51 protein-coding genes and 1 tRNA gene (1 of these 52 cut by a window edge) are annotated in these 57,142 nt (G+C 69.4%); 36 read left to right on the top strand and 16 right to left on the bottom strand.

From position 1 onward, the window contains the following. The 7 genes from RWH43_RS14870 to RWH43_RS14840 all read left to right on the top strand — a co-directional run. A protein-coding gene (locus RWH43_RS14870; protein WP_316001837.1) for a PA14 domain-containing protein crosses the window boundary here: on the top strand, nt 1–2,720 show its 3' portion. It extends 3,988 nt beyond the left edge of the window; 2,720 of the gene's 6,708 nt are visible here — the last part of the coding sequence; its start codon lies off the left edge, out of view; it ends in the stop codon at nt 2,718–2,720. A gap of 687 nt (nt 2,721–3,407) precedes the next feature. Beyond that, complete coding sequence (locus RWH43_RS14865; RefSeq protein WP_230705431.1) at nt 3,408–4,493, top strand: RHS repeat-associated core domain-containing protein; 1,086 nt, start codon at nt 3,408–3,410, stop codon at nt 4,491–4,493. Continuing rightward, nucleotides 4,490–4,951, top strand: a complete 462-nt coding sequence (locus RWH43_RS14860; RefSeq protein ID WP_230705432.1) for a hypothetical protein — start codon at nt 4,490–4,492, stop codon at nt 4,949–4,951. Before RWH43_RS14865 ends, RWH43_RS14860 begins: the two co-directional genes overlap by 4 nt. Before the next feature lie 168 nt (nt 4,952–5,119). Further along, nucleotides 5,120–6,193: an RHS repeat-associated core domain-containing protein gene (locus RWH43_RS14855; RefSeq protein ID WP_230705433.1), complete on the top strand. Its 1,074-nt coding sequence runs from the start codon at nt 5,120–5,122 to the stop codon at nt 6,191–6,193. Nucleotides 6,194–6,844: 651 nt separating this feature from the next. After that, on the top strand, nt 6,845–7,039 hold the full coding sequence (locus tag RWH43_RS14850) for a hypothetical protein (protein ID WP_230705434.1): 195 nt from the start codon (nt 6,845–6,847) through the stop codon (nt 7,037–7,039). Between the two features lie 213 nt (nt 7,040–7,252). After that, nucleotides 7,253–7,666, top strand: a complete 414-nt coding sequence (locus RWH43_RS14845; RefSeq protein WP_316001836.1) for a hypothetical protein — start codon at nt 7,253–7,255, stop codon at nt 7,664–7,666. An 830-nt stretch (nt 7,667–8,496) separates the two neighbouring features. Beyond that, the gene (locus tag RWH43_RS14840) at nt 8,497–8,712 is read left to right on the top strand and encodes a hypothetical protein (protein WP_230705436.1); all 216 of its coding nucleotides are present in this window, start codon (nt 8,497–8,499) and stop codon (nt 8,710–8,712) included. A 449-nt stretch (nt 8,713–9,161) separates the two neighbouring features. Here the strand turns inward: RWH43_RS14840 and RWH43_RS14835 are convergent, their stop codons facing one another. Continuing rightward, nucleotides 9,162–9,923 carry an AAA family ATPase gene (locus RWH43_RS14835; protein ID WP_230705437.1) on the bottom strand — a complete coding sequence of 254 codons (762 nt, stop codon included), beginning with the start codon at nt 9,921–9,923 and terminating at the stop codon, nt 9,162–9,164. Nucleotides 9,924–10,026: 103 nt separating this feature from the next. Next, nucleotides 10,027–11,598: a dolichyl-phosphate-mannose--protein mannosyltransferase gene (locus tag RWH43_RS14830; RefSeq protein WP_316001835.1), complete on the bottom strand. Its 1,572-nt coding sequence runs from the start codon at nt 11,596–11,598 to the stop codon at nt 10,027–10,029. Nucleotides 11,599–11,621: 23 nt separating this feature from the next. Between RWH43_RS14830 and rsmI the strand changes: the two genes are divergently transcribed. The 3 genes from rsmI (at nt 11,622) to RWH43_RS14815 (ending at nt 15,218) form a co-directional block, all read left to right on the top strand. Continuing rightward, complete coding sequence (rsmI, locus tag RWH43_RS14825) at nt 11,622–12,440, top strand: 16S rRNA (cytidine(1402)-2'-O)-methyltransferase (protein ID WP_316001834.1); 819 nt, start codon at nt 11,622–11,624, stop codon at nt 12,438–12,440. A 178-nt stretch (nt 12,441–12,618) separates the two neighbouring features. Continuing rightward, nucleotides 12,619–14,193 carry a methionine--tRNA ligase gene (gene metG / locus RWH43_RS14820; protein ID WP_316001833.1) on the top strand — a complete coding sequence of 525 codons (1,575 nt, stop codon included), beginning with the start codon at nt 12,619–12,621 and terminating at the stop codon, nt 14,191–14,193. Between the two features lie 113 nt (nt 14,194–14,306). Next, nucleotides 14,307–15,218: a TatD family hydrolase gene (locus RWH43_RS14815; protein ID WP_316001914.1), complete on the top strand. Its 912-nt coding sequence runs from the start codon at nt 14,307–14,309 to the stop codon at nt 15,216–15,218. 458 nt (nt 15,219–15,676) lie between these two features. Here the strand turns inward: RWH43_RS14815 and RWH43_RS14810 are convergent, their stop codons facing one another. Next, nucleotides 15,677–17,137, bottom strand: a complete 1,461-nt coding sequence (locus RWH43_RS14810; RefSeq protein ID WP_316001832.1) for a sugar porter family MFS transporter — start codon at nt 17,135–17,137, stop codon at nt 15,677–15,679. A gap of 66 nt (nt 17,138–17,203) precedes the next feature. Between RWH43_RS14810 and rsmA the strand changes: the two genes are divergently transcribed. Further along, on the top strand, nt 17,204–18,046 hold the full coding sequence (rsmA, locus tag RWH43_RS14805) for a 16S rRNA (adenine(1518)-N(6)/adenine(1519)-N(6))-dimethyltransferase RsmA (RefSeq protein WP_316001831.1): 843 nt from the start codon (nt 17,204–17,206) through the stop codon (nt 18,044–18,046). A gap of 299 nt (nt 18,047–18,345) precedes the next feature. Continuing rightward, complete coding sequence (locus RWH43_RS14800; RefSeq protein WP_316001830.1) at nt 18,346–19,281, top strand: phosphodiesterase; 936 nt, start codon at nt 18,346–18,348, stop codon at nt 19,279–19,281. On the opposite strand, the gene RWH43_RS14795 is transcribed toward RWH43_RS14800, so the two are convergent. Beyond that, a complete protein-coding gene (locus RWH43_RS14795) occupies nt 19,232–20,812 on the bottom strand; it encodes a stealth conserved region 3 domain-containing protein (RefSeq protein WP_316001829.1) in 1,581 nt (526 codons plus the stop codon). The two genes, RWH43_RS14800 and RWH43_RS14795, sit on opposite strands and share 50 nt — an antisense overlap. A 240-nt stretch (nt 20,813–21,052) precedes the next feature. On the opposite strand from RWH43_RS14795, the gene RWH43_RS14790 reads away from it, so the two are divergent. The 7 genes from RWH43_RS14790 to RWH43_RS14760 all read left to right on the top strand — a co-directional run bounded on the left by RWH43_RS14790 (nt 21,053) and on the right by RWH43_RS14760 (nt 27,662). Then, a complete protein-coding gene (locus RWH43_RS14790) occupies nt 21,053–21,985 on the top strand; it encodes a 4-(cytidine 5'-diphospho)-2-C-methyl-D-erythritol kinase (protein WP_144834243.1) in 933 nt (310 codons plus the stop codon). 135 nt (nt 21,986–22,120) lie between these two features. Beyond that, on the top strand, nt 22,121–22,423 hold the full coding sequence (locus tag RWH43_RS14785) for a DUF427 domain-containing protein (RefSeq protein WP_144834245.1): 303 nt from the start codon (nt 22,121–22,123) through the stop codon (nt 22,421–22,423). 14 nt (nt 22,424–22,437) lie between these two features. Continuing rightward, nucleotides 22,438–23,262 (top strand): ABC transporter ATP-binding protein, encoded by an 825-nt coding sequence (locus tag RWH43_RS14780; protein WP_316001828.1) that lies wholly within the window; start codon nt 22,438–22,440, stop codon nt 23,260–23,262. Then, nucleotides 23,259–23,939 (top strand): ABC transporter permease, encoded by a 681-nt coding sequence (locus RWH43_RS14775; protein WP_144834249.1) that lies wholly within the window; start codon nt 23,259–23,261, stop codon nt 23,937–23,939. Before RWH43_RS14780 ends, RWH43_RS14775 begins: the two co-directional genes overlap by 4 nt. After that, on the top strand, nt 23,936–24,694 hold the full coding sequence (locus tag RWH43_RS14770; protein WP_154097574.1) for an ABC transporter permease: 759 nt from the start codon (nt 23,936–23,938) through the stop codon (nt 24,692–24,694). The genes RWH43_RS14775 and RWH43_RS14770 overlap by 4 nt, the downstream gene beginning before the upstream one ends. A gap of 39 nt (nt 24,695–24,733) precedes the next feature. Beyond that, complete coding sequence (locus tag RWH43_RS14765; RefSeq protein ID WP_144834253.1) at nt 24,734–25,651, top strand: ABC transporter substrate-binding protein; 918 nt, start codon at nt 24,734–24,736, stop codon at nt 25,649–25,651. A 217-nt stretch (nt 25,652–25,868) separates the two neighbouring features. After that, complete coding sequence (locus tag RWH43_RS14760; protein WP_316001827.1) at nt 25,869–27,662, top strand: ABC-F family ATP-binding cassette domain-containing protein; 1,794 nt, start codon at nt 25,869–25,871, stop codon at nt 27,660–27,662. A gap of 27 nt (nt 27,663–27,689) precedes the next feature. Here RWH43_RS14760 and RWH43_RS14755 read toward each other — a convergent pair whose 3' ends face one another. Both RWH43_RS14755 and RWH43_RS14750 read right to left on the bottom strand, forming a co-directional pair. Next, entirely contained in the window at nt 27,690–28,202 is a 513-nt protein-coding gene (locus RWH43_RS14755) for a hypothetical protein (RefSeq protein ID WP_144834257.1), read from the bottom strand. Further along, entirely contained in the window at nt 28,199–28,651 is a 453-nt protein-coding gene (locus tag RWH43_RS14750; RefSeq protein ID WP_144834339.1) for a MarR family winged helix-turn-helix transcriptional regulator, read from the bottom strand. The genes RWH43_RS14755 and RWH43_RS14750 overlap by 4 nt, the downstream gene beginning before the upstream one ends. Nucleotides 28,652–28,796: 145 nt before the next feature. Between RWH43_RS14750 and RWH43_RS14745 the strand changes: the two genes are divergently transcribed. The 7 genes from RWH43_RS14745 (at nt 28,797) to RWH43_RS14715 (ending at nt 35,180) form a co-directional block, all read left to right on the top strand. Continuing rightward, nucleotides 28,797–28,868 (top strand) — tRNA-Gln (locus RWH43_RS14745). Between the two features lies 1 nt (nt 28,869). Then, the gene (gene glmU, locus RWH43_RS14740) at nt 28,870–30,318 is read left to right on the top strand and encodes a bifunctional UDP-N-acetylglucosamine diphosphorylase/glucosamine-1-phosphate N-acetyltransferase GlmU (RefSeq protein WP_144834259.1); all 1,449 of its coding nucleotides are present in this window, start codon (nt 28,870–28,872) and stop codon (nt 30,316–30,318) included. Continuing rightward, the gene (locus RWH43_RS14735; RefSeq protein WP_144834261.1) at nt 30,308–31,342 is read left to right on the top strand and encodes a ribose-phosphate diphosphokinase; all 1,035 of its coding nucleotides are present in this window, start codon (nt 30,308–30,310) and stop codon (nt 31,340–31,342) included. Before glmU ends, RWH43_RS14735 begins: the two co-directional genes overlap by 11 nt. Nucleotides 31,343–31,610: 268 nt before the next feature. Beyond that, nucleotides 31,611–32,102, top strand: coding sequence for an FMN-binding protein (locus tag RWH43_RS14730; protein ID WP_144834263.1), 492 nt, complete (start codon nt 31,611–31,613; stop codon nt 32,100–32,102). 5 nt (nt 32,103–32,107) lie between these two features. Beyond that, nucleotides 32,108–32,983, top strand: a complete 876-nt coding sequence (locus tag RWH43_RS14725; protein WP_316001826.1) for an FAD:protein FMN transferase — start codon at nt 32,108–32,110, stop codon at nt 32,981–32,983. After that, nucleotides 32,980–34,533: an FAD-dependent oxidoreductase gene (locus tag RWH43_RS14720; protein ID WP_316001825.1), complete on the top strand. Its 1,554-nt coding sequence runs from the start codon at nt 32,980–32,982 to the stop codon at nt 34,531–34,533. Before RWH43_RS14725 ends, RWH43_RS14720 begins: the two co-directional genes overlap by 4 nt. Nucleotides 34,534–34,577: 44 nt before the next feature. Next, complete coding sequence (locus RWH43_RS14715) at nt 34,578–35,180, top strand: hypothetical protein (protein WP_316001824.1); 603 nt, start codon at nt 34,578–34,580, stop codon at nt 35,178–35,180. 96 nt (nt 35,181–35,276) lie between these two features. Here RWH43_RS14715 and RWH43_RS14710 read toward each other — a convergent pair whose 3' ends face one another. The 6 genes from RWH43_RS14710 to RWH43_RS14685 all read right to left on the bottom strand — a co-directional run bounded on the left by RWH43_RS14710 (nt 35,277) and on the right by RWH43_RS14685 (nt 40,981). Continuing rightward, a complete protein-coding gene (locus RWH43_RS14710) occupies nt 35,277–36,827 on the bottom strand; it encodes a sensor histidine kinase (RefSeq protein WP_316001823.1) in 1,551 nt (516 codons plus the stop codon). Further along, the gene (locus RWH43_RS14705) at nt 36,824–37,558 is read right to left on the bottom strand and encodes a response regulator transcription factor (RefSeq protein ID WP_144834271.1); all 735 of its coding nucleotides are present in this window, start codon (nt 37,556–37,558) and stop codon (nt 36,824–36,826) included. The genes RWH43_RS14710 and RWH43_RS14705 overlap by 4 nt, the downstream gene beginning before the upstream one ends. 5 nt (nt 37,559–37,563) lie before the next feature. Beyond that, on the bottom strand, nt 37,564–38,031 hold the full coding sequence (locus RWH43_RS14700) for a VanZ family protein (RefSeq protein ID WP_316001822.1): 468 nt from the start codon (nt 38,029–38,031) through the stop codon (nt 37,564–37,566). A gap of 16 nt (nt 38,032–38,047) precedes the next feature. After that, complete coding sequence (gnd, locus tag RWH43_RS14695; RefSeq protein ID WP_144834275.1) at nt 38,048–39,643, bottom strand: NADP-dependent phosphogluconate dehydrogenase; 1,596 nt, start codon at nt 39,641–39,643, stop codon at nt 38,048–38,050. 88 nt (nt 39,644–39,731) lie between these two features. Further along, complete coding sequence (locus tag RWH43_RS14690; RefSeq protein WP_154097582.1) at nt 39,732–40,250, bottom strand: gluconokinase; 519 nt, start codon at nt 40,248–40,250, stop codon at nt 39,732–39,734. Between the two features lie 35 nt (nt 40,251–40,285). Next, entirely contained in the window at nt 40,286–40,981 is a 696-nt protein-coding gene (locus tag RWH43_RS14685; protein ID WP_316001821.1) for a FadR/GntR family transcriptional regulator, read from the bottom strand. A 143-nt stretch (nt 40,982–41,124) separates the two neighbouring features. On the opposite strand from RWH43_RS14685, the gene RWH43_RS14680 reads away from it, so the two are divergent. From RWH43_RS14680 to RWH43_RS14670, 3 genes are read left to right on the top strand one after another with little or no spacing between them, the layout of a single operon-like run. Further along, entirely contained in the window at nt 41,125–42,513 is a 1,389-nt protein-coding gene (locus tag RWH43_RS14680) for a GntP family permease (protein WP_316001820.1), read from the top strand. Beyond that, nucleotides 42,510–43,289, top strand: coding sequence for an SDR family oxidoreductase (locus tag RWH43_RS14675; protein ID WP_307212381.1), 780 nt, complete (start codon nt 42,510–42,512; stop codon nt 43,287–43,289). Before RWH43_RS14680 ends, RWH43_RS14675 begins: the two co-directional genes overlap by 4 nt. Before the next feature lie 17 nt (nt 43,290–43,306). Further along, nucleotides 43,307–44,308: a zinc-binding dehydrogenase gene (locus RWH43_RS14670; RefSeq protein ID WP_316001819.1), complete on the top strand. Its 1,002-nt coding sequence runs from the start codon at nt 43,307–43,309 to the stop codon at nt 44,306–44,308. Between the two features lie 66 nt (nt 44,309–44,374). On the opposite strand, the gene RWH43_RS14665 is transcribed toward RWH43_RS14670, so the two are convergent. Then, the gene (locus RWH43_RS14665) at nt 44,375–45,253 is read right to left on the bottom strand and encodes an NAD(P)-dependent oxidoreductase (protein ID WP_316001818.1); all 879 of its coding nucleotides are present in this window, start codon (nt 45,251–45,253) and stop codon (nt 44,375–44,377) included. Between the two features lie 109 nt (nt 45,254–45,362). Between RWH43_RS14665 and RWH43_RS14660 the strand changes: the two genes are divergently transcribed. From RWH43_RS14660 to RWH43_RS14645, 4 genes are all read left to right on the top strand, one after another. After that, nucleotides 45,363–46,418 (top strand): D-2-hydroxyacid dehydrogenase, encoded by a 1,056-nt coding sequence (locus tag RWH43_RS14660; RefSeq protein ID WP_396652423.1) that lies wholly within the window; start codon nt 45,363–45,365, stop codon nt 46,416–46,418. Between the two features lie 41 nt (nt 46,419–46,459). Next, complete coding sequence (locus RWH43_RS14655) at nt 46,460–47,254, top strand: IclR family transcriptional regulator (protein ID WP_316001817.1); 795 nt, start codon at nt 46,460–46,462, stop codon at nt 47,252–47,254. A gap of 335 nt (nt 47,255–47,589) precedes the next feature. After that, complete coding sequence (locus tag RWH43_RS14650; RefSeq protein WP_144834290.1) at nt 47,590–49,005, top strand: MFS transporter; 1,416 nt, start codon at nt 47,590–47,592, stop codon at nt 49,003–49,005. A gap of 103 nt (nt 49,006–49,108) precedes the next feature. After that, nucleotides 49,109–49,843 (top strand): fumarylacetoacetate hydrolase family protein, encoded by a 735-nt coding sequence (locus tag RWH43_RS14645; RefSeq protein WP_144834292.1) that lies wholly within the window; start codon nt 49,109–49,111, stop codon nt 49,841–49,843. Between the two features lie 12 nt (nt 49,844–49,855). Here the strand turns inward: RWH43_RS14645 and RWH43_RS14640 are convergent, their stop codons facing one another. Further along, nucleotides 49,856–49,981 (bottom strand): hypothetical protein, encoded by a 126-nt coding sequence (locus RWH43_RS14640; protein WP_260979764.1) that lies wholly within the window; start codon nt 49,979–49,981, stop codon nt 49,856–49,858. A gap of 305 nt (nt 49,982–50,286) precedes the next feature. Between RWH43_RS14640 and RWH43_RS14635 the strand changes: the two genes are divergently transcribed. Together RWH43_RS14635 and pth are read left to right on the top strand one after the other, a co-directional pair. Beyond that, nucleotides 50,287–50,925 carry a 50S ribosomal protein L25/general stress protein Ctc gene (locus RWH43_RS14635; protein WP_144834294.1) on the top strand — a complete coding sequence of 213 codons (639 nt, stop codon included), beginning with the start codon at nt 50,287–50,289 and terminating at the stop codon, nt 50,923–50,925. A 108-nt stretch (nt 50,926–51,033) separates the two neighbouring features. Further along, entirely contained in the window at nt 51,034–51,618 is a 585-nt protein-coding gene (gene pth, locus RWH43_RS14630; protein ID WP_154097589.1) for an aminoacyl-tRNA hydrolase, read from the top strand. A 66-nt stretch (nt 51,619–51,684) separates the two neighbouring features. On the opposite strand, the gene RWH43_RS14625 is transcribed toward pth, so the two are convergent. Together RWH43_RS14625 and RWH43_RS14620 are read right to left on the bottom strand one after the other, a co-directional pair. Next, on the bottom strand, nt 51,685–52,212 hold the full coding sequence (locus RWH43_RS14625; protein ID WP_154097590.1) for a hypothetical protein: 528 nt from the start codon (nt 52,210–52,212) through the stop codon (nt 51,685–51,687). Between the two features lie 196 nt (nt 52,213–52,408). Continuing rightward, the gene (locus RWH43_RS14620) at nt 52,409–52,894 is read right to left on the bottom strand and encodes a hypothetical protein (protein ID WP_144834299.1); all 486 of its coding nucleotides are present in this window, start codon (nt 52,892–52,894) and stop codon (nt 52,409–52,411) included. Between the two features lie 187 nt (nt 52,895–53,081). On the opposite strand from RWH43_RS14620, the gene mfd reads away from it, so the two are divergent. Continuing rightward, nucleotides 53,082–56,669 carry a transcription-repair coupling factor gene (mfd, locus tag RWH43_RS14615; RefSeq protein WP_316001815.1) on the top strand — a complete coding sequence of 1,196 codons (3,588 nt, stop codon included), beginning with the start codon at nt 53,082–53,084 and terminating at the stop codon, nt 56,667–56,669. Nucleotides 56,670–57,142: the final 473 nt, after the last annotated feature.

Raw genomic sequence — 57,142 nt, 5'->3', positions numbered from 1 at the left:
ACCACTGGTCGCTCCGATTGACGGGGCTCATCACCTTCCCCGAGGCGGGCACCTACCGCCTGCGCACCACGAGCGATGACGGGGCGCGGGTGTGGCTCGACGACGTCCGGGTGATTGACCGGTGGCGCCCTCAGGGGGCGACCGACGAGACGAGCGCTGCTTTCACGGTCTCGGCGGGGGAGGTGCGGCGCATCCGCCTGGAGTACTTCGACACGACGGCTTACGCCGTGCTGCAGCTGAAGTGGTCGACGCCGTCGAACGGCGACTTCACGATCGTGCCGGGTGCGCAGCTGCGACCCGACTACGGCCTGGTCACCTCGACGGTCGTCGCCGACGGCACGTCGGTCGCCGGAGCAGCCGCCCCCTCGCTTACGACCGCGACGAGCTACGCCGATCCGGTGGTGGGTCAGGCGACCGAGAACGTCGTCGACCCGGCCGGGCTGGCGCTGAAGAGCACGGCGGCGTTCGAGAAGATCAACGGCACCGGGTGGCTGCGTCAGTTGTCGAAGACGTTGCCCGCCGTCGCCGCCTCGGGATCGACGACGGATGCCACGAGGACGACCCGCGCGTACTACGGCGACCTCGAGCAGCTCGAGGCCGACACGTGCGGGGTTCCCGCCGGCACGCGGCAGTTCGGGATGCTGAAGAGCTCCACCGGGCCCACGCCCGCGACGGGCACCGCCATCGTCACCTCCTACGTCTACGACGTGATGGGGCGCACCGCGGGAACGCGGGTCACGGGCGACACCGGCTGGTCGTGCAGCACCGTCGATGCGCGCGGTCGAGTGACCCAGCACACGTCGGTCGGTGGCGCGGGTGTGCCGACGCGCACCGTCACCACGACCTACACCGCGACGGCAGAGGGCACCCGAGTCGTCGTGACCGGTGAGGCGATCGAGGGGTCGAGCGGATCGTCGATCACGACGCGCTCCGACTTCTTGGGCCGGGTGATCGCCTACACCGACGTGTGGGGCACGACCACCACGCCCGAGTACGAGCCGCTGACCGGGCGCGTGCTGCAGGTCGTCACCAGCGGCGGGGGCCTCGACTCGTCGACGACCGGCTTCACCTACGACCGCGACGGAAAAACGACGTCCGTCTCGTTCCGCGGTGAGACCTACGCCTCCGTCGTCTACGACGTAAAGCAACGGGTTTCGCAGGTGTCGTATCGGGGCGGCTCCGCGCTCGCCGTGGCGTGGGACGACACCCGCGGCAGCATCGGATCGCAGACGTGGTCGTTCCCCTCGGCGGCATCCCTCACCGACGAGGTGACGAGGTCGCTGGCCGGGCGCATCGTGCGCGAGAGCTTCACCCACGCATCCCAGTCGTTCACCTCGACCTACGGCTACGACGGTGCGGGCCGTCTGGTGTCGGCGAAGATCCCCGGGCACGAGCTGTCGTATGAGTTCGCCTCGTCGGGTGGGTGCGGTCCGAACGCGTGGGCGGGCGCGTCGGGCAACCGCACGCGCTCGGTGGACGCGTACACCGCACCCGGTTCGAGCGCGGCGCAGGTGGCGACCACCCAGTACTGCTACGACTGGGCCGACCGAGTGCTCTCGACCGCGAACAGCGCCACTGTCGCCGGGGCGGATCAGATCACCGACGGGTTCGGTGCGGACGAGATCTGGTACGACGTGCGCGGCAACACGCGCCGTCTGGCCGATCTGCAGTTCTCGTACGACGCCGACAACCAGCACATCGGCACCGTGACCTATAAGGGTTCGCGCACGTCGCTGGTGCGTGATGCGGCGGGCCGTGTGGTCTCGCGCACGGTGGATCCGGCGGGCGATGCGCCGGCGGTGACGAAGCGGTACCTGTACGCCGGTGCGGGCGATAGCCCGGTCGCGGTGGTGTCGGCGGATGCCTCGTCGGTGTGGATGCTGTCCCTACCCGGCGGGGTGACGGTCGATGCGCCGTCGGCGGGGGTGTCGACGTGGGCGTACCCGTCGTTGCAGGGGCACACCCTGACGACCGGGGATGGGACGTCATCGACGGGGGTGCAGCTGTACGACCCGTTCGGTCAGCCGTTGGATGCCGCGACCCTGGCGATCGGGACGGCTGCGGCGAACGCGTCGGGTGTGGTCGACGAGACCTCGGGCTGGCACCAGGGTGCGCAGAAGCTGGTGGAGGCGACCGAGGACACGTTGATCGTCGAGATGGGCGCCCGGTTGTACGTGCCGACGCTGGGGCGGTTCTTGCAGGTCGACCCGGTCGAGGGCGGCGTCGACAACGACTATGTCTGGCCGACGGACCCGATCGGGAAGAACGACCTGAGCGGACGCGCGTGGTGGGAAGAAGTCGGGCGAGCAATCACGGACAACAAAGCCCTTGAGTTTGGATGCATGTTCGCATTCGGTGTTGCTGGAACGATCTGCTCTATCGTCAAAGGAGCCGGATACGCGATGCAGGGTGATCTTGCAGGAGTCGCTATTGAGGTTGCCGGCGCGGTAACCGGTGGGCTCGCCTCAAAGGCAGTCGCTGCTGCTCATGTGCTTGTGATTTCGACCAAAGTAGTCTCCTCTAGGGTCGGCAGCGTCACGAGGGCGACGCTGCGACCGACGGCCGCTGCGGCTCGCGCTTACGGGCGGTTGGCCGAGGTGTTTACGGCCAATGCTTGGGGAGTGGTATCGCGACGCACCCCGGTGAGTTCGCCTATGGCACCCGCCACACCGCGATCGGTCAACCGGCGCGCACCGAAGCGCGGAGAGATCTACGCCTGATGACTGCGCCAAAGCAAGTAGATCGACAAATGGGACGGAGAGGTCGGATTCGCCGTCTCGGTGTCTCCAGCGCACTCATGGGGATGTTGCCAACCGCGGCGGTCGTCGCGACCTCGGGCGCAACTCCCGCAGAGCTCGTCCTCCTTGCGACTTGTTCGAGCCCTGTTTTGCTGTTCTACGGGTGGGCTTGGTTGCGCGTCTGGCGGACCGGGGCCTTTCCTGGGGTGGACGCTCTTCACGTTGTGGGGTGGTGGAAAACAAGCGTCATCGAGAAATCGATGATCCGCCGGGCTTATGCCGTCCCTTATCGAGGTTGGTTCTATGTCTTCGGGTGGCCGGTCGTGAGCGGGTCGTGGCAGAGCGGAGCTATAGAAGTCGAGGTTGCCGGCGCTGTCAGAACGCTCAGTGGAACGGTCACATCCCTTGGCTGCGCACGTGAAGAGGCGGAGCGAATCAACCGTTGGCTTGGTCTTGAAGCGGGCGCAGGTGATGGGCCACGCAGACGGAACTCCCGAAACGAGGGACGCGGAAGGTGACAGCCGAACAACCCAGGGGTCCGAAGGCTGTCGCGACGGTCTTCGCTCGAACACCGGCACTCGACGCGGTGGTTGCAGCTGTATGACTCATTCCATGGGCGGTTGGATTCCGCGACGTTCGCCAACGGCACGGCCGCATCGAATGCGTCTGGTGTGGGCCGAAAGCGGCGAGTTGAGGCGCGCCTTCGGAGCAATAGCGACCTATAAGGGTTCGCGAACCCCGTTCGTGCGGGATGCCGCCGGTCGTGTGGTCTCGCGCACGGTGGATCCGGCGGGCGATGCGCCGACGGTGACCAAGCGGTACCTGTATGCCGGTGCGGGGGATAGTCCGGTGGCGGTGGTGTCGGCGGATGCGTCGTCGGTGTGGATGCTGTCGTTGCCCGGTGGGGTGACGGTGGATGTGCCGTCGGCGGGGGCGTCGACGTGGGCGTACCCGTCGTTGCAGGGTCACACCTTGACGACCGGTGACGGGACGACGTCGACGGGGGTGCAGCTGTACGACCCGTTCGGTCAGCCGTTGGATGCCGCGACCCTGGCGATCGGTACGGCTGCGGCGAACGCGTCGGGTGTGGTCGATGAGACCTCGGGGTGGCACCAGGGCGCGCAGAAGTTGGTGGAGGCGACCGAGGACACGCTGATCGTCGAGATGGGCGCCCGGTTGTACGTGCCGACGCTGGGGCGGTTCTTGCAGGTCGACCCGGTCGAGGGCGGCGTCGACAACGACTATGTGTGGCCCACGGATCCGATCGGATACAGCGACCTGAGCGGGCGCGCGTGGTGGGATGAGGCTTTCGAGACAACCCAGCGCTTTGCGAAGTCGGCAGCACAATTTGTCACGGACACGCCGGCTGTGCAGGCGGCCTTGTTCGCGTGCGGGTTAGTCCCCAATGCTGTCGCCGTTGCGTGTGGGGCTTTGAGTGCCGGAGCCTACGCCGTGCAGGGGCGCTACGGCGAGGCGGCAGCTTCGGCGGCAGGCATGGTGATCGGAAGCGCCGCGGCGGGAGCGTTGAAGCTCGGTATCAAGGCTGTTGCCGTGGCCTCGGTTCGTCCCGTCATGGGTGTCTCGACTCGTGCCGCGCTGAGGACGTCGAGGAATAGGTACGTGACCTCAACGACCTACCAGAGATCGGCCATCAGCACGCTTGTCGGCTATGCCGTTGAGAACGCCATCAAGAGCGTCCTAGTGGCGTCGGCTCCGAGTAGGGGTTCAAGACCTGTGAATAGGGGGATGTATTGATCTTGCAGAGTGATGAGCCGAGCAAGGCTGTGCCATATGTGGGTCGAGTATGTCGTATCATTCATTTTTTCGGCCTGTGTGTAGCACTATCAGTCGCGCTGTTTGCCTACGACAGTAGGCCGAATCTCTTCGCCGCGGCGGCCATAACGCTCCCAGCTATGGTGTCATTCGCGCTTTCGCTTCGAGTGCGCCTGCGTGTGGCGGGGGTGAAGGTATTATTTCAGGCTCACTTTCGAAAGTACGAATTCGACCTGTCGCTCGGCGACGAATTCCAGTGCGTGCTGTACGAGGGATTCTGGAATAGATACAGCGCGGTAAACCGCTTTCTCAATGCAAACGCATACATGCTCGAAGTTTCGGTCCAGGGCGGGCGCGAAATATCGCTACCCGCGACGATCGGAGGACGTGAGCGGTTGACCCTTATCGCCGAACATCTCAACGATCGATCGATGCGATGAAAGATTGTCGGGCGCGCACGATTCGTGTCGCAGCTCTCAGGCGGCGAGATAGTGATTCGCCAGATTCCAACGCTGCTCTGTTCGCTTGTGGTTTGATCCCTGGCAGTATTCGGGCTGCCCGCGCCGTCGCCGAGACGACTCCCTACCCTTCGCACAAAGGTCGGCACCGTGACCTATAAGGGTTCGCGCACGTCGCTGGTGCGGGATGCCGCCGGTCGTGTGGTCTCGCGCACGGTGGATCCGGCGGGCGATGCGCCGACGGTGACCAAGCGGTACCTGTATGCCGGTGCGGGGGATAGTCCGGTGGCGGTGGTGTCGGCGGATGCGTCCTCGGTCTGGATGCTGTCGCTGCCCGGCGGGGTGACGGTGGATGTGCCGTCGGCGGGGGCGTCGACCTGGGCCTACCCGTCGTTGCAGGGTCACACCTTGACGACCGGGGACGGGACTTCGTCGACGGGGGTGCAGCTGTACGACCCGTTCGGTCAGCCGTTGGATGCCGCGACCCTGGCGATCGGCACGGCAGCGGCGAACGCGTCGGGTGTGGTCGATGAGACCTTGGGCTGGCACCAGGGTGCGCAGAAGCTGGTGGAGGCGACCGAGGACACGCTGATCGTCGAGATGGGCGCCCGGTTGTACGTGCCGACGCTGGGGCGGTTCCTGCAGGTCGACCCGGCCGAGGGCGGCGTCGACAACGACTACGTCTGGCCGACGGACCCGATCGGGAAGAACGACCTGAGCGGGAGCGCGGAGGAGTGGCGCGGCTTTCTCGAAGGCGCGGCGATATTCGCCGGAGTCGTGGGCGCCGTGGCGTGTGCGGCAAGCGTCGTGTGCGGGGTGGCAGGCGCGGTCGCGATCGGCGTTGCAGCGGGCGCGGCTGCGTACGTCGCTCGGGATGGGTTCTCAGATCGTTTCAGTGCGGGCGGCCTCGCAGTGAACGCCTTGGCCGGGGCTCTGCCCGGCGGCGTCGTTACGACTGGAATCCGTTCCGTTGCCGCTCGTGTGGTGGCGCGGGCAGTGCCAGCTGGTAGTGCGGCGTTCAAGAGGGACAGCTTCCACCGGGTCGGCGGTTGGGTGGCATCATCTATAACTCGCCGGGGTGCCATTCGACCCGTCCGCGTAGCAGCGACTAGGTCGTGGGGCCTAAGCGTGAGTGTTCGAGCGCAGATAAATGGCCGCGCTGGCACTCAGAACTGGGTCGTGGGACGGGGACGCCTCGTGCATTCTCACTACAAGTACAACTGAAAGGACGAACGGGTTGGTCGATTTTGAACTGGAGGAATGGGCTAGTGGCGTGCGCGTCTCGCTCACACCACTTTTCGGTAGGACCGTTCATGTGAAGAACCCCGGCGCAAGCGAGCAGGTTTGGAGAGACTCGCAATGTATCGGGCGGGCGCTTGGGCTCGTTGAAACTTCGGTGTCCGATGGGACTCATCAGAGCCGCTGCGACGAACGAACGCACAAGTCGATTTGGCTTCGCGTCGTGCTCGAACTGATGGCAGAAGTGTGGTCGCGTGGCGAGAGCGATCCTCGAATCGACATGGATGAATTCGCGCAAACCTGGGGCGCAGAAGCGGAGGAGATCGCTCGAAAAATAGCTCCAACCGGGATGGACAGATGGTTTTTCACGAGAGGCGCCCGGCGCCAATATCTCAAACGCCTTCACGAAGCGTTGCCATGCTGTGGCGCCTAGCGGAACGTCGCGTGCCGGCGTCATGCGGCCGCATGGCGTGCGGGAGGATCCACCTGGGCGGCCGGCCGGCACGTCGTTCACGCGGGTGCAGCCGTTTGACCCGTTGCGGACGGCGCGATGGGGCACAGGACGAGGTAATTCCGGCGGGAGATGCGCCGGCGGTAACGAAGCGGTACCCGTGTGCCGGTGCCGGGGATAGTCCGGTGGCGATGGTGTCGGCGGATGCCTCGTCGGAGTGGATGCTGTCGATGCCCGGCGGCGTGACGGTGGATGGGCCGTCGGCCGGGGCGTCGACGAGGGCCTACCCCTCGCTGCAGGGGCACACCCTGACGGCCGGTGACGGCACGACGTCTAATGAGACTGTCACGCAGCTGGTGTATCCGGTCTCGGAAACCTGACTCCAGGCATTCTCGTGTGGGATCTGGAGAGCGGCCGGTCCTCGACCCCAGGATGGGGGCTTCCGTGGGTGGCGGCCCCGAATGTGCGGTCGGCGGGAAAGCACTCGGGCATCTGTAATTGGTGAGGGTGGCATGAGATCAGGAAAGGCAGTCCGTTGCATCTTACCGGGGCCGACGCTATTGCTTATTGCTCCAGTCGGCGGTGGGGCCATAGTGGCATCTATTCTTGCGAAGGAAATACTTGCCTGCGCGGGTCCTTCAGGTCATTGGGCCACTCGCTTGACGCTGGCGGCCTGGGTGAATCTAGGTTTTCATATCGCCGTACTCTCGGGACTTTCAATCCTGATCTCAATCGGATTGTCGGTGCTTTCCCGGGGCGTACGCGGCGGTCGTTATGTCGCTTTTGTCGCCTCCCTCTCGGTGGGGGTGACGGCATGGCTCATACCGTCTTTGATGATCATGAACGCTGCGTACGCGCTGGGCTCGACGGCATGTTCGGACGAGCATTTCTGGGCGATCCTGCTGCTGGAAAGCTGCGCTGTTTGCGGAGCTATTGCGTCGATTCTGAGTATTTTCGTCATGGCAATCTTCTCCGCGTGGCGTCGGTCTCGAACTGGCGGCGGTTGAGATGGACCCCCGGCCGTACGTGCCGACGTTGCGCCGGGTCTTGCACCTCGACCCGGCTCGGCGCGGCGTCGGCAACGGTTACGCCTGGCCGACCGATCATCAACCAGCGGTGCCCGGAAACACGGATGGGCACTATAAAGTTCTTTCGAAATGTTGCCTTACACGTGGGTGTCAAAAGGCGCGGTTGGAGGATCTATTAATGTCGCGGCGGAAGGGAAATTCAAATGACCTTTTCGCGCTCGTTGCCATCGTTGCCATTGGCGTTATGTCTATGATCTTGCCGCTAGTGATGGGCAACCTAGCTGCGGCTGCCCTCGTGTTATTCGGTATGCTGCTCGCTTTGGGGGCCCTCAGGTACTCCACTCAGAATGCGGCTACTGGCCGTCAATCGACCCGGGCTACCACTCCGAGCGACATCGAGCGTGAAGTGCCCCGCTTCTTGATAATCGGATTCCCTGTGGGGGTGGCAGCGATAACGATTGTGATCGTCGTTGTGACAACCGTTTGGCACGAGGCGCACTGATGGGTGCGCAGAAGCTGGGGGAGGCGACCGAAGACACACTGATCGCGGCTGGGGCACCAGCCGATGCCGCGACTGGCGGGAGTGGCTTTTTTATGGGGGGTAGTTGTACGGCACGGCTGGGCCCATCGGTTTGTATGGGGAGGCCGGTATTCAACAGAATGGTCCTCTGGGCTACTACGGTGGGGGAGTTTTCTTTGGAGCCAAAGCGGGCTGCAGTGCTCAAGCGGGATGAGGATGGTGAATTGCGATGCTATTGATGTCCCTCAACGAGGCGCCTGCCCCCGCCCTACCTAATCTGATCGCTGGGATGCTCTTCGTCGTCATGGGCGCGTTGTCGATCATTCATCGCAAACGCATATATGCAGCGACTGTCCGTGGAGAAAAGCGATGGTTTGGTCGGGGAATCGGTAAGTTCCTGGAACGCCTCCAGAGTCCATTCTGGATCGGATTTGCGGGCCTGCTGGGCGTCCTCATGGGGGCCGCGGCCATCGTCTACGCTCTGTTCCGGTTCGTCAATCCGTGAGATCTACAACGAGGCGTCGACCAGTGTCGAGGGTGAATCCCGCCTTGAGCTTTCCAATTCTCCTTTTTGAGTCGGACGGGTATTATCAGCGAGTAGATCAACCAGCGATTTGCCAGGACTTCGCGACGGCAAGCGAGTTGTACGACAGATAGTTGCCGACCGATGGGCCAGAATTGCTATATGAAATTTTGGAGTCTACAGACTTGAGCGACGAGTTCCCGGAACTCGTGTACTTTTCTCCGGTCGGGTTTCTCGGGACGTTCCGAAGGGGCGCGCCACTGAGAAATCGTCTTCGTGTTCGATTGGAGGAGTTGTCGGCGATGGTGACTGCGTTGTAGACGGGTTCTCTTGTGTTGGGATACTTCTGGAACGGCACCTGTCTCTGGGAGTAACGTGACTGCTGTCGAGTGTGCGTAGCGCCCCGGCACGCGGCATCCGTCCCCGTCCCTTCACTCCAGCAGATGCCGCAGGTACCGCCCCGGCGCATCCAAGAAGCCGCGGTGTAACCGGACCAGCTCGAGGTCTTCCCACGCGCTCTCGCGGATGCCCCAGTCGCCCAGCTCGAGGATCGTCGCCCCGGGCAGCGCGGCGAGCACGGGGGAGTGGGTCGCGCAGATCACCTGCGTGCCGCGCGAGCGCATCCGGTCGAGAGAGGCGAGCCAGCGCAAGGTCGACGAGAACGACAGCGCGGCCTCGGGCTCATCGAGGCACGCGAGTCCTGAGACGTAGTGCGGGTGGTCGAGCACCTCGTCGAGCAGGGCGTTGAACGACTCTCCGTGGCTCATCGTGTGCAGGCTCGGCGGGGCATCGGGCAGGTCGTCGCGCCACGAGTAGTAGCCGTGCATCGTCTCGGCGCGCAGGAAGAATCCCCACCGCGGCGCCCGAGGGCTCCGCTCGATGCGCAACCACTCCGACAGGGGACTCTCGGTGCGCCGCGTCTCGCCGCCGCCGTTGGTCGACCCGCCCTCTGCGGGGAGTCCGGCCGCCTCGGCGATCCCCTCGATGAGCGTGGACTTGCCCGAGCCGTTCTCTCCGACGAGGAAGGTCACGCCGGGGCCGAACTCCCAGCCGTCTCGGCCGGCCACCTCGAGGAACTGTGCCACCGCGGGCACCGTCGCCGGCCACGCCGCCGGGTCGATGCCGGCGTCGGAGAAAAGTTTCACCCGCTGGACGGGCCGAGGATCGTGCAGCCAGTCATCCGCGCTGGTCATGACCAAACCCTTCGGGGGTGCGGGTGGGGCGCGGGACGCCAGCCGCATCTGGTCACGCCCACAGGGGTGTGATCCGCGCGCGCACGCCGGGTCTGCATCGACATCAGATCCAGGTCGGCAGCCAGTTGTGCAGGCGCCAGAACTCGTACGACACCGGCAGCCCCGCCCACACGGGGTACCAGAACGCCGAGACGACGACGCAGAACCCGAGGAAAACGAGCACACCCACCTGCCCCGTCACTCGTGATGCCGCGCGCGCCGGGCTTGCGATCTCGCGGAGGGCGAAGGTGAGGGCGATCACGAGGAAGGGCAGCATCGCGACCGTGTAGAACTGGAAGATCGTGCGCTCGGGGTAGAGCAGCCACGGCACGTAGGTGGCGGCCAGGCCCGTCAGCACCAGGGCGTAGCGCCAGTCGCGCACCATCACGAAGCGCACGAGCAAGAAGACGGATGCCGCGATCCCGGCCCACCAGATGATCGGGTTCGCCAGGCTCGAGATCGCCTCGGTGCAGCCGGTCGGCAGGGTGCAGCCGTTCACACCGGCGGCATCCTGATGCCAGTACATCGAGGTCGGACGGATGAGCAGCGGCCACTGCCACGCGGGACTCGCGTAGCTGTGCGGCGTGACGAGACCCACGTGGAAGGCGTACATCGCCTCGTGGTAGGCCCACAGCCGTTGGAGCGCTTCGGGAACCCACGACCACAGCGGACTCGTCGCCACCGGCGTGCTGCGCATGTATCCGCCGCTGGTGAAGAGCCATCCCGACCAGCTCGCGAGGTAGACCACGAGCGCCACGGGCACGAGCAGCACGAACGAGGCGAGGCCCTGGCGCACGGCATCCATCGGCCATTGCACGACACCCGCGCGGCGTCGGGCGAGCGCGTCGGTCACGACCGCGTAGACGCCGATCGCGGCGAGCACGTACAGCCCCGACCACTTCACGGCGGTCGCAGCGCCCGCGGCGGTGCCGGCGGCGAGCAGCCACGGGCGGTTCCAGAGGATCGGACCCCACATCGGCCGCTCGCCCCGCCTCGCGACGAGCTCGGCGAGGCGATCACCGGTGCGCAGACGGTCGAGGGCGACGAACCAGAACGTCAGCAGGATAAAGAACGTGAGAAAGATGTCGAGCAGCGCGATGCGGCTCAGCACGATGCCGAGGCCGTCGATCGCGATGAGACCGGATGCCACGGTGGCGAAGGGGATCGAACGCGTGAGCGTGCGCGCGACGAGGTAGACCAGCAGCACGGTCGCGGTGCCGAAGACCGCGGCCGAGATGCGCCAGCCGGTCGCGGAGTCGGGCCCGAACAAGGCCATGCCCGCGCCGATGAGGATGCGCCCCAGGGGCGGGTGCACGACGTAGCTGCCGACCCCGGTGAAGATGTCGGTCTGGCCCGCCGCGAAGCGGGCGTCGGTGTCGTCGGGCTCCCAAGTGGAGGGGTAGCCGAGCACCCACTGACTCCACGAGTCCTTCACGTAATAGGTCTCGTCGAACACCAGCTGGTGCGGGTTGCCGATGTCGATCAGGCGCAGCACCGCCGCCACGACCGTGACGAGCAAGGGTGCGAGCCATCTCCAGAGGCGGTACCCGCGGGGGCTCGCGAGGAGGGCGTCGCGCCACCGGTCGATGCGCGTCTGCTCGACCGTGGGGAGCAGCGGAGGCACGGCGGTGGTCACGTGCCCCAGCCTAAGGTGGAACGGTGATCATCCTCGCGGCGACCCCCATCGGCAACCTGGGCGATGCGTCGCGCCGCCTGGTCGAGGCGCTCGAGAACGCCACGGTCGTCGCGGCAGAGGACACCCGCACCACGCAGCGCCTGTTCGCGGGCCTCGGGGTCGAGAACCGCCCGCGCCTGATCGCCCTGCACGACCACAACGAGAAGGAACGCGCGGCCGAGCTGGTGGAACTCGCGCGCGAAGACGACCTGCTCGTGCTGAGCGACGCGGGAATGCCCACCGTCAGCGACCCGGGCTTCGGCCTCGTCGCCGCCGCGGCCGCCGCCGGCGTCACCGTCACGGCCCTCCCCGGACCGAGCGCCGTCGTCACCGCCCTCGCGGTCGCGGGCCTCCCCACCGACCGCTTCGCCTTCGAGGGCTTCCCGCGCCGCAAGCCGGGGGATCGCCGCAAGGCCTTCGCGCAGCTGGCGTCGGAGGAACGGACCCTCGTCTTCTTCGAGTCGCCCTCGCGCGTGGCATCCACTCTGGAAGATCTCGCGAGCGCGTTCGGCGCCGATCGTCCCGCCGCCGTCTGCCGCGAGCTCACGAAGCTGTACGAAGAGGTCAAGCGCGGCTCCCTGGCCGAGCTCGCCGCATGGGCGGCCGAGGGCGTGCGCGGAGAGATCGCGATCGTCGTCGGCGGCGCCTCTGCCCGTGAGGTGGCGTTCCCGGATGCCGTAACCCAGGTGCTCGAACTCGTGCGCGGCGGCACGCGGCTCAAGGAGGCTGCCACCGAGGTGGCGTCGCAGACCGGTCACTCGTCGCGCGAGCTGTACCAGGCGGCGCTGGCCGTCAAGCGCTGAGCGTCTCTGCGCGTCCCCGCGCGTCCCCGCGCGCCTTCGCGCGCCTTCGCGCGTGAGGTGTCAAAAGGTGTCGCCTGGCGCCCGTCTCGGCGACAGTTTCTGACTCCTCACGCGCGGGGGCGCCGGCCCACCCGTCACACGCGGCGGGAGTGTCGGAGCCTCCCCGTAGAATCTCCAGGTGACTTCCGGCCGATCCTTCTACATCACGACGCCGATCTACTACCCGAGCGATCTGCCCCACATCGGGCACGGGTACACGACCGTCGCCGTCGACACGCTCGCCCGCTGGCATCGCCAGGCGGGCGATGACACCTGGATGCTGACCGGCACCGACGAGCACGGGCAGAAGATGCTTCGCGCCGCCGCCGCCAACGGCGTCACGCCGCAGGAGTGGGTCGACAAGCTCGTCACCGAGTCGTGGTTCCCGCTGCTCGAGACGCTCGACGTCGCCAACGACGACTTCATCCGCACCACGCAGCCCCGCCACGAAGAGCGCGTGCAGCAGTTCGTGAAGGCCCTCTTCGACCGCGGCTACATCTACGCGGGCGAGTACGAGGCGCTCTACTGCGTCGGCTGCGAGGAGTTCAAGCCCGAGGCCGAGATCGTCGACGGCACCGGCCCCTTCGAGGGCCTCAAGGTCTGCGCGATCCACTCCAAGCCCCTCGAGCTGCTGCAAGAGAAGAACTACTTCTTCAAGCTGAGCGAGTTCCAAGACCGCCTGCTCGAGCTGTACAAGACCGAGCCCGACTTCGTGCGCCCCGAATCGGCGCGCAACGAGGTCGTCTCGTTCGTGCGCAGCGGCTTGAAAGACCTCTCGATCTCGCGTTCGGCGTTCGACTGGGGCATCACGGTTCCGTGGGATCCCTCGCACGTCATCTACGTGTGGGTCGACGCGCTGCTCAACTACGCCACCGCCGTGGGCTACGGCACCGACCCCGCCGAGTTCGAGCGCCGCTGGCCGGCGTTCCACGTGGTCGGCAAAGACATCCTGCGCTTCCACGCCGTGATCTGGCCCGCCATGCTCATGGCCGCGGGCCTCGACGTGCCGCGCGGCGTCTTCGCTCACGGGTGGCTGCTCGTCGGCGGCGAGAAGATGTCGAAGTCAAAGCTCACCGGCATCGCGCCCACCGAGATCACCGATGTCTTCGGCTCCGACGCGTACCGGTTCTACTTCCTCTCGGCGATCGCGTTCGGTCAAGACGGCTCGTTCTCGTGGGAAGACCTGTCGGCGCGCTATCAGGCCGAGCTCGCCAATGGCTTCGGCAACCTGGCGTCGCGCACGGTCGCGATGATCTCGAAGTACTTCGAGGGCGTCGTGCCGGCACCGGCCGCGTACACCGAGGGCGATCTGACGATCCAGAAGATCGTGGCGGATGCCGCGACCACCGCCGACGCCGCCATCGAGCGCTTCCGCACCGACGAGGCGATCGCGGCGATCTGGACGATCGTCGATGCGCTGAACGGCTACATCACCGAGAACGAGCCGTGGGCTCTTGCCAAGGACGAGTCGACGCGCAAGCGCCTCGGCACGGTGCTGTACACCGCGGCCGAGGGCCTGCGCGCTCTCGCGGTGCTGCTGTCGCCGGTCATGCCGGAGTCGACGTCTAAGCTCTGGGTCGCGCTGGGGGCGGCCGAGGGGCTCGGTGCTCTCGTCGAGCAGCCGATCCGCGAGGCGGGCACCTGGGGCCTGCTGCCGGCGGGCGCCACGGTCACGCCGCTCACCCCGCTCTTCCCGCGCGTCGAGCAGGCGTGACGCAGGTGCCTTCCGAATCGGCGGCGTCGGCGACGGTCCCTGAGCCTGTCGAAGGGTCCGCCGCCCGGCCCGCCGCGCCCGGCTCCACGCCGGTCGAGCGTCCCCGCGACACGATCGGCGACGGCGACCCGAGCCAGTACGTGCGCGAGCGTTCGGTCGACGGCCGTCGCGACGTGAGCTATCCGCCGGCGCCCGAGCCCCTCGGCATCCCGGTCTACGACAACCACACGCACCTCGAGATCGAAGACGGCCCTTCGACAGGCTCAGGGACCGTCGACGGATTGTCACTGGACGAGCAGCTCGAGCGCGCTCTCGCGGTCGGCGTGCACGGGGTCGTGCAGGCGGGCGGCGACATCGACTCCTCGCGGTGGTCGGCGTGGGCGGCACGGTCGCACCCGCGCGTCCTCGCGGCGGTGGCGATCCACCCCAACGAGGCTCCCGCGTACGAGCAGGCGGGGGAGTTGGATGCCGCGATCGCCGTCATCGACGAACTCGCCGCGGAGCCGCGGGTGAGGGCCATCGGCGAGACGGGGCTCGACTTCTTCCGTACCGAGGCCGACGGCATCCCGGCCCAGATCCGCTCGTTCGAGGCGCACATCGCGCTGGCGAAGAAGCACGGGATCGCGATGCAGATCCACGACCGCGACGCCCACGACGCCGTGCTCGAGACCCTGCTGCGCGTCGGCGCTCCCGACAAGACGGTCTTCCACTGCTTCTCGGGCGACGCCGACATGGCGCGCATCGCCGCCGACCGCGGCTACTACCTCTCGTTCGCCGGCAACGTCACGTTCAAGAACGCGCAGAACCTGCGCGACGCCCTCGCGGTCACGCCTCTCGACCGCATCCTGGTCGAGACCGACGCCCCGTTCCTGACCCCCGCGCCGTATCGCGGCCGGCCCAACGCGCCGTACCTGATCCCCGTGACGCTGCGCTTCCTCGCGACCGAACTGTCGATGGATGCCGACGAGCTCGCCGCCCAAGTCGCCGCGAACACCCTCGAGGTCTACGGCGCGTTCGAAGACTGAGCGCGCGGATCCTCGGTGATTCGCGCATCTTCAGCCGGATGGCTGCGGATGCCGCTGAGGTTGTGCGGATCGCGGAGGTTGTGACGGCGTGCGCCGCTGTCGCGGGCGTGGCGCAGGTTGAGTGATTCGCGCATCTTCAGCGGGATGGCCGGGGATGCCGCTGAGGTTGTGCGGATCGGGGAGGTTGTGGCGGCGGGTGCCGCTGGCGCTGCACTGGCTCAGTTATTCGCACGTCTTCAGCCGGAATCCTGAGGACGCCGCTGACTATGCGCTGATCGCGGAGGTTGTGGCGGCGAGTGCCGCTGGCGCTGCACAACCTCAGTGATTCGCGCATCCTCAGCCGGATGGCCGCGGATGCCGCTGAGGTTGCGCGGATCGCGGAGATTGCGCGGGCGCGACGACACCGAGAACGACGAAGGCCGGCACCCCGCGGGGCGCCGGCCTTCTGGCATCCGGGATCAGGCCTTGGCCGTGTCCTTCGGTTTGCGCACGAAGAGCGTCTCGGTCTGCTCGAGCTCCATGCCCTTCGTCTCGGGGATGCGCAGCAGCACGTAGACGAACGACAGGCCGGCGAACAGCGCGTACATGCCGTAGGTGAGCGGGAGCGACCAGCTCGACATCGCCGGGAACGACACCGTGATGGCGAAGTTCGCGATCCACTGCGCACCGGCGGCCACGCCGAGCGCCTTGCCGCGGATGCGGCTCGGGAAGATCTCGCCCAGCAGCACCCACACCAGCGGACCCCAGGAGGCGCCGAAGCCGACGACGAACACGTTCGCGGCGACGAGGGCGACGCTGCCCCAGGGAGCGGGGAGCGACACGTCCTGGCCCGAGCCGGTCGCGAACGTGAACGCCAGCGCCATGGCGCCCAGCGACACGGTCATCAGGATCGAGCCGGTGAGCAGGATCGGCTTCCGGCCGACGCGGTCGACGAGGAAGATCGCGACGAAGGTGACCACGACGTTGGTGATCGAGGTGATCACCGAGATCAGCAGCGAGTTGCTCTCGTCGAAGCCGACGGCCTTCCAGAGGGTCGTGGAGTAGTAGAAGATCACGTTGATGCCGACGAACTGCTGGAACATCGACAGCAGAATGCCGGTCCAGACGATCCCCTGCAGGCCCAGCACAGGTCCGCGCAGCGACACGTTCTTGTTCTTGCGGTCGGCTTCGATCGTGTTCGACAGCTCGTTCATCGTCTTGTCGAGATCGGCCGGCGGCACCAGGCGGGCGAAGATCGCCTTGGCCTCGTCGCGCTTGCCCTTGGCGAGCAGATAGCGCGGCGACTCGGGGACGGTGAACGACAGGATGCCGTAGACGGCGGCGGGGATCACACCGACCAGGAACATCCAGCGCCAGGCCTCGAGGCCCAGCCACAGCTGGTTGGCCGCACCGCCGGCGGTGTTGGCCAGCAGGGCGTCGGACAGCAGGGCGCCGAAGATACCGAGCGTGATGGCCAGCTGCTGCAGCGACGCGAGCGAGCCGCGGATCTGCCGGGGCGCGACCTCGGCGATGTACGCGGGAGCGACCACCGAGGCGATGCCGATGCCGAGGCCGCTCATCACGCGCCAGAGGATCAGGTCGGGGACGCTGAAGGTGAGCGCCGCACCGATCGACGACACGAAGAACAGCACGGCGCCGAGCAGCATGACCTTCAGGCGACCCCAGCGATCGGAGAGGGCGCCTGCGATGATGGCTCCCACCGCGCAACCCAGCAGGGCGACCGCGACGACGAAACCGGTGAGCACCTGCCCCAGCTCGAAGTTGCCGTCGACCGCATCGACCGCGCCGTTGATGACGGAGGAGTCGAAGCCGAAGAGGAAACCGCCCACGGCGGCGGCGACGGACAGCCCGATCGCTCGTCGCCCGTACGGGCTCCGCAGGGTGAAGGCGTTGGCGGGGATCGACTGTGTCTGACTCACCTCACTACGCTACTCCCGGCTCGCTCACAGCGAGGGTTCTGGCGGAGCCCTGACTACAGTGGAACAATGCCCGTTTCGCTCCTCGGTGCCGCCGAGATCCGTCGGCTCGCCGCCGACCTCGACGTGACCCCGACCAAGAAGTTGGGGCAGAACTTCGTCGTCGATGCCAACACGGTCCGCAAGATCGTCCACGCGGCCCGGGTCACGGCATCCGACCGCGTCGTCGAGATCGGGCCGGGCCTGGGCTCGCTCACCCTCGCGATCCTCGAGACGGGGGCCTCGGTGGTCGCCGTCGAGATCGATCACCGCCTGGCCGAGCGCCTGCCCGTCACCGCCGCCGCCCATGACGTGCCCGCCGATCGCCTCGAGGTCATCGACGCCGACGCCCTGCGCGTGAGCGAGCTGCCGGGCGAGCCCGAGGTGCTGGTCGCGAACCTGCCGTACAACGTGTCGGTACCGGTGCTGCTGCACTTCCTCGAGAGCTTCCCGTACCTGCAGCGCGGCGTCGTCATGGTGCAGGCCGAGGTGGGCGAGCGACTCGCCGCCCCTCCCGGGTCGAAGGTCTACGGTGCGCCCAGCGTCAAGGCCGCCTGGTACGGCTCGTGGCGTCTCGCGGGCACCGTCTCGCGTCAGGTCTTCTGGCCGGTGCCCAACGTCGACAGCGTGCTCGTCGGGTTCGATCGCGACGCGGAGCCGCGCGGCACCGAAGAGCACCGGTTGCGGACTTTCCAAATCGTGGATGCCGCGTTCCAGCAGCGCCGCAAGATGCTCCGTCAGGCGCTGTCGGGCGTGCTCGGCGGCACGGCTGCAGAGGCCTCGGGGCGTCTGGAAGCGGCCGGCATCGACCCGACCCTGCGCGGCGAGCAGCTCACGGTCGACGACTACGCCCGCATCGCCGCGTCGTCCTGACCGTTCCGCGCTGATCGCGGCATCCGGCCCGCGTGGGTGGTCGCGGCATGCGGCCCGCGTGTGCACAACGGCGGGGCGTTCGGCGACACGCCGCGTGGGTCCGGCCGGTGTCCGGCTTGTCGTCGGCGACGCCCGCGGTTGTGCTCGGCCCACCGCCTGCTCTGCCGACCCACAACGCGCGCAGGGTGAATTCCCGCCGTGTTCATCACGCGTTTGCGAAACATGTCTGTAACATTTCGAGGCAACCGGGAGCATCACGCCGGTCACGAGGCCGTACCCGACGGCCCGGAAGGAACGAGATGCGTTACGCCGAGTACCCCCGTGCTGAGAGGGTGCTGCTGCACCTGAGTGACACCCACCTGCGCGCCGGCGGTGCGCCGCTGTACGACAGCGTCGACTCCGAGGCCTACCTCGCTCGGGCGGTCGAGGCGATCGGTGCCTCGGGAATCCGCCCCCACGCCCTGGTGTTCACGGGTGATCTGGCCGACTTCGGCGAGGCTGACGCCTACGAGCGCGTGCGCCGACTGGTCGAGCCGCTCGCGGAGCGCCTCGGCACGCGCGTCATCTGGGTGATGGGCAACCACGACGACCGCGCGGCGTTCCGCGCCGAACTGCTTCCCGGCGATGCCGCCGATGCGACCGCCCCGGTCGACCGCGTCGACGAGATCGACGGCCTGCGCATCGTGACCCTCGACACCTCGGTGCCCGGCGCGCACCACGGAGAGGTCACCGCCGCCCAGCTCGAGTGGCTCACCGAGGTGCTGGCGACGCCGGCCCCGCTCGGCACGATCCTCGCGATGCACCACCCGCCCGTGCCCAGCGTGCTCGACCTCGCCGCCTCCGTCGAACTGCGCGACCAGCGCAGCCTCGCCGCGGTGCTGCGCGGCACCGACGTGCGCGCGATCCTCGCGGGTCACCTGCACTACTCGACGTTCGCCACGTTCGCCGGAATCCCCGTGTCAGTGGCATCCGCCACCTGCTACACGCAAGACCTCATGGTGCCCGTGGGCGGAACCCGCCCGCAGGACGCCGCGCAGGGGTTCAACACCGTGCACGTCTACGACGACACCGTGGTGCACTCGGTCGTGCCGCTCGCGGCGGCTCAGGCTCTGCAGTACGTGGATGCCGCGGAGTCGCAGCGACGCCTGCACGACGCCGGCATCGTGGTGCCGGCGTCGCGGGCGTTCAGCGGACCGGTGTCGCCGCCGACGACGCCGCTGCCGATCCTTCGTTGACCGCCGTCTTCTCCCAGGGAGCGGCGACGGGGAAGTAGCGCTCGAGGCACGCCCGGAGCGCGGGGACGCGCACCTCTTCGGGGATCTCGGGCACGCTGCCGTCGTTCAGGCAGAACATGTCGGTGTCGCGGCGCGAGACGAGGCGCTCCATCGTGCGCAGCGAGTCGAGCTGCGTGGTCTGCACGTAGCGCGTGCGGGGCTCGGTCGTGATGACCGCCCGGCCGGTCGCCAGCGCGTAGTGGTGGTACAGGCTGTTGGTCACCGAGATGTCGGTCGCCGAACGGAACCGGCTCGCGGCGGTGCGGGCGTAGTCGTCGGCGAACTCCTGCTCGAGCTCGAATGCGACCGAGCGACGAAGCGGCGTCGCGCAGTGCTCGAGGTCGAGGGTGATGACCCGGCCGAAGCGCTCTTTGAGCAGCGCGCGGTTGACGCGCAGGCCGTTGTCGTGGCCCGAGCGGTCGATGTGCGCGGGGCCGCTGCCGATGCGCACGCCGCTCTCGACGAACCGGCTGACCCCGCCGCCGCTGAAGAACAGCTCGGGGGTCACGGGACGACCGAAGAACATGTCGTCGTTGCTGTAGAGGAAGTGCTCGGCCAGCCCCGGGATGCGGTGGAGCTGCGCCTCGACGGCGTGGGAGTTGTGGGTGGGCAGCACCGCGGGATCGGCGAAGAACTCCTCGCTGCGCACGATCGTCACCTTCGGGTGATCGGCGAGCCACTCGGGGGTGGGGGAGTCGGTCGCGATGAAGATGCGGCGCACCCACGGCGCGTACATGTGCACGCTGCGCAGCGCGTAGCGCAGCTCGTCGACCTGCCGGTAACGCGCGGCGTTGTCGTCGCCGTCGCCGACGACGTAGCCCTTCATGCGCGCGGCGCGCTGGCGCTGGAACTCGCTCGACGAGCCGTCGACCCACGAGAAGACCATGTCGACCTCGGCCGTGAGCTCGTTCGGGTGCGGGTCGAACATGCCCGCCACCGTCGTCCACCGTCGTCCGTAGCGCTCCACCTCGACCAGGTCGAGGTCGGCCGCGGCGAACTTGCGGCGGGTGAGGGCGCTGGGCCGCGGGGCCTCGATGGTCTTGTCGCCGAAACGCCAGAGCTCGAGTCGCGGGGCGAGCGACGCCCCGTAACGGTACGAGCCCTCGGTCGAGGTGCGGGGGCGGAACACCGCGTACGCCTGCACGGAGCCGGGCGAGGGGCGCACGCTGTGCGCGGGCACGGGGTCTTCGCCGCGGGCCTTCAGGTACACCGGGCCCAGCTCGGGGTCGCGCAGAGCGGTGAGCGCCGCCTCGGCATCCGCCGTGTCGACGACGAGCTTGGGGCGACGGTTCGCGTCGCGCACGAGCATGACGCGCACGCCCGCGGCCTCGATCGCGGCGGCCGCGGTGAGCAGGTCGTCGCGCTCGGACATCGAGGGCGTGGAGGAGTCGTCGACGACGTGCAGGATGCCGTCGTGCATCCGGATATCGGAGCGGGAGAGCAGCGCGCGCCAGGGGTCGGTGTCGATCGACAGGGGGACCATCGGGCGCATAGTGCCTCCACGGGGATAGGTGACGGGCTCCCGTCACCGTAGGGTTCCGGGGTTACGAAGACGTTTCGGCGGCGGCGCCGAACGGCGGGGAGCGGCGCGCTACTGTCGAAGAGTGACTCGAATCGCTCGCTCCGGCCCGGTCTGTCCCGAACCGCTTTGCGAGCGACGGCGGGAACCGGGCCGACGTTCCAGTTTCGCACACGCCGGCTCCGTCGGACGCACGTTCGAGCGGCCCGCGCGATGAGCGCTGCTCCGCCGGCATCCGTCCGCGTCCGCGCCCCCGGCAAGATCAACGTCTTCCTCGAGGTCGGCGACGTCCAGGACGACGGGTATCACGAGCTCGCCACGGCCTTCCAAGCGGTGTCGCTGTACGAGGAGATGACGGCGACCCCTGCCGATGACATCACCTTGAGCGTGACGGCGAAGGGCCCCGTCGACATCGGGGGCGTGCCCACCGACGACCGCAACCTCGCCGTGCGCGCCGCGCGCCTGCTCGCGCAGACCGCCGGCATCGACCGCGGTGCCCATCTGTCGATCCGCAAGGCCGTTCCGGTGGCCGGCGGGATGGGCGGGGGATCGGCGGATGCCGCCGCCGCCCTGGTTGCGTGCGATGCACTGTGGGGACTCGGCATGCCGATGAGCGAGCTGGCCCGTCTCGCGGCGCGACTGGGCGCGGACGTTCCGTTCGCCCTGCTCGGCGGGACCGCGGTCGGAACAGGCCGCGGCGACGAGCTCAGCCCCGCTCTCGCACGCGGGCGGTTCGACTGGGTGCTCGTGCCCAACGACGAGGGCATGTCGACACCCGTCGTCTACGGCGAGCTCGACGCGCACCGCCGCCGCCACGCCGTCGACATCGGCCCGGCGCCGCGCGTGCCCGCTGTCGACCCCGACGTGCTGCACGCGCTGCGCCAGGGCGACGCCGAGATGCTCGCTCAGACCCTGCGCAACGATCTGCAGGCGCCCGCGCTGCACCTGCGGCCCGATCTCGCGCGCGTGCTCGAGCGCGGCGAGAGCTCGGGAGCGCTCGCGGGCATCGTGTCGGGATCCGGTCCCACGCTCGCGTTCCTCACCGCCGACGAGTCTTCCGCGATCGACCTGCAGGTCACCCTCAGCGCGGCGGGACTCGTCGCTCTGCACGTGCACGGCCCCGTGCCGGGCGCCCGTGTGGTCTGACCGCGGCGCACCATAGTGCAGGTCGACACACGGAGCAATCTTCGCCTCGGGGCCCCGCGACCTGGTTAGCCTCGTTCGAGGTGGTTCGTCACCGCTGGGTGCCGTGCCCGCGGGGCGCCACGAAGGGGGTTTCCCATGAAGGCAACACTCGACGGCGTCGTGATCGCCGAAGCCGACCGCGACGACCTGGCCTCGATCGAGGGCAACTGGTACTTCCCGCCGCAGGCGGTGCGCGAGGGCGCGCTGCACGAGAGCCCCACGCCCTACACCTGCCCGTGGAAGGGCGCCGCCCAGTACTGGAACATCTCGGTCGACGGTGCGGAACTCCCCGACGGCGCATGGTCGTACCCCGATCTGTACCCGGGCGCTGTGGATCGCGTCGGCAAGGACTTCGCCGGATTCGTCGCGTTCGACCGCAAGGTCGTGGTCTCCGACTGAGGTCGGGCACTCACATGATCGAGTTCTCCGCCGTCTCGAAGGTGTTTCCCGACGGCACGCGCGCCGTCGACGACTTCAACCTCGTCATCCCCTCTCGCCAGACCACCGTGTTCGTCGGGTCGTCCGGCTGCGGCAAGACGACGCTGCTGCGCATGATCAACCGCATGGTCGAGCCCTCGTCGGGCACGATCCAGATCGACGGTGCCGACATCAGCGGCAAGCCCGCCGTGCAGTTGCGTCGCAGCATCGGCTACGTCATGCAGAATTCCGGGCTCATGCCGCACTTCACCGTGGCCGACAACATCTCCACGGTCCCCGTGCTGCAGGGCCAGAGCCGCAAGGCCGCTCGTGCGCGTGCGCTCGAGCTCATGACCACCGTCGGTCTCGACACGGCCATGGCCGACCGGTACCCGAGCCATCTCTCGGGCGGCCAGCAGCAGCGCGTCGGTGTCGCCCGCGGGCTCGCGGCCGACCCCAACATCCTGCTCATGGACGAGCCGTTCGGCGCCGTCGACCCGATCGTGCGCGACGAACTGCAGCAGGAGCTCCTCCGCCTGCAGCGCGACATCGGCAAGACGATCGTCTTCGTCACGCACGACATCGATGAGGCGTTCCTGCTCGGCGACCAGGTCGTGATCCTCGAGAAGGGTGCCAAGATCGCCCAGGTCGGCACCCCCAGCGAGATCATCGAGAACCCCGCGAGCGACTTCGTGGCCAGCTTCATCGGCGCGGTCAAGGGTAAGCGCGCGCTGCACCTGAAGCAGACGCCGACCGGCACGGTCGTGGTCGACGCCGAGGGGCGTACGCAGGGCGCGATCGTGGAGGATGCTCACCCGTGAATTGGGTAGGGAACAACCTCGACCTCATCGCGCAGCTGACCGTCGTGCACCTGCGGCAGAGCCTCATTGCGCTCGTGGTCGGTTTCGTCATCAGCATTCCGCTCGGGTGGGTGGCCTGGCGATACCGCCTGGTGCGCAGCAGTGTCATCACCATCACCGGGCTGCTCTACACGATCCCGTCGCTGGCCCTTCTCATCCTGGTACCCGTCGTGACCGGGTGGTACAGCATCGTCAGCGAGACGAACCTCGTCGTGGCGCTGGCCATCTACGCCGTGGCGATCCTCGTGCGAGCGGTGGCCGACGGCCTCGACTCGGTCGACGCGGGGGTTCGCCAAGCCTCCACTGCGATCGGCTACGGGTCGTTCCGGCGCTTCGTGGCCGTGGACTTCCCCCTGGCCGGTCCGGTCGTCCTCGCCGGGCTCCGCGTGGCTTCCGCGAGCACAATCGCGCTGGCGACGGTGGGCATCCTCGTCGGCATCCAGAACATCGGCTATCTCTTCACCAACGGGTTGCAGCGGCGCATCATCCCTGAAGTCTTCGCGGGCGTGATCGCGGTCGTCGTTCTCGCTCTGGTCATCGACCTGCTCCTCGTCGTGGCGGGACGGCTTCTCATGCCCTGGACGCGGGGAGCGAAGACCGTGTCCCGGCAGGGCAACCGGACGTTGGTGAAGGCATGAACCTCATCGGCGACGCGATCGGATGGATCTTCGGCGGCGACACGGGGCAGTTCGACCCCATCCCGGTCGCCATCGCAGGCCAGCTGCTGTACACGCTCATCGCGATGGTCATCGCCGGCGCGATCGCCATCCCCCTCGGCTGGTTCATCGGTCACACCGGCAAGGGGCGCGAGACCGCCGTCGCGATCTCCGGGGCCGCGCGGGCGATCCCCTCATTCGGTCTCCTCATCCTGCTGACCCTGCTGCTGGGAGTGCTGCACAAGCCCGAAGCGGCGGTCATCTCTTTCATCGTTCTCGCCATCCCGTCGCTGCTCGCGGGCGCGTACACCGGGTTCGAGGCGATCGATCGTCGCGTCATCGACGCGGGACGGTCGATGGGGATGACCGAGACGCAGGTGTTCTGGCGCATCGAGGTGCCCCTCGGGCTCCCCCTGCTCGTCGGAGGCATCCGCGCGGCGACCCTGCAGGTGCTCGCAACCGTCACGATCGCGGCCTACATCGGCCTCGGTGGACTCGGCCAGTACATCATCGCCGCCATCCCGCTGCGCCGCTTCGACATCCTCATCGGCGGCGCCATTCTCGTGGCCGTGCTGGCCCTGGTGATCGACGGTCTCTTCGCCCTCCTCCAGCACCTGGTCGTACCCCGCGGTATCCGCGCGGCCGGTGCTGCGCAGCCGCAGCGTCGATCCGCACGACAGCGACGCGCGGAGGCCATCGCCGTGGGTGCCCCGGCTGCACCGCCGACCGCGCCCTGACCCCACCCGACTCCCGAACCACCAGAAAAGAGAGCACCCATGTTCACAGCACGAACCACCAAGGGCCTCGGCCTGATCGCCGGCCTCGCGGTCGCCTCGCTCGCCTTCGCAGGCTGCAGCGGCGGCTCGTCCGACCCGCTGAGCAACGGCGGCGGCGCCGCCAGCGGCTCGTCCGACACCATCGTCGTCGGTTCGCAGGCCTATTACTCGAACGAGATCATCGCGGAGATCTACGCCCAGGCCCTCGAGGGCGCCGGCAAGACCGTGACGCGCCAGTTCCAGATCGGTCAGCGCGACGCGTACATCCCGCTCCTCGAAGACGGAACCGTCTCGGTCTTCCCGGAGTACACCGGCAACCTCCTGCAGTTCTTCGAGAAGGACACCACCGCGCGCACCGCAGACGATGTGTATGCGGCGCTGCCGGCGGCCCTCCCCGAGGGCCTTGAGGTCCTCGACCAGTCGTCCGCGACCGACCAGGACTCCTACACGGTCACGAAGGCGTTCGCCGACGCGAACGGCTTGACCAGCATCGCCGACCTCGCCAAGGTGACGACGGGGCTCACCCTGGGCGGCAACGCCGAGCTCGCCGAGCGCCCGTACGGGCCCGCCGGACTCGAGTCGACCTACGGCGTGAAGGTGCAGTTCTCGGCAACCGGCGAGACCACCGTCGACGACCTGGTCGCCGGCACCGTGCAGGTCGCGAACGTGTACACGTCGGAGCCTCGCATCCAGACCGACGACCTCGTCACCCTGACCGACCCGAAGGGCCTGTTCCTCGCGTCCAACGTGGTACCGGTCGTCAACTCGAACGTCGCGTCCGAGGTGTCGGACGTGCTGAACAAGGTCAGCGCCGCGCTCACCCCTGAGGGACTCGTCGAGCTGAACGTGAAGTCCACGGTCGACGAGGAGTCGACGCCCGACATCGCCAAGGAGTGGCTCTCGGCCAACGGCTTCTGAGCCCGTACCGCTCACGCGGGGTCGTCCGGTTCGCCGGGCGGCCCCGCGTCGTTTTCGCCCGCGAGACTGCATCTCGCCGACATGTCGATGTCAGGGTGCAGCCCGGTTGTCAGCGGGTTGCCGTCTCGGCGCGAAGGAGGGGCCCGCGTCCGAGCGCTTCGCGCGGAAAAGGCGGGCGGATGCCGACGCCCCGGGCACCGCGTAGCCTGGGACGGATATGGCACATCTGCTCGGGGGCGAAGCCCTGCACCTGGAATACCCGACCAAGGTCGTCTTCGACTCCGTCTCGCTCGGCGTGAACGAGGGCGATCGCATCGGGATCGTCGGCCGCAACGGTGACGGCAAGTCGAGTCTGCTCGGCATGCTCGCCGGCATCCGCGAACCCGACGGCGGTCGCGTGACCGTGCGCGGCGGGGTCACCGTCGGTGTACTCGACCAGCAGGACACCCTCGACGACGATGACACGATCGGCCACGCGGTGGTCGGAGATCGCGCCGAGCACGAGTGGGCGGGCGACTCCCGCACGCGCGACGTGATCGCGGGACTGCTCGGCGACCTGCCGTGGGACGCCCGTCTCGGCGACCTCTCGGGTGGTCAGCGCCGCCGCGTCGCGTTGGCGAAGCTGCTCTCGGGCGACTGGGACGTGCTGTTCCTCGACGAGCCCACCAACCACCTCGACGTCGAGGCCATCACCTGGCTCGCCGCCCACCTCAAGAAGCGGTGGGCGCCCTCGGCGGGCGGCCTTCTCGTCGTCACGCACGACCGGTGGTTCCTCGACGAGATCTGCACCGCGACCTGGGAGGTGCACGACCGCATCGTCGAGCCGTTCGAGGGCGGGTACGCGGCGTACATCCTGCAGCGCGTCGAGCGCGACCGCCAGGCGGCGTCGATCGAGCAGCGCCGGCAGAACCTCGCGCGCAAAGAGCTCGCGTGGCTGCGCCGCGGCGCCCCGGCGCGCACGTCGAAGCCGAAGTTCCGCATCGACGCGGCGAACGAGCTCATCGCCGACGTGCCCGAGATCCGCGACAAGGTGGCCCTGCAGTCCCTCGCGGTCGCGCGGCTGGGCAAGGACGTCGTCGACCTGCTCGACGCGGGCGTCTCCTTCGGCGACAAGACGGTGCTGGAGGACGTCGAGTGGCGCATCGCGCCGGGCGAGCGCACCGGCATCCTGGGCGTGAACGGCGCGGGCAAGTCCACGCTGTTGAGCCTCGTCACCGGATCGCTCGAGCCGACGAGCGGCCGCGTCAAGCGTGGCAAGACGGTCAAGGTCGCCACCCTCACCCAGCGGCTCGACGAGCTCGACCAGCACCTGAACGACCCGGTGCGCGTCGTCATCGCGGGACTCCGCACGACCTACGCCTTCGGTGCCGGCTCGAAGTCGCAGGAGCTCACTCCAGGTCAGCTTCTCGAGCGACTTGGCTTCTCGAGCGCGCAGCTGTCGACGCCGGTGAAAGACCTCTCGGGTGGGCAGAAGCGGCGCCTCCAGCTGCTGCTGGTCATCCTCGACCAGCCGAACGTGCTGATCCTCGACGAGCCCACCAACGACCTCGACACCGACATGCTCGCGGCGATGGAAGACCTGCTCGACTCGTGGTCGGGCACCCTCCTCGTCGTCTCGCACGACCGCTACTTCCTCGAGCGCGTCACCGACCAGCAGTACGCGATCCTCGACGCCAAGCTCCGGCACCTCCCCGGAGGAGTCGACGAATACCTCCGTCTTCGGGCGATGCAGGATGCCGAGCCGTCGCGGTCCGCGTCGACCGGCGGTTCCGCCTCGACTCCGGGCCTGCAGGGCGCGGAACTCCGTGCCGTGCAGAAGGAGGCCTCTGCCACCGAGCGGCGCATCGAGAAGCTGCAGCAGCAGATCGACAAGGCGAAGGCCGCGCTCGTCGACCACGACCAGGCGGACTACGAGGGGCTCGGCAAGGAGATGCAGCGCATCTCCGCTCTCGAGGGCGAGCGCGACGAGCTCGAGATGCGGTGGTTCGAGCTCACCGAGACGATCGGCTGACGGCATCCGGAACCGCCTTCGTGCGCGTCAGTGGATCGCGTACTCCAGTAGCACGATGAAGACGCCCAGGCACGCGGTGGCGAACGCCCCGAGCAGTCGGCCCGCGAGGCCCGCGCCGCGACGGCGGTAAGCGTTGTAGCCCAGCAGGGCGAGCACGATGAAGGTCGACCACATGCTCAGGTCGGCCGCGTCGTCGACCGACACGCCCGTCGCGCCCGCGATGAGCAGCACGAGCACCGAGGGGACCGAGGCGTAGAGCATGCCCGCGCCGTGCCGCATGCCCTCGCGGGTCGCGTGCCGCAGACCGTGATCGGCGTGCTCGGTGAGCGTGTGGGCGAACACGTGGGCGATGAAGAAGACGACGAGCGAGGTGGCGGCGCTCAGCAGCACCTCGCCGACGGAATCGGCGTGGTCGTCGGCGATGGTCACGAACGCCGCGAACACGATGAGGCCGTAGATGGCGGCGGGGGAGCGGAAGCGTACGTCGAACCACGACTTCACCCGCTGCCAGCGGGTGGGGGCGTCCGTCGGCGCGCTCACGCGTCGAACCCCAGGCTGAGCTTGCGCAGCAGCGTGGCGAGGCGGTCGCGGTCGTTGCGGGCGAGCCCGTCGAGCAGCAGGGCCTCGGCGTCGACCAGGCGCGTGATCGCGGCATCCACCCGAACGCGTCCGTCTTCGGTGAGCGTGACCAGGATGCTGCGTCCGTCGCCGGGATCGGCCTCGCGGCGCACGAACCGGCGGGCCACCAAGCGATCGATGCGGTTGGTCATCGTGCCGCTCGAGACGAGGGTCTGCTGCAGCAGCTGCTTGGGGCTCAGCTGGTACGGCTCGCCCGCGCGGCGCAGGGCCGAGAGCACGTCCCACTCCCACGACTCGATGTCGCTGCGGCGGAAGGCCTCTTTGCGGGCGATGTCGAGATGGCGCGACAGGCGCGCGACGCGGGAGAGCACCTCGAGGGGCGAGAAGTCGAGGTCGGGGCGCTGACGCATCCAGGCCTCGACGATGCGGTCGACCTCGTCGCTGTCCTGGCTCGTGCTCACGCTCTCATTATGGCCAGCCCACCGCGTCGTGACAGCGCGCCCCTCATCGGTGGGGCCCGCGTCTGGCAGACTTGACCGGTGCCCTCGGGCGCGGTCCGCCGTGGTGTAACGGCAGCACGACAGCCTTTGGAGCTGTTAGGTCCAGGTTCGAATCCTGGCGGCGGAGCATGACATCATCGACCGAGCTGGCCGTCGTCGTCCTCGCCGCGGGCCAAGGCACCCGTATGAAGTCGCGCACCCCCAAGGTGCTGCATCCGGTGGGCGGTCGCCCGCTCGTCGGGCACGTGCTCGACACCGCCGCCTCGCTCGACCCGGCGCGCATCGTCGTCGTCGTGCGGCACGAGCGCGAGCTCGTGGCCGAGACGGTGTCGGAGCTCGCTCCCGGCGTCGTCGTCGTCGATCAGGACGAGGTGCCCGGCACGGGGCGCGCGGTCGAGGTCGCCCTCGACGCGCTCGACGGCTTCGAGGGCGACGTCCTCGTGCTCAGTGCCGACGTCCCGCTGCTCGAGACCGGCACCCTCACCGAGCTGCTCGCCACCCACCGCTCCGGCGGGACCGCCGTGACGCTGTTGAGCGCGCGCGTCGACGAGCCCTTCGGCTACGGCCGCATCCTGCGCGATCACACCGACGGCGTGAGCCGCATCGTCGAGCAGAAGGACGCCTCGGCCGAAGAGGCCGCGGTCACCGAGATCAACGTCGGCGTGTACGTGTTCCAGGCGTCACCGCTGCGCACGCAGCTCGCGCGCGTGGGCACCGCCAACGCGCAGGGCGAGAAGTACCTCACCGACGTCGTCGCCCTGCTGCGCGAGGCCGAGCTCGGGGTCGCGGCATCCGTCACCCGCGACGCCTCCGCGGCGCTCGGCGTGAACGACCGCGTGCAGCTGTCCGAGGCCGGGCGCACCCTCAACGCGCGCACGGTGCGCCGCTGGCAGCTCGAGGGCGTCACCGTCGTCGACCCCGCCACCACGTGGATCGACGTCACCGCGACGCTCGCCCCCGACGTCACGATCCTGCCGAACACGCACGTGCGCGGCGCCACAGCCATCGCCTCGGGCGCGACCATCGGCCCCGACACGAGCCTGACCGACTGCGAGGTGGGCGAGAACGCCACCGTGACCCGCACCGACGGCACGCTCGCGGTCGTCGAGGCCGGCGCCACCGTCGGCCCGTTCGCCTACCTCCGCGCCAACGCGCGCGTCGGCGTGAACGGCAAGGTCGGCACCTTCGTCGAGGTGAAGAACTCCTCGATCGGCGAGGGCAGCAAGGTGCCCCACCTGTCGTACATCGGCGACACCGAGATCGGCCGCGGGGTCAACCTCGGCGCCGGCGCGATCACCGCGAACTACGACGACGTCGCCAAGCACCGCACCGTCATCGGCGACCAGGTTCACAGCGGATCGCACAACGTCTTCGTCGCGCCGGTTACGATTGGAGCCGGTGCCAAGACAGGTGCCGGTGCGGTCATCCGCAAGGACGTTCCGGCCGGTGCTCTGGCGCTCAGCGTGTCCCCCCAGCGCAACATCGAGGGGTGGGTCGAGAAGAACCGACCGGGCACCGCTGCGGCCGACGTGGCTGCGCGGGCTCGGGCTGAACAGGAAGCGGCCGATGGCTCGTAAGAAGAATCGTGTAGACCTCGACCGCGACAACGGCATCGCCCCCGGGCTCGTCGCCAAGACCAAGAAGCGGCTCGTCGTCGCCTCGGGTCGGTCGCACCCCGAGCTCGCCGCGCAGGTCACGCAGCACCTGGGCACCGAGCTCGCCCCCACCGAGCACCGCACCTTCGCCTCGGGCGAGATCTACACCCGCTTCGAGGTGTCGATCCGCGGCTGCGACGTGTTCGTCATCCAGTCGTTCGGCCCTCCGGTCAACGAGTGGCTCATGGAGCTGCTCATCATGCTCGACGCGCTCAAGCGCGCCTCGGCCAAGCGCATCACGGTGGTCGCCCCGTACTTCCCGTACTCGCGTCAGGACAAGAAAGGTCGCGGCCGCGAGCCCATCAGCGCGCGCCTCGTCGCCGACCTGCTCAAGACCGCCGGCGCCGACCGCATCATGAGCGTCGACCTGCACGCCGCGCAGATCCAGGGCTTCTTCGACGGCCCCGTCGACCACCTCTTCGCCAAGCCGGTGCTGCTCGAGCACTTCGAGCAGGGCCTGTCGACCGAAGACCGCGAGACCCTCACGGTGGTCTCGCCCGACATGGGCCGCGTGCGCGTGGCCGACACCTGGTCGGACAGCCTGGGCGCGCCCCTGGCGATCATCCACAAGCGTCGTGACCCGAAGGTCGCCAACCAGGTCTCGGTGCACGAGATCGTCGGTGACGTGAAGGGCCGCACCTGCCTGCTCGTCGACGACATGATCGACACCGGCGGCACGATCCAGAAGGCCGCCCAGGCGCTCAAGGCGTCGGGTGCCCGCAAGGTCATCGTCGCGGCGACGCACGCGATCTTCAGCGACCCGGCCACCGAACGTCTGCAGGATCCCGCGATCGACGAGGTCGTCGTCACCGACACCATCCCGATCTCCGCCGAGCGTCGGTTCGACCGGCTCACCGTCCTGCCGATCGCGCCGCTGCTGGCGCGCGCGATCCACGAGGTCTTCGAAGACGGCTCGGTCACGAGCATGTTCGGCGGCGACGCGTAGGACGTTCCCGATCGACCATTCCCAGCCGCCTGCCCTCCGGGGGAGGCGGCTGGGTTCGTTCGAAGGCCGCGCGTGCGCCGTCGTGCGGACTCCGGGGCCGACACGCCGGTCCCGACGGCTAGCGAGGGGGCGTGTCGACCGTCTCGTCCGCACGACGGCGCACCGAGCGCTCACAGGTGGCACAAATGTGTGAACCCGCTCGCCGTCAAGGTCGTGTCCCTAGCGTGAGCTCGACCGAGCCGCGAGGCACGACCGAAGGAGGACCCTCATGATCCGCACCACAGCCGTACCCCGTCCCGTCCGCGTCGGAACCGCCCTGTTGGGCGTGGCCGGCATCGTCACGCTCGCCGGCTGCTCCGGCGGCACGTCGGACGCCGCGGCCCCCGCCGCGAGCGAGGCCGCCCCCGCGGCGAGCTCGGCGCCCTCGACCAGCGCGGCCGCCGACGCCTCGAGCACGTCGGGTGCGTACAAGGACGGCACGTACGAGGCCACCGGGCAGTACGCGACCCCCGAGAGCGTCGAGACGATCGACGTCACCCTCACGGTGGCCGGCGACACCGTCACCGCCGTCGAGGTGACCGGAGACCCCCAGGCCGCGGAATCCAAGCGCTACCAGGGCGAGTTCATCGGCGGCATCCAGAGCGAGGTCGTCGGCAAGAAGCTCGACGAGCTGTCGGTCAGCAAGGTCGCCGGTTCGTCGCTGACCAGCGGCGGCTTCAACAAGGCGGTCGACACGATCAAGACCGAGGCCAAGGCCTGACGATCATGGTCACCCCGACCGCGACGGCCTCGACCTGGGCGTTCGACGCGATCGGCACGTCGTGGGCGATCGACACGGCGGCCGAGCTGCCCACGGTCGCCCGCGACGCCGTGTCGGCCGTCATCGAGCGTTTCGACCGCGAGTGGTCGAGGTTCCGTGCCGACTCGCTCGTGTCGGAGCTGGCCGAGGGGCGCGCGGCATCCGTTCCCGCTCCGAGCGACGCGGATGCCATGCTCTCGCTCTACCGCGAGCTCGACGAGGCGACCGCCGGGGCCGTGAACCCGTTGGTCGGCGACGCGCTGGCGCGCCTCGGCTACGACGCGCGCCTCACCCTCGCCCCGTGGGGAGGGCCGCAGCCCGCGCCCGCGTGGCGCGATCTGCTCACCTGGGGCGACACGCTGTCGCTGGGCGCCCCGGCCACGATCGACGTCGGTGCTCTCGGCAAGGGGCGACTCGTCGACCTGGTGCTCGACGTGGTCACCGCCCACGTCGAGGGCGATGTCGTCGTCGACGCCTCGGGCGATCTGGCCGTTCGCGGGGAGCCCGTGCGGGTCGGTCTCGAGCACCCGTACGACGCCTCGCGCGCGATCGGTATCGCCACCGTGACGAAGGGCGCGTTGGCGGCCTCGGCCATCAACCGTCGCGCGTGGGGCGAGGGCCTGCACCACGTTCTCGACGCCCGCACCGGTGCGCCGGTGAACGCGTTCGCGGCGACCTGGGCCCTCGCCGACACCGCGATGCACGCCGACGCCCTGGCCACCGCGTTGTTCTTCGACGGTGGCCCGCGCCTCGCGGCCTCGTGGAACGCGCAGTGGGTTCGCATGCGCACCGACGGCCGCGTGGAGTGGTCGCCCGGATTCGAAGGAGAAGTGTTCTCATGAGCGTCACGCTCACCGCGGGCTCGACCCGCGTGCTCGGTCTGATCGGCCGCGTGTCGATGTACCGCCTGGTCATGGCCTCTCTCGGCCTGCTCGCGGTGATCTCGCTCGTGCTGTCGTTCGCCGGCCTCGTCGTCCCCGAGCCGCTCGAACTGGTCGCGAGCGCCGTCGTGCTCGCCCTCGCGTGCGTGGCGACGGACCTGGTCGCGCAGGGCGTGCTCCGGATGCCGCGGCGTGTGGAGTCCTCGCTCATCACGGCCGCGATCCTGCTGTTCGTGCTGCGGCCCACGCTCGAGCCGGTGGGACTCGCCGGACTCGCGCTGGCCGGGGTCGTGGCATCCGCGTCGAAGTACCTCCTCGTGTGGCGGGGCCGGCACATCTTCAACCCGGCCGCCACCGGCGCGTCGGTGCTCACGATCGTCAGCATCTGGTCGCCCGACCTGGGCTCCTCGGCCTGGTGGGTGGGGTCGCCGTGGCTCGCTGCGCCCGTGCTCGTGCTCGGGGTGCTCTTGCTGCTGCGCACCGACAAGCTCCCGATCGTCGTGGTCTTCTGGGTCGTCGCGATGGCGGTGGCGTTCACGCGCACGAGCGTGCAGTTCCAGGCGGCGGGCTTCCCCGTCGATGTGCCGAGCGTGCTGCTGCAGGTGGCGTTCTCGTCGCCGTTCCTGTTCCTCGGGGCGTTCATGCTGTCGGAGCCCCTGACCCTGCCGCCGCGGCGGATGCAGCAGTACGTCGTGGCGGTGCTGGTGGGCGTGCTCGCCGGCTGGCCGATCCCCGTCGGCGAGGTCACGCTCGGTCAGGAGCGCGCCCTGCTGGTCGGCAACCTCGTGGCCTTCCTGTTCTGCCTGCGCGCTGCCGTGCGCCTGCAGGTCGAGGGGCGCCGCGACCTGACCCCCACGGTGCGCGAGCTGACCTTCCGCGCGGCGCGTCCGTTCTCGTTCTCGCCCGGGCAGTACCTCGAGCTCGACGTGCCGCACCGCAAGCCCGACGGACGCGGGACCCGTCGCGAGTTCTCGATCGCTTCGGCCCCCGAAGACCTGCCCGAGGTGCGGATCGCTTTCAAAGACGGCTCGCAGTCGTCGTACAAACGCGCCCTCGCGGCGGTCGAGCCGGGCTCGACCCTCGCGGTGACGGGCGTGTGGGGCGATTTCGTGCTGCCGTCGCGGCCCACGGCACCCGTCCTGCTGGTGGCGGCGGGCATCGGCGTGACGCCGTTCGTCTCGCAGCTGCGTCACCTCGTGGCCACCGATCAGCAGCGCGACGTCGTGCTGGTGTACGTGGTGTCGGATGCCGAGGAGCTCGCGTTCCGCGACGACATCGCCGCCAGCGGCATCCGCGTCGTCGTCTTCTCGCGCGACGAACCGCGTGACCTGCCGGCGGGCTGGGAGTGGGCGGGGCCGGACCGCGTCGACGCCTCGTCGCTCGTGCGCGCGGTGCCCGACCTCGCGCAGCGCGCGGCCTATGTGTCGGGCCCGCCGCGGCTCATCTCCGCACTCGCCCCGGCCCTGTCGAAAGCGAAGTCGCTGACCACCGACGCGTTCGCGGGGTATTGACGGAGAAGGTGGCGGGCGCGGCCGGCGTCAGGGAGAGTGGGGGCATGGAGTCCGGATTCTTCCCCGCCGACCCGCCCGCCACCGAGCCGCCCGTCGAGCCGCGTCGAGAGCGCAATCCGTCGTTCGAGCCGTCCGCCGACGAGCTGCCCGTGCTGTTCGCCGTGTCCGAGGTGATCGCGCGCGGAGAGAACGTCGTCATCGCGCTGACGGGTGTCCGGGTCTTCTCCGACGGCATCGAACTGCTGGTCGATCGTCACCTGCGGCGCGGTTCGATCGACGAAGGCGACTGGCGTCAGGTGCATGAGATGTTCGCGGAGCACTGGGGGAGGGGCGCGCTCGCGCCCGATCGCCTGCGCTGGGGTGTCGTACTCGGCGACGGCACGCGGCTGTTCGCCGAGGATCGCTTCGGTGCACCCTTCGACGCCGACCCCGACCGGCACACGATGCGCGTCAACGGCGGCAGCGGGAGCGGTGACGACGACCGCTACACGATGCGCAATCAGCTCTGGGTCCACCCGCTTCCCCCCGAGGGGCCGCTCGAACTGGTCGTGCAGTGGCCGGCGTTCGGCATCGGCGAGTCGCGGGTCGTCCTCGACGGCGGGCGGATCGCCGCTCTCGCGCCGTCGGTGAAGCCGCTGTGGGGCTGAGGCGCGCAGTGAGCGCCTGAGTCTCGGCATCCGGAGCCGTCTTCTGCTCAGGCCGTCGCCGCGCCCGCAACGGACCCGCCGAGTCCGCGGGACGTCTCAGGCCGTCGCCGCACCCGCGGGGTCGGCCGGCTTGGCGGGGAGGCGCACCTCGAAGGTCGTGTCGCCGGGCGAACTGGTCACCGTGATCGTGCCGCGGTGCGCGTCGACGATCGCCCGCGCGATCGACAGGCCCAGGCCCGTGCCGCCGGTCTTGCGGTCGCGCGATCGGTCGCCGCGGGCGAAGCGCTCGAACAGCTGCGAGGCGACCGAGGGGTCGATTCCGGGCCCGTTGTCGTGCACCCGCAGCACCGCCTCGGCGCCTTCGTGCGCGACCGAAACGTTCACCACGCTCCCGGCGGGAGTGTGGGTGCGGGCGTTGGCGAGCAGGTTCGCGATCACCTGGTGGAGGCGCGAGGCGTCGCCGGCGAGCTCGACGGGGGTGTCGGGCACGTCGATCGTCCACGAGTGGTCCGGGCCGGCGGGGCGCGCGTCGCCGACGGCCTCGACGGCGAGCCGCGTGAGGTCCACCGAGCCGTAGACCAGCTCCTGCCCCTCGTCGAGGCGGGCGAGCAGCAGCAGGTCTTCGACGAGCGTGGTCATCCGCAACGACTGGGCCTGGATGCGCTCGAGCGACTGCTCGGTGGTCTCCACGGCCAGGGCCGTGCGCTGGCGGCTCTCGTCGTCCTGCGCCTGACGCATCGCGCTCAGCGACAGCTCGCTGAACCCGCGGATGGAGGCCAAGGGGGTGCGCAACTCGTGGCTCGCGTCGGCGACGAAGCGACGCATGAGCTCCTCGTTGCGCTGGCGCGCGGTGAGCGAGGCGTCGACGCGATCGAGCAGGGTGTTGAGGGCGGCGGCCACCTGTCCCGTCTCGGTGTGCTCGTCGACGAGGTCAGCGGGCACGCGCTCGTCGATGGAGATGTCGCCTTCTTCCATGCGCAACGAGGCGACACGCGTCGCCGTCTCTGCCACGGCGCGCAGGGGGCGCAGACCGAGGCGGATCACGACGGCGATGACGACGGCCAGCAGGAGCAGACCGCCGGCAGTGACGAGCGCGACGGTGGTGAGGATCGCACCGATCGTGCCGGTGACGTTCGAGAGGGGCAGGCCCACCAGGAAGACGGCGTCGCTGCCCGGCGTGGGGTACAGCCGCACGAGGTACTCGCCGAGGTTCGGCAGGTCGACCGTCGGCGTGGGGTCGGCCGTGCGCAGACTATCGACGATCTGCCCGAGGTCGTCGGTCGAGAGGGCGCGCACACCCTCGTCGGCGACGACGGCGGCCGTGTAGCCGGAGCGCGAGTTCATCACCAGAAGCGTGCCGGTCGGGAACCGGCCCGATTCGAGCACCTCGTCGGCGGTGTCCTGGAACACGACGCGGGGTTGAAGGCCGGATGCCGTCTCGGTCACCGAGGCATCGAGGTTGGTGTACAGCACCTGGCTCAGGATCGCGCTGGTGGAGATGCCGATCATCACGAGGATGAACGCGACCATGCCGATGACGGCGGTCATCAACCGCGCCTGCAGCGTCCACGGTCGGCGCAGGCGCGCCCGCAGCGATTCGCGGGGCTCGGGCGGGACGGGGGGAGCGGGGCGCGGGGGGAGGCTCACTGCGGAGCTTTGATCATGTAGCCGACGCCGCGCACGGTGTGGATCAGCGGCTCGTGGCCCGCGTCGATCTTCTTCCGCAGGTACGAGATGTACAGCTCGACGACGCTCGAGCGCCCGCCGAAGTCGTAGTTCCACACGCGGTCGAGGATCTGCGCCTTCGACACCACGCGACGCTGGTTGCGCATGAGGAAGCGCAACAGCTCGAACTCGGTCGCGGTCAGCTCGATCTCGCGGTCGCCGCGCACGACCTCGTGGCTGTCCTCGTTCAGCGACAGGTCGCCCACGCGCAGGATCGGCTCCGAGTCGCGGGTGAGGGCGGTACCGGCACGACGCATCAGGCCGCGCAGGCGCGCCACGACCTCTTCGAGGCTGAAGGGCTTCGTCACGTAGTCGTCGCCGCCCGCGGTGAGGCCGGCCACGCGGTCGGCGACCGCGTCCTTCGCGGTGAGGAACAGCACCGGCACGTCGTTGCCCGAATGGCGCAGGCGCTGCAGCACGGCCATGCCGTCGAGGTCGGGCATCATGATGTCGAGCACCATGGCATCCGGTTCGAAATCCCGGGCGGCCGACAGGGCATCGAAGCCCGAGCCGGCGGTGCGCACGTCCCAGCCCTCCATGCGCAGCGCCATCGACAACAGGTCGGTGAGCATCTGCTCGTCATCGACGACGAGCACGCGCAGGGCGCTCCCGTCGGGGCGGGTGAAGGCGGGGGCGGCGGCGGTCGCGGTCATGGAACTCATTGTGCGCTCGTATCTATGAGCTTTCTATGGCGAGCGTTATGGGAATGCTGTGAGCTGCGTCGCGCCCGGCTGAGAACGAGCATCAGACCCACCCCGATCGCCGCGCCCAGGGTGTTCGCCGCGACGTCGCGCAGATCGGCCACCCGGGTGGGGAGGAACAGCAGCTGGCAGAGCTCGATCGCGCTCGACACCGCCGTCCCCAGCACGAGGCCGTGCCACCACCGCCCGCCCCAGGCGATCACCAGCACGCCGAGCGGCACGAACATCGCGACGTTCGAGGCCGACTCCACGACGTCGAACGTGATCCACGACGTCAGGGGCGACAGCTGCAGAGCCGCGAGGACCCGGGCCAGCAGGCCGCCGACCTCGGGGTCGTAGATCGACGGTCGCAGCGTCATCCACCACACCGCGACCGCGTAGACGCACGAAGCGGCGACGAGCCATGCCCGCCGCCGCTTCGTCACTGTCGGAATCCCGCGATCAGTGGGTGTCTTCGGCTTCGATCTCGGTGCGGTCGCCCGACCAGAGGGTGTGGAACGTGCCCTCCTTGTCGATGCGGCGGTAGGTGTGCGCACCGAAGAAGTCGCGCTGGCCCTGGATGAGGGCGGCGGGCAGACGCTCGGCGCGCAGGCCGTCGTAGTACGCCAGCGACGAGCTGAAGGCGGGGGCCGGGATGCCACTGGCAGCCGACAGCGACACGATGTGGCGCCACGCGTCCTGCGCGCGGCCGAGCGCCTCGACGAAGTACGGAGCGGTCAGCAGCACCGGCAGCTCGGCCTCGGCGTCGTACGCCTCGGCGATGCGGTTGAGGAACTGCGCGCGGATGATGCAGCCGCCGCGCCAGATCTTCGATACGGCACCCAGGTCGATGCTCCAGTCGTACTGGGCGGCACCGGCGCGGATCTCGTCGAAGCCCTGCGAGTAGGCGACGATCTTCGAGGCGTACAGCGCCAGGCGCACCTGCTCGATGAACGCGTCGGCGTCCTCTCCCGACAGCACCTCGGTGCCCGAGGGGCCGGGGAGCTCGCGCGAGACCGAGCGCTGCTCGGGGTGGCTCGACAGCGACCGCGCGAAGGTGGCCTCGGCGATGCCCGACACGGGCACGCCCAGGTCGAGGGCGGTCTGCACGGTCCACGCGCCGGTGCCCTTGGCGCCCGCCTGGTCGAGGATCACGTCGACGAGGGGCTTGCCCGTGTCGGCGTCGGTCTGGCGCAGCACCTCGGCGGTGATCTCGATGAGGTACGACTCGAGCTCGCCGCGATTCCACTCGGCGAACACGTCGGCGATCTCGGCCGGGCTCTTGCCCGTGGCGCGGCGGATGAGGTCGTAGGCCTCGGCGATGAGCTGCATGTCGGCGTACTCGATGCCGTTGTGCACCATCTTGACGAAGTGGCCGGCGCCGTCGTGGCCGACGTGCGTGACGCAGGGCTCGCCCTCGGCGACCGCGGCGATCGACTTCAGGATCGGGCCGAGCGTGGCCCAGGCCTCGTCGGAGCCGCCGGGCATGATCGAGGGGCCGCGGAGGGCACCCTCTTCGCCGCCCGAGACGCCCATGCCGACGAAGTTGATGCCGGTGTCGCGCACGGCCTTCTCGCGGCGGATGGTATCGGTGAACAGCGCGTTGCCGCCGTCGACGATGATGTCGCCGGGTTCGAAGACCTTGACGAGCTCGTCGATGACGAAGTCGGTGGGGCGGCCGGCCTTGACCATGATGATCGCGGTGCGCGGCTTCGACAGCGACGCGGCGAAGTCCTCGTATGAGAACGAGGCGACGAAGTTCGCTTCGGGGTGCTGCTCGAGCACGTGCTCGGTCTTGTCCTTGCTGCGGTTGAAGATCGCAACCGTGTTGCCCTCGCGGCTCGCGAGGTTGCGGGCGAGGTTCGAGCCCATGACCGCGAGGCCCACGACGCCGATGTTGGCGCGGCCGTCGCCCTCGCCCTGGGGGCGGGAGTCGGCCTCGGCGGTGGGACGATCCACCTCTTCGATGCCGGGTGCACCCTCGTGCACCTGTGCGGCCGTGTGCGGGGCCTGATCCTGGTCGCTCGAGGGTCCGGTCGGGGAGGGGGTCGACGTCATTCGTTGCTCCGTGTTCAGGTGCGAGGAAGGGGTGGGCGGGCTCACGCGGGCCGCCTCCGCCACTTTATCGGCTCGGCCCGCGTGTGTTTCAGGAGGGGGTATGGGTGAGCTGAAGCAGGTCGATGACCTCCTGCACCTGCTCGGCCGGGGTCAGGTCGAGGTCGACGCGGATCGCCTGCTCGTCGGCATCCGGCATCTCCAGCGTCTCGAACTGCGAGGTGAGCAGCGAGGGCGGCATGTAGTGGCCCTGGCGGCGCAGCAGGCGCTCGAGAACGAGCTTCGGGTCGCCCATCAGCAGCACGAAGGTGACGTCGTCGCGGCGCAGCACGTCGCGGTAGCTGTGCTTGAGGGCCGAGCACGTGATGATGCCCGGGCGACCGGCGGCGATCCGCCCGTCGATCCACGCGGCGACGCGGTCGAGCCAGGGCCAGCGGTCGTCGTCGGTGAGGGCGTGACCGGATGCCATCTTGGCGACGTTCTCGGCGGGATGCAGGTCGTCGCCCTCTTGGAAGTCCCAGCCGAGACGGCCGGCGAGCATGCCGGCGACGGTGGACTTGCCGGTGCCGGCGGGGCCCATGAAGACCAGGACGGGAACGGGAGCGGTCATGGAATCTCTCTTCGTCGAAAGCGGACGGGGCGGAATCAGATGGTGCGGCGCACTTCGGTGAGCACGGCGGCGACGTACAGGCGCGTGTGCTCCTCGGCGGCGTCGGCGTCGGCGCGTCCGATGGCCTCGGCCGTGGCGACGTGGTTGTCGAGGGCGTCGGGGTTCGGGACCCCCGGGGTGAGCCCGTGCATCGCTCGTCCCTCGATCGCGGCGGCGATGGGGGCGCGGGCGGCGGCCAGCATGAGGTTGCCGCTCGAGATGAGGATGAGGTCGTGGAAGGCGATGTCGGCCGCGAGGTACTCGGGGGAGTTGCCGAGGCCGGCCGCACCGAGGCGGGCGAGCTCGTCGGCCAGACGCAGGATCTCGCCGCGCTGGATGTCGGTGGCGCGCCGAGCGCTCAGGCGGGCGGCGACGGGTTCGACCGCCGCGCGGAGCTCGGTGGTGTTGACGATCAGCTGGTCGCGCCGGCGACCTGCGAGCTGCCACCCGATGAGGCGGGTGTCGAGGGCGCTCCAGTGCTCGGGCTCGCGCACGGTGAGTCCGACGCGGCGGCGCTGGGACAGGAGGCCCAGCGCTTCGAGGGAGCGGACGGCCTCGCGCACGACGGTGCGCGAAACGGCGTACTCGGCCTCGAGGGCGGCGAGGGTCAGGACGGTACCGGGCGGCAGATCGCCGTCGACGATGCGGATGCCGATCGCGTCGACCAGCGAGCCGTGCGTCGCTCGAGCCATTACCCCTCCTCGGGTCTTAGGTACGACCTTATCTTGGCAAAAATATGATCATTGTGTGAAGATGCCGTGACCGCCTCGGCGGACGCGGGGCTGACACAGCATGCCCGATGACGCGTCCGAAGGCTTGAATCAACGGAGATCTCTTGGACGACTGGACTCAAACACTCGGCACGGCGCCCCTGCTCGCCATCGCCGCGGGCGCCATCGCGCTCATCCTGGTGCTCATCATCTGGCTGAAGGTGCACGCCTTCCTCGCCCTCATCATCGTGTCGCTCGTGACGGCGTTCGTCGCCGGCATCCCCGTGTCGGCGATCGTGTCGACGCTCACCGGCGGTTTCGGCGGGACGCTGGGGACGGTCGCCCTGCTGGTCGCGCTCGGCGCGATGCTCGGGCGACTGATCGAACACTCCGGCGGCGCGCAATCGCTCGCCGAGACCTTCGTGCGGGTCTTCGGAGAGAAGCGCGCGCCCTTCGCCCTCGGCATCGTCTCGCTGATCCTCGGATTCCCGATGTTCTTCGACGCCGGGCTCGTCATGATGCTGCCGATCATCTTCGCCATCGCGCGCCGCGTCTCGGGCAACAACGTCCTGCTGTTCGGCCTGCCGGCCGCCGCCGCGTTCTCGGTGATGCACGTCTTCCTCCCGCCGCACCCGGGCCCCGTGACCGCGAGCGAGCTCTACGGCGCCAACCTCGGTCTGCTGCTGATCGTCGGCCTGATCATCGCCTTCCCGATCTGGTACCTCTCGGGTTACCTCTGGGGCAAGTTCATCGCGCGCCGGATCGTGCTCCCCGTGCCGCTGCTCTTCGGCGACGTCGACGCCGACCAGCCGAAGAACCCGCCCAAGCCGCTCACCGTCATCCTGGTGCTGCTGCTGCCCATGCTGCTGATATTCCTCAACACCGGTCTCACGACCCTCGGCGCGGCCGGTGCGGTCGACACCGACAACACCTTCGTGCAGGTGCTGATCCTGCTCGGCAACTCGCCGGTCGCTCTTCTGATCACGGTCCTCGTCGCCACGGTCGTCTTCGGCTTCCGCCGGGGCGAGAACGGAACCGCGCTCGAGAAGGTCGTCGACTCGGCCCTCGGCCCGGTCTGCTCGGTCATCCTCATCACGGGCGCCGGTGGCATGTTCGGCGCGGTCCTGCGCGCCTCGGGCATCGGCGACGCGCTCGCCGACAGCCTCGGCGACCTGGGTCTGCCGGTCATCGTCGCGGCCTACGTCATCGCCGTCATCCTGCGTCTGGCGCAGGGTTCGGCCACGGTCGCGCTCGTGACCGCCGCGGGTCTCGCCGCCCCCGCCGTCATGGCCGGCGACTTCTCGCCCCTGCAGGTCGTCGCGATCACGCTCGCGACCGCGGCCGGATCGGTGTTCGCCGGTCACGTCAACGACTCGGGCTTCTGGCTCGTCGGGCGCCTGATGGGCATGGATGTCAAGACCACCCTGAAGACCTGGACCGTGCAGCAGGCGATCGAGTCGGTTCTCGGCTTCGTCGCGGCCCTGGCCGTCTTCGGCATCGGGGCGCTGCTGTGACGGGCTCGAACGCCGACCTGTTCGACGTCTCCGATCGGCTCGCGCTCGTCACCGGCTCGTCGCGGGGCCTCGGCCGCGCGCTGGCCCTCACCCTCGCGCGCGGCGGCGCCCGCGTGATCGTGCACGGTCGGGACGCGGATGCCGTGGAGCGCACCCGCGCCGAGGCTGAGGAGCTGTCGGGTCGCCCCGCCCACGCCGTCGTGTTCGACGTCACGGATGCCGCGGCCGTCGAGGCCGCGATCGGGGGAGTCGTCGAGGCGGTCGGCGTGCCCGACATCCTCGTCAACAACGCCGGCGTCCAGCGCCGCGCGCCGATCCACGAGTTCGCGGTGTCGGACTGGGACGACATCGTCGCGGCCAACCTGTCGGGCGTCTTCTACGTCTCGCGTTTCGTCACCCCCGCGATGGTCGCGCGCGGCTCCGGCAAGGTCGTCAACGTCGCCTCGGTGCAGTCGCGCCTGGCGCGCCAGACGATCGCGCCGTACTCGGCCACCAAGGGCGGCGTCGCGCAGCTGACCGCCGGCATGGCGGCCGACCTCGCCCGCCACGGCATCCAGGTCAACGCCCTCAGCCCGGGGTACTTCGCGACCGAGATGAACCGCGACCTCGTCGACGACCCCGAGTTCACTCGTTGGCTGACCCAGCGCACGCCGGCCGCCCGCTGGGGCGACTTCGACGAGCTGCGCGGGGCGCTGCTCTTCCTGGCATCCGACGCCTCGAGCTTCGTGTCGGGGCAGAACATCTTCGTCGACGGCGGAATGACGGCGGTCGTCTGATCGTGGAGGAGCACACCATGAAATCGCTGCTGATCGAGTCGGCTCGCACCGCCGCCGTGCGCGAGGTCGCCGTCCCCGAGCCGGAGGAGGGCCAGGTCCGTCTGCGGGTCGCCTACGTCGGCATCTGTGGATCCGACCTGCACTACTTCTTCGACGGCGCCAACGGCGCGTTCGTGCTGCGCGAGCCGCTCGTGCCCGGGCACGAGCTCTCCGGCACGGTCGATCTCGACCCCTCAGGGGCGCTCGCTCCGGGAACGCCCGTGACCGTGCACCCCGCCCGGTTCGGCACGCCGCGCGAGGGCATCGAAGACGCTCCGCACCTGTGGCCCGGGGGCTCGTACCTCGGCAGTGCCTCCACCTGGCCGCACACCCAGGGCGCGGCATCCGAGTACCTGATCGTCGAGAGCGGCATGGTGCGCCCGCTGCCGACCGAGCTGCCGGTGCGTCGGGCCGTGCTCGCCGAGCCGCTCGCCGTCGCTCTGCACGCCCTCGGCAAGACGGGCCCGGTGGAGGGTCTCGAGGTGCTGGTCACCGGATCCGGGCCCATCGGCCTGATGTCCGTCGCCGCAGCCACCGCCGCCGGGGCGCGCGTCACCGCGACCGACGTGCTCGCGGGTCCTCTCGAACGCGCTCGGGCCCTCGGCGCCCAGGCGACGATCGACGTCTCGACCGAGGCCGTCGAGGCCGGTGCCTACGCGGTGGTCCTCGAATGCTCGGGCGTGCCCGTCTCGATCTCGACGGCCTTGAAGGCGGTGCGCGCGGGCGGCACGGTCGTGCAGGTCGGCATGCTGCCCGACGACGCGCGGCCCGTGAACCTCGCACCGTTCATCTCGAAGGAGGTGCGCTACTTCGGTGCCTTCCGCTTCCGCGACGAGATCGACGCGGCCGTGGAGCTGCTCGCGGCGAACCCGGCGATCGAGAGTGCGATCACGCACGAGTTCGCGGTGACGGATGCCGACGAGGCCTTCGCCGTCGCGCGCGACTCCGAGCGGTCGGGCAAGGTCGTCTTCGCCCTCTGACCGATACGACGAAGCGGAGCGGCCCTCGGGTCGCTCCGCTTCGTCGTTCTCGGGGCGGTTCCGGCGTCAGGAGCTGCGTTCGGCGGTGAACCGGCGCGTCACGGCGATGTCGCGGTCGCCCAGGTCGCGCTCGACGATCTCGTCGAAGGCGGCGCGCAGCGCGGGCAGCAGGGCGGGCCGCGTCGAGGTGGCCTCGGCGATGTCGGCGGCGAAGCGCAGGTCTTTCACCATGTACGAGGCGACGCCGCTGGGGGAGTCGTCGCCGGTGACGAGCTTCTCGCGTCGGCTCTGCAGCAGGTTCGACCCGGCGTACCCGCCGCCGAGCAGCTCCCAGAGGGCGGCGGGGTCGACGCCGGATCGCGCGGCCAGCTCGGTCGCCTCGCCCAGCGCGAGGATCGTCGCCGCCACCACCATCTGGTTGCAGGCCTTCGCCACCTCGCCCGCGCCGAGGGGCCCGAGCCGCACGGGGGTGCCGCACGGCGCGAGCAGGGCGGCCGCCCGATCGGTGTCGGCCTCGTCGCCGCCGAGCATGATCGACAGGGTCCCGGCCTTCGCGCCGTCTTCGCCGCCCGACACGGGGCAGTCCACGATCCGGATGCCGTCGGGCAGCCGATCGGCGAGCTCGCGGACGCCGACGGGCGACGACGTCGACCCGATCAGGAGCAGGAAGTCCCGTCCGCCGACGCCGGCGAGCAGCCCGTCGGGGCCGTCGAGGTGCTCTTCGAGCTGGGGGAGGTCGGGGAGCATCACCAGCACGGCATCCGTCACCTCCGCCAGCTCGCGGGCGGTGGGAGCCCAGACGGCTCCGGCTCCGGTGAGACCGGGTCTCTCGCGTCGCGCGTGAACGGTGAGGGATCCGCGGGCGGAGAGCAGGTGCGAGGCCATCGGCTCGCCCATGGCGCCGAGGCCCCACACGCCGAGTCGCACGTCATCGAGCGTTGTCATGAACCGATCCTACCGGCTGGACAACAGGTTGAACAGGGTTCAATATGGTGAACGAAGTTCGAGAGAGACCGTCGCGGGTCCACCCGCGGCGGCGAAGGGAATGACGACGATGTCGACACGGTCCAGTCTTCGCGCGGTGGTCGCGGTGCCCCTGAAAGAAGAGCACTGCCGGCTCATCGAACGCCTCGAGCCGCGTCTCGAGCTCGTGCGCGATCCTTCGCTCACGCACCCGATGCGCGGACCGGCCGACTGGTCGGGCGACCCGGACCACGAGCGTACCGCCGAACAGCAGCGGGCCTTCGACGAGATGGTCGATTCCGCGGAGGCGCTCTTCGGCATCCCCGACGTCGACCCCGCCGCCCTCGCCCGCACGGTCGCGGCGAACCCGCGTCTGCGCTGGGTGATGACGACCGCCGCCGGAGGCGGGGGACAGGTCAAGGCCGCCGATCTCGACCGCGAGGCCCTCGATCGCGTCACCTTCACCACCAGCGCGGGCGTGCACGGCGGCCCCCTCGCCGAGTTCGCGGTCTTCGGGGTGATGGCCGGGGCCAAGGGCCTGCCTCGCCTCGCGCGCGACCAGGCCGAGAAGCACTGGAGCGAACGCTGGGAGATGCGCCAGGTCGACGAGATGACCGTGCTCGTGGTCGGCCTCGGCGGAATCGGCGCCGAGTGCGCCCGACGCTTCCACGCCCTGGGTGCCGAGGTGTGGGGGACCACCCGCAGTGGAGCCCCCGTCGAGGGGGTCGACCGACTCGTTCCGCTCGACGACCTCGTCGCGGCCGTCGCCGAGGTGGATGCCATCGTCGTCACCCTTCCCGGCACGGACCAGACGCACCACCTCATCGGCGCCGACGTGCTCGCCGCGGTGAAGCCCGGCGTCATCCTCGCCAGCGTGGGGCGGGGCACCGTGATCGACGAAGAAGCCCTGCTCGCCGCCCTCGACGACGGCCGGGTGTCATTCGCCGCGCTCGACGTGTTCGAGGTGGAGCCCCTTCCCGAGGATTCGCCGCTGTGGCGGCATCCGTCGGTCCTGGTGAGCCCGCACACCGCCGCGCTCAGCAGTAAAGAAGAGGAGCGCATCGCCCGCCGCTTCGCGGAGAACGCCACGCGCCTGCTCGACGGCGAGCCGATGCGAGCGGTTGTCGATACGGTCGAGTTCTACTGAGGTGTCGCGACCTGTGACGCCGGCAAGATGAGGGGGCCGCGGTGAGCGACGACGACGTGAGTGAGATCGCGCGTGATCCGGCACCGGCCGTGGGGCGCAGCATCCGACTCCTGGGCCTGCTCGCCGAGGCGGGGCGCACCCTGACCCTCACCGAGCTCGCCGCGGGCATGGGCCTGGCGAAGTCGTCGACGGCGAACATCTGCCTCTCGCTCGAAGCGGCGCGCATGATCGAGCGCGTCCCCCTCGGCTACCGTCTCGGCATCCGCACCGCCGAACTCGGCGGCGCCTTCGCCGCGCAGTTCAATCAGGTGCGCGAGTTCTACGCCGTGTGCGAGTCGTCGCCGGTGCTCGCGGCCGAGCTCGTGCAGGTCGCGGTGCTCGATGACGCCGACGCCCTCTACCTCGCCCGCTACGAGGGTTCGCGATCGATCCGCATGGGCACGCCCCTCGGCTCGCGCCTCCCCGCGGCGCTCTCGGCGACGGGCCGGGCGCTGCTGATGACGCGCACCGACGACGACGTGCGGGCTCTCCTCACGCGCGGCCGCCCGCTGCCCAAGCTCACCGACCACAGCACCCTCGACGTCGATGCGGTGATCGCCAAGATCGCCGCCTCGCGCGAGCGCGGCTGGTCGGTCGACGAAGAGGAGTCGTTCCGCGGCATCGTGGGGGTCGCCGTCCCCCTCGAGGGATGGGCGCCCGGCGACCCGCAGCTGGCTCTGGGGGTGGGTCTTCCGGTGGCGGATGCCACGCCCGAGCGCATCGCGCGCGTCGGCGCCGCGCTGCGCGAGGCCGCCGCGGCGCTGACCAACCCGTTCAGCGCGTCCCGCGGTCGCTGACCCGACGCGGGCCGACCGCTCCGCTCGGCGCGGGCGCTGACCTGCGTCGCCGGCCAACCCGTCAGCCCGTCTCGCCTTCGTCGACCCGCCGCGCCGCCGATCTGCTCGATGCGCTCGGCCCCGCCGTACGCGCGGATTGGTCTCTGCGCTGCGCCTCCGGGGTTCGGGGCGGATTCCGTCGTTCGGGGCGGAGAATCTCCGCCCCGAACGACGAATCACGCCCCAAACCCGCGGGCCCGGGCACGGTGTCGTTCGGATTCTGTTCAACATATTGAACTCCGTCCACTCCGTTGGTACAGTCGGCCCAGTCGCAAGACCCCAGCCGATCGAAGGAGATGGCCGTGACCACTTCATCCACCACGACGACGCAGCCGACGGATGACCCCGAATACGCAGCGAACCTCCGCCGCGCCACGCTCGCCTCGAGCATCGGCAGCGCGCTCGAGTACTTCGACTTCGCGCTCTACGGCCTCTCGACGGCCCTGATCTTCAACGTCCTGTTCTTCTCGCAGGACGACCCCGCCCTCGCCACGGTCGCGGCCTTCGCGACCTACGGCGTGGGCTTCCTCGCCCGTCCCTTCGGCGGTCTGTTCTTCGGCGTCCTCGGCGACAAGCTCGGCCGCAAGTGGGTGCTGGTCATCACGATCCTGTTGATGGGCGGAGCGTCCACGGCGATCGGCCTGCTGCCGACGTACGAGGCGGTCGGCGTCCTCGCGCCGATCCTCCTCGTGATCATGCGTCTGCTGCAGGGCTTCGGCGCCGGCGCCGAGCAGGCCGGGGCCACGGTCCTGATGGCCGAGTACGCCCCGGTCAAGCGCCGCGGCTTCTTCTCGGCCCTGCCCTTCATCGGCATCCAGGCGGGAACCCTCCTGGCGGCGGTCGTCTTCAGCCTCATCTCGCTGCTGCCCGAAGACCAGCTGCTCAGCTGGGGCTGGCGCGTGCCGTTCCTGGCCTCGTTCGTGCTGATCCTGCTCGCGCTGTTCATCCGCATGCGCCTGCGTGAGACGCCGACCTTCATCGAGCTCGAGAAGCACGACCAGATCGCCGAGCGCCCGATCCGCGACATCTTCACGCGGGGTCTGCCGGGCATCATCGTCGGCATCGGCCTGCGCATGGCCGAGAACGGCGGGTCGTACATGTTCAACACGCTCGCGCTGACCTTCTTCGTCGCCTCGGTCGGCGGCCAGGCCGACCGCAGCCTGCTCACCTGGGGAGTCACCCTCGGCTCGCTCATCGGCGTCTTCTCGGTCCCGCTCTCGGGTGCCCTGTCCGACCGCATGGGGCGCCGCACGGTCTACCGCATGGGCGCGGTGTTCATGCTGGTCTTCACCTTCCCGGCCTGGTGGCTGATCTCGCTCGGCAGCTACCCGATCACCATCGCGGTCATCGCGATCGGCATCGGCGTCGCCGTCAACTCGATGCTCGGACCCCAGTGCGCGATGCTCCCCGAGCTCTTCGGCAACCGTCACCGCTACCTCGGTGTCGCGATGGCCCGTGAGATCTCCGCGGTGCTCGCCGGTGGCCTCGCCGGAGTTCTGGGCGCGTACATCATCGCCGTGAGCGGGGCGAACTGGCTGCTGCTGGCGATCTACATGGGCACCCTGGCTCTCATCACCACCGCATCGACCTTCCTCGTGCCCGAGACGCTGCGCCGCGACCTCACGCGCACCGACGATGCGATCAAGGTCTCGCGCGAAGAAGCCGGCGAGGGCGTGGATGCCACGACCGTGACCGTCCGGACGATCCGGTGACGCGCGACGAGCGGGGGAGCGTCGGCAGCCTGGTGGGGGCGCCGGCGCTCCCCGCGGAATCCTCGACGTGGGTCCGCGCTGAGGCCTCCGAGGCGGTGCGCTGATGCGGATCGCCCGGTTGATGACGGCGAACGGTCCGCGCACGGTCCGCGTCGAGGGCACGACCTTCGTCCCGATCGGTGACCCCTTCGCCGCGTTCGAGGCGGGTGTCATCCCCGCCGACGAGGGTGACGCGATCACGGGGGTCCTCTTGGCCCCGTGCGTGCCCACGGTCGTCGTCGGCATCGCGCAGAACGGACCGGACCACGCCTCTCCCGTGCAGGCGTGGCTGAAGAGTCCGCGCACGGTCACGGCATCCGGAGCCCCCGTCCGACTGCGCCGGGACGCCGGCGTGACGGTGGCCGAGGCGGAGGTGGCGGTGGTGATCGGTCGCGACACGACGGGTCTCACCGTCGAGACGGCGCACGAGTACGTCCTCGGCATCACCGCGGTGAACGATCTGTCGAGCCCCGATCGCGCCGCGTTCGATCCCCGCAACTTCGAGTCGAAGTCCGGGCAGGGGTACACCCCGCTCGGGCCCCTGATCGACGCCGCGCTCTCGATCGACGACGATCTGCCGATGCGGCTGTCGGCCGACGGCGAGGTGCGTGCCGAGACGTCGTCGAACCGCCTGCCGATGTCGCTGCGCGAGTGCCTCGCCTACGTCGCGGGCTGGACCACGCTGGGGTCGGGCGACGTCGTGATGATGGGGGCGCCGTTCTCGCAGGCGCCGGTCCGTCCGGGGGAGACGGTGGAGGTCGTCGTCGCGGGCCTGCGGCTCACGACGCCGACGTCGTAGGGCGGCGGTGCGTCAGTGCTTCTTGTAGGACGCGTTGCGGCCGAGCGAGAAGAGGGCCCCGATCGCGCCGATGCCGCCGATGGTCGCGATGCCGCCGATGACCCAGAGCACGACGTGAGAGAAGAAGCCGCTGTCCATGATGATCCTCCGGGTCGGTGTGGCTCTTCGATCCTACCGGCGGTCGGGGACTGCTCCGGACTCCTGCCGCCTCGTGCCTCCTCGGCCGGGTCGTGAGCGGCGCGTCGCACTGGTAGACTTCCCGGGAACTTCGGCGAGGGATGCATCCTCGGGCGCCCACGGGTGCACAGGGCATCCGTGATCGACGCAGTGAAGCAGGCTCCCGGCTTTCCTCACGCGCTCGCGTTCGAGTCGAATCCAGACCACACAGGTGCGGACCATGTCCGCTCACAAGCTGCGGGACACGAGCCCGCGAGGAGAACATCATGTCGGAAGACAACAAGGTCGTCGCGGAACTCCGCGAGAACTTCGGCAAGGGCTTCGCCCGTCGCCTCCGCGCCGCGGGCAAGATCCCGGCCGTCATCTACGGTCACGGCACCGAGCCCCAGCACGTCGCGCTGCCCGGCCACCAGGTCGCGCTGCTCATCCGTCGCGCCAACGCGCTGATCGACCTCGACATCGCCGGCAAGGGCCAGCTCGTCCTCGTCAAGGACGTCCAGAAGGACCCCGTGCGTCAGATCATCGAGCACATGGACCTCATCGTCGTGAAGAAGGGTGAGAAGGTCCAGGTCGACGTTCCCGTCGTGCTCGTCGGCGAGCCCTTCCCCGGCACGGTCGCCATGCTCGACGCCACCTCGGTGTCGCTCGAGGTCGAGGCCACCCACATCCCCCAGAACGTCGAGGTCGACGTCGAGGGCGCCGAGGACGGCACGCAGATCACCGCGGCCGACCTGACCCTCCCGAAGGGCGCGGCGCTCGTCACCGAGCCCGAGACCCTCATCGTGGGCGTCTCGGTGCCGCTCGACACGCTGGCCGCCGACGAGGAGATCGCCGAGGCCGATGCCGAGGTCGCCGAGGAGCAGTCCGAAGAGGCCGAAGCCGCCGAAGAGGGCGACGACAAGTAATTCCCGCGCGGGCCGCTTCGGCGGTCCGTCGACGACGAGGGGGCGCGTTTTCGCGCCCCCTCGTTGCTGTTCACGGGGTCCGCGCGCGGATCCGGAAGGATGGATGCCATGGCGGACACCTGGCTCATCATCGGTCTCGGCAATCCCGGCCCACGGTACGAGGCCACGCGTCACAACATCGGACAGATGGTGATCGACGAGTTGGCCGCGCGGCGCCGCGAGGCCTTCCGCGCGCACAAGGCGAACGCGCGGGTCGTCGAGACGTGGCTGCGGCCCGGGGCGGCGAAGCTCGTGCTGGCCAAGCCCAACAGCTTCATGAACGTCTCGGGTGGTCCGGCATCGGGTCTCGCCCGGTTCTACGGCACCGAGCCCGATCACGTCGTCGTGGTGCACGACGAGCTCGACATCCCCTACGACACCATCAAGCTCAAGACCGGTGGCGGCCACGGCGGGCACAACGGCGTCCGCGATGTCGCGAAGGCCCTCGGAACCCCCGACTTCCCCCGCGTGCGCGTCGGCATCGGGCGACCGGTCGGCCGGCAGGATCCCGCCGACTGGGTGCTCGACCCCTTCAGTTCCGCCGAGCGCACCACCCTCCCGATCCTCGTGTCGGATGCCGCCGACGCGGTCGAGCTCCTCGTCGACGAGGGTCTCGTCGCCGCCCAGCAGCGCTTCCACGCTCCGCGCGCTTGATCTGCACACACGGAAACGGCCCCGGTTCGAGGAGAACCGGGGCCGTTTCCGTGTGTGCGGGTCGCGTCAGGCCGAGCCGAGACCGATTCCCGCGCCGATGGCGAGGGCGACCGAGACGACGATCCCACCGAGCACGGCGAGGATGATCGCCGCGATGCCGTAGCCGCGACCGCGGCGCTTGATGGCGGCGACGATGCCCTGGATGAAGCCCCAGAGTCCGAAGATGGCGTAGACCGCGAAGGCGACGACGGTCAGGACGCCGACGAGGATCGCCGACTGCTCGACACCCGGGGGAAGGGTGTTCGGGTCGATCTGCCCGGTCGTGTCGCCGTTCTGCTGCGCGTACTGCGCGACACCGGCGCTCTGCAGCCCGGCGATGAACGCGATGATCGAGCCGCCGACGACCGCGACGAGCGAGGCGACGAAGGCGATCAGGCCGAGGCGGTTCGACAGCACGGGCCGGTTGTCGGCGGGCGGAACATAGGCCGGAGCCGCCGGCGCGTCGTGCGCGGCGGGCGCCGCGGGTGCGGCATAGCCGTCGTTGCGCGGGGCGGGCGCGTCGTACGGCCCCGGGGGCGGAGGTGTGGTGCTCACGAGATGCTCCTCTGGTCGTCGGCGGTCGCAGGTGCGGCCCGATCCGGCGAGTCTAGGGAGGCGCGCCCCGCCTGCGCGGAGGGGTGGACGCGCGGGGCCCCGTCACGGTAGCGGGTGAATCGGCGGGTTTAAAAGGTCCCGGATGCCGTTCCCCCGGCGGCCTCGCGCGTCCGGTCTCCGGCGGCGGCAGCTGACCTCAGACGGGGATGCCGCCCGTACCGGCGGCGGCGAGGCCCGCGCCGAGCGCGAGCGCGGCGAGCCCGCCGAAGACGATCGGGCCCAGCACGGCGATCACGATGGCCGCGATGCCGGCGCCCGTGGCCGCGCGCTTCACGACCGCGGTGATGCCGAGGGCGAGGGCGACGATCCCGATGACCGTGCCCGACCAGAACGCGACCTCGCCCAGCAGCACGAGATCGCGCACGGGCGACAGGACGCGCCAGTCGAACGAGCCGGCCGGCATCTCGAAGAACGCCGGCCCCGATCCGCGGGCCACGCGGAACGCCGCGAACCCTCCGACGGCGGGCGCCAGCACCGTCGCGACGATCGACAGCAGCAGGGCCCACGTCCCGAGGGGGCGTCCGCGGCGGCGGGCGGGCGGGGGAGTGAGCATCGTGCCGACCGGGGGCGCGACGTGCGGCGCGGCGAACGCCGGGCCGCCCGGGGAGCTCGGCGTGGTCATGCCGCCAGCCTACGAGACGTCTCGCGCCGGCGATCGACGTTCCGTCGTGCGGATGCCGGAGTCGACACGCCGCTCGCCGGGGCCTCGGGGCGGCGCGCCGCCGTCCGCGTCCGCACGACGGCTGCAGACGCACCGGCCGTTCGTCCAGCCCGTCCCGATGTCGGAGGCCCCGCGTAGACTTTCCCGGGTGACAGTTCCCGGGATCGTTCGCGCCCTCGAGCAGGCTGAGTCGTATCGTGAGGCCGCTTCCGCGGCATCCGCCGACCTGTCTCTCTCCCTCGTCGATGGCCTCGACGCCCCCGTCATCGCGGGGCTCATCGAGCGGCGTCGCGCCTCGGGCGACCCCGGCGCCGTGCTCGTCATCGCACCGACCGGGCGTCGCGCGGAGTCCCTCGGGCCGGCCCTGGATGCCGTGCTGCCCGGGGCTCAGGTGCTGCACTTCCCCGCGTGGGAGACCCTGCCGCACGAGCGCTTGAGCCCGAGCCCCGAGACCGTCGGCCGCCGTCTCGACGTCCTCCGGCGCATCGCCGCGTGGGATGGTGAGGCCCCGCTCGTCATCACCGCCTCGGTGCGCAGCGCCCTGCAGCCGCTCGCCCCCGGCCTCGGCAAGGTCGAGCCGGTCGAACTCGTCGTCGGAGGCCGCGGCCACGAGCTCGAAACCGTCACGACCCGGCTCGTCGAGCTGGCCTACCACCGCGTCGACATGGTCTCGCGTCGCGGCGAGTTCGCGGTCCGCGGCGGCATCCTCGATGTCTTCCCGCCCGTGGCCGACCACCCGTACCGCGTGGAGTTCTTCGGTGACGAGGTCGATCAGATCCGCGCCTTCTCGGTCGCCGACCAACGATCGCTCCCGGGCGAGGTCACGGGCGTCTCGCTCAACCCCAGTCGCGAACTGCTGCTCACCGCAGAGGTGCGCGCTCGCGCCGCCGAACTGCGCGACGGCTACCCGGGCCTGCGACAGCTGCTCGAGAAGATGGCCGAGGGCATCCCCGCCGAGGGCATGGAATCCCTCATCCCCGTGCTCGTCGACGATCTCGTGACCCTCGTCGACTACCTTCCGGGCGGCAGCGCCGTCGCCCTCGTCGACCCCGAGCGCTCGACCGCGCGCGCGACCACGCTCGGCGACACCAACCGCGAGTTCCTCGAGGCCGCGTGGTCCGCCGCCACCGCCGGGGCCGACACCCCGGTCGACCTCGACTCGGGCGACTTCGTCACGCTCGACGACCTGCACGAGATCGCGAGCGGCCGCGGCGGCGCGTGGTGGCAGCTGAGCGCCTTCGATTCGGGGGCGGCGGATGCCGAAGACGAGGGCCTGGTCGTGGGCGACGCGTCCGCGCACCGCATCAAGGGCGACCCCGTGCCCTCGTTCCAGGGCAACGTCGAGGGGGCCACCGCCCACGTCGACGCTCTGCTGCACGACGGCTGGTCGGTCGTGGTCACGGCATCCGGACCCGGCATGGTCGATCGCGCGCGCGACGTGCTCTCCGAGCGCGGGATCGCCGCCCGGCGGGTCGACGATCTGCGCCTGCCGCCCGAGCCCGGCGTCGCGCACGTGGTGTGCGCTCCGCTCGAGCGCGGGTTCCAGTTGACCGAGGCGAAGTTCGCCGTCATCAGCGAGACCGAGTTCTACGGCCGCTCGGTGAGCGGCGACAACCGGGGCGTCAAGAAGCTGGCGTCGCGCCGCCGCAACGTCGTGGACCCCCTGCAGCTCAAGCCGGGTGACGTGGTGGTGCACGCCACCCACGGCATCGGCAAGTTCCTCGAGCTCACCCAGCGCGAGGTCTCGAGCGGCGGTCGCAACGCGGTCAAGACGACCAAGGAGTACCTGGTCCTCGAGTACGCGCCCGCCAAGCGCGGGTACCCGGGCGACAAGCTGTTCGTGCCCACCGACCAGCTCGACCTGCTGTCGAAGTACGTCGGCGGTGAAGCGCCGACCCTGTCCAAGATGGGCGGCAGCGACTGGGCTGCGGCGAAGGGCCGCGCGCGCAAGGCGGTGCGCGACATCGCCGTCGAGCTCGTGAAGCTTTACTCGGCACGCATGGCGTCGAAGGGCTACGCCTTCGGACCCGACACCCCCTGGCAGCGCGAGCTCGAAGAAGCCTTCCCCTTCGCCGAGACGCAGGATCAGCTGCAGACGATCGACGAGATCAAGGCCGACATGGAGAAGCCGATCCCGATGGATCGACTGCTGTCGGGCGACGTCGGGTTCGGCAAGACCGAGGTCGCGGTGCGTGCCGCCTTCAAGGCGATCCAGGACGGCAAGCAGGTCGCGATGCTCGTGCCCACGACCCTGCTGGTCAAGCAGCACCTCGAGACGTTCGCCGAACGCTTCGCCGGTTTCCCCGTCACCGTCCGGCCCCTGTCGCGCTTCCAGACCGACAAGGAGGCGAAGGCGACCCTCGCGGGCCTCACCGACGGCACCGTCGACATGGTCATCGGAACGCATCGCATCCTGACCGAGAAGGTGATCTTCAAAGACCTCGGGTTGATGATCATCGACGAGGAGCAGCGGTTCGGCGTCGAGCACAAAGACCAGCTGAAGAAGCTCAAGACCAACGTCGACATCCTCGCCATGAGTGCGACGCCCATCCCGCGCACGCTCGAGATGGCGGTGACCGGCATCCGCGAGATGTCCACCCTCGCGACGCCACCCGAAGACAGGCACCCGATCCTGTCGTACGTCGGACCGCGCAACGATAAGCAGATCGCTGCGGCGATCCGTCGAGAGCTGCTGCGCGAAGGCCAGATCTTCTACGTGCACAACCGGGTGTCGTCGATCCAGCGGGTGGCGGCGCACCTCGCCGAGCTCGTGCCCGAAGCGCGCATCGTCGTCGCGCACGGGCAGATGGGGGAGCACGCGCTCGAGCAGGTCGTCGACGACTTCTGGGAGCGCCGCGCCGACGTGCTGGTGTCGACCACGATCATCGAGACGGGTCTCGACATCTCGAACGCGAACACGATCATCATCGACAGGGCCGACAAGTACGGCCTGTCGCAGCTGCACCAATTGCGTGGTCGCGTCGGACGCGGACGCGACCGCGCGTACGCGTACTTCCTGTACGACGAGATGAAGCCGTTGTCCGAGACCGCGGCCGACCGCCTCGAGACCATCGCCGTCAACAACGACCTCGGTTCCGGAATGCAGGTGGCGTTGAAAGACCTCGAGCTGCGAGGCGCCGGCAACCTGCTCGGTGCCGAACAGGCCGGGCACATCGCCGGCGTGGGTTTCGACCTCTACCTGCGCATGATCGGCGAGGCCGTGTCGACCTTCCGTGGCGAAGACGTCGACGGTCCGACCGAGCTGCGACTTGAGCTCCCGGTCGATGCGCGTCTGCCCGAGTTCTACATCGACAGCGAGCGCCTGCGCCTCGAGGCGTACCAGAAGCTCTCGGCCGCGGCGTCCGCCGGCGCGAAGGACGACGCGATCGACCTCGTGGTGGAAGAGCTCCGCGACCGGTACGGCGAGCCGCCGGCAGAGGTCGAAGGCTTGGTCGCCGTGGCGCGGCTCCGCCGCCGCGCCGCGCAGGCGGGCCTGGCCGACGTCGTCGCGATGGGGTCGAACCTCCGCGTGGCCCCGGCGAACCTCGCCGACTCGATGCGCGTGCGTCTGCAGCGGCTCTACCCGAAGGCCAAGCTGGTCGCCGGGGGAGACGCGATGGTGGTTCCCTTGCCGCAGGACGCCGATGACGCGAACCTCATCGCGTGGGTGCGTCAGCTGCTCGATGCCCTGTGGCCCCTCCCGGTCGAGAAGTCCGCGGAGGCGGCGAACGCCTGACCTCCGGCACGGCTGTTGGAGCCCCCTCCTGCCCGAGGCCCGATCGACGACGCGTCGCTCGGGCCTTCGTGCGATTCTCCGCGTCTTTCCGGGAGCAGGTCGCCGCGACACGCCCGGGAAGCGCCTGGATTCGACGGGTCGGCGGCTCCCGCGTAACTTATTACTTGTTCGCCCCACAGGGGAGAGCGGAGCGGCCGAAAGGCCCCGCAGCCCCTCAAGTAGCGAACCACTCCGAAACCCCAACACATGGTGTAAGGTTTTGGATCGGTCACCCGGCCGGTTTTCACGACGTTGATCTCGTTCAGAGGTCCCACGGTGAGAGCTCACAGTGTCGGGTGGTCTTGGAGAAATGAACTGCCTCACGGGTAGGTCGGAAGACTGTTTCCTGTGGGTGCGTCCGTTCCTTGAGAACTCAACAGCGTGCACTTGTCAAATGCCAATTTATTCCTCGTCGGTCCGTGTATTCGGATTGC

Origin of the sequence: Microbacterium algihabitans (assembly GCF_032464975.1) — a bacterium.
In the GTDB taxonomy this organism is placed as follows: Bacteria; Actinomycetota; Actinomycetes; order Actinomycetales; family Microbacteriaceae; genus Microbacterium; species Microbacterium algihabitans.
This window is presented reverse-complemented; position numbering and strand designations above follow the sequence as displayed.

Excerpts from the sequence above, each read along its gene's own strand:
- RWH43_RS14840 (WP_230705436.1), top strand. The coding sequence starts at position 8,497 with ATGCTCTTCGTCGTCATGGGCGCGTTGTCGATCATTCATCGCAAACGC.
- RWH43_RS14835 (WP_230705437.1), bottom strand. The coding sequence starts at position 9,923 with ATGACCAGCGCGGATGACTGGCTGCACGATCCTCGGCCCGTCCAGCGG.
- rsmA (WP_316001831.1), top strand. The coding sequence starts at position 17,204 with ATGCCCGTTTCGCTCCTCGGTGCCGCCGAGATCCGTCGGCTCGCCGCC.
- RWH43_RS14800 (WP_316001830.1), top strand. The coding sequence starts at position 18,346 with ATGCGTTACGCCGAGTACCCCCGTGCTGAGAGGGTGCTGCTGCACCTG.
- RWH43_RS14795 (WP_316001829.1), bottom strand. The coding sequence starts at position 20,812 with ATGCGCCCGATGGTCCCCCTGTCGATCGACACCGACCCCTGGCGCGCG.
- RWH43_RS14790 (WP_144834243.1), top strand. The coding sequence starts at position 21,053 with ATGAGCGCTGCTCCGCCGGCATCCGTCCGCGTCCGCGCCCCCGGCAAG.
- RWH43_RS14785 (WP_144834245.1), top strand. The coding sequence starts at position 22,121 with ATGAAGGCAACACTCGACGGCGTCGTGATCGCCGAAGCCGACCGCGAC.
- RWH43_RS14780 (WP_316001828.1), top strand. The coding sequence starts at position 22,438 with ATGATCGAGTTCTCCGCCGTCTCGAAGGTGTTTCCCGACGGCACGCGC.
- RWH43_RS14770 (WP_154097574.1), top strand. The coding sequence starts at position 23,936 with ATGAACCTCATCGGCGACGCGATCGGATGGATCTTCGGCGGCGACACG.
- RWH43_RS14765 (WP_144834253.1), top strand. The coding sequence starts at position 24,734 with ATGTTCACAGCACGAACCACCAAGGGCCTCGGCCTGATCGCCGGCCTC.
- RWH43_RS14760 (WP_316001827.1), top strand. The coding sequence starts at position 25,869 with ATGGCACATCTGCTCGGGGGCGAAGCCCTGCACCTGGAATACCCGACC.
- RWH43_RS14750 (WP_144834339.1), bottom strand. The coding sequence starts at position 28,651 with ATGCGTCAGCGCCCCGACCTCGACTTCTCGCCCCTCGAGGTGCTCTCC.
- glmU (WP_144834259.1), top strand. The coding sequence starts at position 28,870 with ATGACATCATCGACCGAGCTGGCCGTCGTCGTCCTCGCCGCGGGCCAA.
- RWH43_RS14735 (WP_144834261.1), top strand. The coding sequence starts at position 30,308 with ATGGCTCGTAAGAAGAATCGTGTAGACCTCGACCGCGACAACGGCATC.
- RWH43_RS14730 (WP_144834263.1), top strand. The coding sequence starts at position 31,611 with ATGATCCGCACCACAGCCGTACCCCGTCCCGTCCGCGTCGGAACCGCC.
- RWH43_RS14725 (WP_316001826.1), top strand. The coding sequence starts at position 32,108 with ATGGTCACCCCGACCGCGACGGCCTCGACCTGGGCGTTCGACGCGATC.
- RWH43_RS14720 (WP_316001825.1), top strand. The coding sequence starts at position 32,980 with ATGAGCGTCACGCTCACCGCGGGCTCGACCCGCGTGCTCGGTCTGATC.
- RWH43_RS14715 (WP_316001824.1), top strand. The coding sequence starts at position 34,578 with ATGGAGTCCGGATTCTTCCCCGCCGACCCGCCCGCCACCGAGCCGCCC.
- RWH43_RS14705 (WP_144834271.1), bottom strand. The coding sequence starts at position 37,558 with ATGACCGCGACCGCCGCCGCCCCCGCCTTCACCCGCCCCGACGGGAGC.
- gnd (WP_144834275.1), bottom strand. The coding sequence starts at position 39,643 with ATGACGTCGACCCCCTCCCCGACCGGACCCTCGAGCGACCAGGATCAG.
- RWH43_RS14690 (WP_154097582.1), bottom strand. The coding sequence starts at position 40,250 with ATGACCGCTCCCGTTCCCGTCCTGGTCTTCATGGGCCCCGCCGGCACC.
- RWH43_RS14685 (WP_316001821.1), bottom strand. The coding sequence starts at position 40,981 with ATGGCTCGAGCGACGCACGGCTCGCTGGTCGACGCGATCGGCATCCGC.
- RWH43_RS14670 (WP_316001819.1), top strand. The coding sequence starts at position 43,307 with ATGAAATCGCTGCTGATCGAGTCGGCTCGCACCGCCGCCGTGCGCGAG.
- RWH43_RS14665 (WP_316001818.1), bottom strand. The coding sequence starts at position 45,253 with ATGACAACGCTCGATGACGTGCGACTCGGCGTGTGGGGCCTCGGCGCC.
- RWH43_RS14660 (WP_396652423.1), top strand. The coding sequence starts at position 45,363 with ATGTCGACACGGTCCAGTCTTCGCGCGGTGGTCGCGGTGCCCCTGAAA.
- RWH43_RS14650 (WP_144834290.1), top strand. The coding sequence starts at position 47,590 with ATGGCCGTGACCACTTCATCCACCACGACGACGCAGCCGACGGATGAC.
- RWH43_RS14645 (WP_144834292.1), top strand. The coding sequence starts at position 49,109 with ATGCGGATCGCCCGGTTGATGACGGCGAACGGTCCGCGCACGGTCCGC.
- RWH43_RS14640 (WP_260979764.1), bottom strand. The coding sequence starts at position 49,981 with ATGGACAGCGGCTTCTTCTCTCACGTCGTGCTCTGGGTCATCGGCGGC.
- RWH43_RS14635 (WP_144834294.1), top strand. The coding sequence starts at position 50,287 with ATGTCGGAAGACAACAAGGTCGTCGCGGAACTCCGCGAGAACTTCGGC.
- pth (WP_154097589.1), top strand. The coding sequence starts at position 51,034 with ATGGCGGACACCTGGCTCATCATCGGTCTCGGCAATCCCGGCCCACGG.
- RWH43_RS14620 (WP_144834299.1), bottom strand. The coding sequence starts at position 52,894 with ATGACCACGCCGAGCTCCCCGGGCGGCCCGGCGTTCGCCGCGCCGCAC.